General features: G+C 45.2%; 46 protein-coding genes and 8 pseudogenes (1 of these 54 only partly in view). 38 read left to right on the top strand and 16 right to left on the bottom strand.

Annotated features, from left to right (window positions below; translation table 11 throughout):
* The 4 genes from BFJ94_RS20515 to BFJ94_RS20530 form a co-directional block, all read left to right on the top strand.
* Positions 1-2,362 (top strand): hypothetical protein (locus tag BFJ94_RS20515; protein ID WP_205571044.1); only part of this gene is annotated, 2,362 nt, incomplete at its 5' end.
* Between the two features lie 81 nt (positions 2,363-2,443).
* Positions 2,444-4,354, top strand: coding sequence for an HNH endonuclease signature motif containing protein (locus BFJ94_RS25940; protein WP_240431922.1), 1,911 nt, complete (start codon positions 2,444-2,446; stop codon positions 4,352-4,354).
* A 20-nt stretch (positions 4,355-4,374) separates the two neighbouring features.
* Positions 4,375-4,830 (top strand): YrhA family protein, encoded by a 456-nt coding sequence (locus tag BFJ94_RS20525; RefSeq protein WP_120464305.1) that lies wholly within the window; start codon positions 4,375-4,377, stop codon positions 4,828-4,830.
* A gap of 337 nt (positions 4,831-5,167) precedes the next feature.
* A complete protein-coding gene (locus BFJ94_RS20530; RefSeq protein WP_120464306.1) occupies positions 5,168-5,794 on the top strand; it encodes a hypothetical protein in 627 nt (208 codons plus the stop codon).
* A 160-nt stretch (positions 5,795-5,954) separates the two neighbouring features.
* Here the strand turns inward: BFJ94_RS20530 and nspC are convergent, their stop codons facing one another.
* From nspC to BFJ94_RS25470, 5 genes and pseudogenes are all read right to left on the bottom strand, one after another.
* The gene (gene nspC / locus BFJ94_RS20535) at positions 5,955-7,082 is read right to left on the bottom strand and encodes a carboxynorspermidine decarboxylase (protein ID WP_120464307.1); all 1,128 of its coding nucleotides are present in this window, start codon (positions 7,080-7,082) and stop codon (positions 5,955-5,957) included.
* A 1-nt stretch (position 7,083) separates the two neighbouring features.
* On the bottom strand, positions 7,084-8,334 hold the full coding sequence (locus tag BFJ94_RS20540; RefSeq protein WP_120464308.1) for a saccharopine dehydrogenase family protein: 1,251 nt from the start codon (positions 8,332-8,334) through the stop codon (positions 7,084-7,086).
* Positions 8,335-9,281: 947 nt separating this feature from the next.
* Positions 9,282-10,320, bottom strand: a pseudogene (locus BFJ94_RS20545) (transposase).
* 182 nt (positions 10,321-10,502) lie between these two features.
* Positions 10,503-10,853: pseudogene (locus BFJ94_RS26230) on the bottom strand (tyrosine-type recombinase/integrase); the annotation flags it as partial.
* A 42-nt stretch (positions 10,854-10,895) separates the two neighbouring features.
* Positions 10,896-11,078 carry a site-specific integrase gene (locus tag BFJ94_RS25470; RefSeq protein ID WP_162944353.1) on the bottom strand — a complete coding sequence of 61 codons (183 nt, stop codon included), beginning with the start codon at positions 11,076-11,078 and terminating at the stop codon, positions 10,896-10,898.
* Positions 11,079-11,100: 22 nt separating this feature from the next.
* On the opposite strand from BFJ94_RS25470, the gene BFJ94_RS20555 reads away from it, so the two are divergent.
* The 3 genes from BFJ94_RS20555 to BFJ94_RS20565 all read left to right on the top strand — a co-directional run bounded on the left by BFJ94_RS20555 (position 11,101) and on the right by BFJ94_RS20565 (position 13,121).
* On the top strand, positions 11,101-11,496 hold the full coding sequence (locus BFJ94_RS20555) for a hypothetical protein (RefSeq protein ID WP_120464310.1): 396 nt from the start codon (positions 11,101-11,103) through the stop codon (positions 11,494-11,496).
* Between the two features lie 159 nt (positions 11,497-11,655).
* On the top strand, positions 11,656-12,540 hold the full coding sequence (locus BFJ94_RS20560; RefSeq protein ID WP_120464311.1) for an HNH endonuclease signature motif containing protein: 885 nt from the start codon (positions 11,656-11,658) through the stop codon (positions 12,538-12,540).
* A 17-nt stretch (positions 12,541-12,557) separates the two neighbouring features.
* Entirely contained in the window at positions 12,558-13,121 is a 564-nt protein-coding gene (locus tag BFJ94_RS20565) for an SMI1/KNR4 family protein (protein ID WP_162944354.1), read from the top strand.
* A 338-nt stretch (positions 13,122-13,459) separates the two neighbouring features.
* On the opposite strand, the pseudogene BFJ94_RS20570 reads toward BFJ94_RS20565, so the two are convergent.
* The 4 genes and pseudogenes from BFJ94_RS20570 to BFJ94_RS20580 all read right to left on the bottom strand — a co-directional run.
* A pseudogene (locus BFJ94_RS20570) lies at positions 13,460-14,498 on the bottom strand (transposase).
* Positions 14,499-14,602: 104 nt separating this feature from the next.
* Positions 14,603-14,797 carry a hypothetical protein gene (locus BFJ94_RS20575; RefSeq protein WP_162944355.1) on the bottom strand — a complete coding sequence of 65 codons (195 nt, stop codon included), beginning with the start codon at positions 14,795-14,797 and terminating at the stop codon, positions 14,603-14,605.
* A gap of 649 nt (positions 14,798-15,446) precedes the next feature.
* A pseudogene (locus BFJ94_RS26340) lies at positions 15,447-15,695 on the bottom strand (transposase); the annotation flags it as partial.
* A gap of 117 nt (positions 15,696-15,812) precedes the next feature.
* Positions 15,813-16,748, bottom strand: a pseudogene (locus BFJ94_RS20580) (transposase); the annotation flags it as partial.
* A 428-nt stretch (positions 16,749-17,176) separates the two neighbouring features.
* Here BFJ94_RS20580 and BFJ94_RS20585 point away from each other — a divergent pair.
* The 4 genes from BFJ94_RS20585 to BFJ94_RS20600 all read left to right on the top strand — a co-directional run bounded on the left by BFJ94_RS20585 (position 17,177) and on the right by BFJ94_RS20600 (position 21,504).
* Positions 17,177-18,538: an erythromycin esterase family protein gene (locus BFJ94_RS20585; protein ID WP_120464314.1), complete on the top strand. Its 1,362-nt coding sequence runs from the start codon at positions 17,177-17,179 to the stop codon at positions 18,536-18,538.
* 105 nt (positions 18,539-18,643) lie between these two features.
* Positions 18,644-19,330, top strand: a complete 687-nt coding sequence (locus BFJ94_RS20590) for a response regulator transcription factor (RefSeq protein ID WP_120464315.1) — start codon at positions 18,644-18,646, stop codon at positions 19,328-19,330.
* Positions 19,327-20,784, top strand: a complete 1,458-nt coding sequence (locus BFJ94_RS20595; RefSeq protein ID WP_229717188.1) for a sensor histidine kinase — start codon at positions 19,327-19,329, stop codon at positions 20,782-20,784. The genes BFJ94_RS20590 and BFJ94_RS20595 overlap by 4 nt, the downstream gene beginning before the upstream one ends.
* Positions 20,785-20,925: 141 nt before the next feature.
* Positions 20,926-21,504 carry a cupin domain-containing protein gene (locus tag BFJ94_RS20600; RefSeq protein ID WP_438803719.1) on the top strand — a complete coding sequence of 193 codons (579 nt, stop codon included), beginning with the start codon at positions 20,926-20,928 and terminating at the stop codon, positions 21,502-21,504.
* Positions 21,505-21,831: 327 nt separating this feature from the next.
* Here the strand turns inward: BFJ94_RS20600 and BFJ94_RS20605 are convergent, their stop codons facing one another.
* The gene (locus tag BFJ94_RS20605; protein WP_120464317.1) at positions 21,832-22,587 is read right to left on the bottom strand and encodes a DeoR/GlpR family DNA-binding transcription regulator; all 756 of its coding nucleotides are present in this window, start codon (positions 22,585-22,587) and stop codon (positions 21,832-21,834) included.
* 256 nt (positions 22,588-22,843) lie between these two features.
* Between BFJ94_RS20605 and BFJ94_RS20610 the strand changes: the two genes are divergently transcribed.
* From BFJ94_RS20610 to phnX, 5 genes are all read left to right on the top strand, one after another.
* Entirely contained in the window at positions 22,844-23,602 is a 759-nt protein-coding gene (locus tag BFJ94_RS20610; protein WP_120464318.1) for an ABC transporter ATP-binding protein, read from the top strand.
* Entirely contained in the window at positions 23,595-25,211 is a 1,617-nt protein-coding gene (locus BFJ94_RS20615; protein WP_120464319.1) for an ABC transporter permease subunit, read from the top strand. Before BFJ94_RS20610 ends, BFJ94_RS20615 begins: the two co-directional genes overlap by 8 nt.
* A gap of 56 nt (positions 25,212-25,267) precedes the next feature.
* Positions 25,268-26,269, top strand: coding sequence for an extracellular solute-binding protein (locus BFJ94_RS20620; protein ID WP_120464320.1), 1,002 nt, complete (start codon positions 25,268-25,270; stop codon positions 26,267-26,269).
* A 76-nt stretch (positions 26,270-26,345) separates the two neighbouring features.
* A complete protein-coding gene (phnW, locus tag BFJ94_RS20625; protein ID WP_120464321.1) occupies positions 26,346-27,440 on the top strand; it encodes a 2-aminoethylphosphonate--pyruvate transaminase in 1,095 nt (364 codons plus the stop codon).
* Positions 27,437-28,255 (top strand): phosphonoacetaldehyde hydrolase, encoded by an 819-nt coding sequence (gene phnX, locus BFJ94_RS20630; protein ID WP_120464322.1) that lies wholly within the window; start codon positions 27,437-27,439, stop codon positions 28,253-28,255. The genes phnW and phnX overlap by 4 nt, the downstream gene beginning before the upstream one ends.
* 63 nt (positions 28,256-28,318) lie before the next feature.
* Here the strand turns inward: phnX and BFJ94_RS20635 are convergent, their stop codons facing one another.
* The gene (locus tag BFJ94_RS20635) at positions 28,319-28,774 is read right to left on the bottom strand and encodes a hypothetical protein (RefSeq protein ID WP_120464323.1); all 456 of its coding nucleotides are present in this window, start codon (positions 28,772-28,774) and stop codon (positions 28,319-28,321) included.
* Between the two features lie 517 nt (positions 28,775-29,291).
* Here BFJ94_RS20635 and ahpC point away from each other — a divergent pair.
* On the top strand, positions 29,292-29,855 hold the full coding sequence (gene ahpC, locus BFJ94_RS20640; protein ID WP_120464324.1) for an alkyl hydroperoxide reductase subunit C: 564 nt from the start codon (positions 29,292-29,294) through the stop codon (positions 29,853-29,855).
* Positions 29,856-29,866: 11 nt separating this feature from the next.
* Positions 29,867-31,399, top strand: a complete 1,533-nt coding sequence (gene ahpF, locus BFJ94_RS20645) for an alkyl hydroperoxide reductase subunit F (RefSeq protein WP_120464325.1) — start codon at positions 29,867-29,869, stop codon at positions 31,397-31,399.
* 622 nt (positions 31,400-32,021) lie between these two features.
* Here ahpF and BFJ94_RS20650 read toward each other — a convergent pair.
* Entirely contained in the window at positions 32,022-33,044 is a 1,023-nt protein-coding gene (locus BFJ94_RS20650) for a LacI family DNA-binding transcriptional regulator (protein ID WP_120464326.1), read from the bottom strand.
* Positions 33,045-33,323: 279 nt separating this feature from the next.
* On the opposite strand from BFJ94_RS20650, the gene BFJ94_RS20655 reads away from it, so the two are divergent.
* The 6 genes from BFJ94_RS20655 to BFJ94_RS20680 all read left to right on the top strand — a co-directional run bounded on the left by BFJ94_RS20655 (position 33,324) and on the right by BFJ94_RS20680 (position 40,353).
* Entirely contained in the window at positions 33,324-34,628 is a 1,305-nt protein-coding gene (locus tag BFJ94_RS20655; RefSeq protein WP_120464327.1) for an ABC transporter substrate-binding protein, read from the top strand.
* Positions 34,629-34,645: 17 nt separating this feature from the next.
* The gene (locus BFJ94_RS20660; RefSeq protein ID WP_120464328.1) at positions 34,646-35,581 is read left to right on the top strand and encodes a carbohydrate ABC transporter permease; all 936 of its coding nucleotides are present in this window, start codon (positions 34,646-34,648) and stop codon (positions 35,579-35,581) included.
* Between the two features lie 19 nt (positions 35,582-35,600).
* Positions 35,601-36,425 (top strand): carbohydrate ABC transporter permease, encoded by an 825-nt coding sequence (locus BFJ94_RS20665; protein WP_120464329.1) that lies wholly within the window; start codon positions 35,601-35,603, stop codon positions 36,423-36,425.
* Positions 36,426-36,469: 44 nt separating this feature from the next.
* Positions 36,470-37,771: an alpha-galactosidase gene (melA, locus tag BFJ94_RS20670; RefSeq protein WP_120464330.1), complete on the top strand. Its 1,302-nt coding sequence runs from the start codon at positions 36,470-36,472 to the stop codon at positions 37,769-37,771.
* A 35-nt stretch (positions 37,772-37,806) separates the two neighbouring features.
* The gene (locus BFJ94_RS20675; protein WP_120464331.1) at positions 37,807-38,733 is read left to right on the top strand and encodes a carbohydrate kinase family protein; all 927 of its coding nucleotides are present in this window, start codon (positions 37,807-37,809) and stop codon (positions 38,731-38,733) included.
* An 87-nt stretch (positions 38,734-38,820) separates the two neighbouring features.
* Positions 38,821-40,353, top strand: coding sequence for a right-handed parallel beta-helix repeat-containing protein (locus BFJ94_RS20680; RefSeq protein ID WP_120465340.1), 1,533 nt, complete (start codon positions 38,821-38,823; stop codon positions 40,351-40,353).
* 408 nt (positions 40,354-40,761) lie between these two features.
* Here BFJ94_RS20680 and BFJ94_RS20685 read toward each other — a convergent pair whose 3' ends face one another.
* Positions 40,762-42,114, bottom strand: a complete 1,353-nt coding sequence (locus BFJ94_RS20685; protein ID WP_188831514.1) for a TrkH family potassium uptake protein — start codon at positions 42,112-42,114, stop codon at positions 40,762-40,764.
* Between the two features lie 198 nt (positions 42,115-42,312).
* Here BFJ94_RS20685 and BFJ94_RS20690 point away from each other — a divergent pair, with 198 nt between their 5' ends.
* The 6 genes and pseudogenes from BFJ94_RS20690 to BFJ94_RS20715 all read left to right on the top strand — a co-directional run bounded on the left by BFJ94_RS20690 (position 42,313) and on the right by BFJ94_RS20715 (position 48,035).
* Positions 42,313-43,230, top strand: a complete 918-nt coding sequence (locus BFJ94_RS20690) for a helix-turn-helix transcriptional regulator (protein WP_120464333.1) — start codon at positions 42,313-42,315, stop codon at positions 43,228-43,230.
* A 69-nt stretch (positions 43,231-43,299) separates the two neighbouring features.
* Positions 43,300-44,155 (top strand): annotated as a pseudogene (locus BFJ94_RS20695) (DUF2785 domain-containing protein).
* Between the two features lie 157 nt (positions 44,156-44,312).
* A complete protein-coding gene (locus tag BFJ94_RS26345; RefSeq protein ID WP_438803716.1) occupies positions 44,313-44,501 on the top strand; it encodes a hypothetical protein in 189 nt (62 codons plus the stop codon).
* Positions 44,419-45,006 (top strand): annotated as a pseudogene (locus BFJ94_RS20700) (cation diffusion facilitator family transporter); the annotation flags it as partial. The gene BFJ94_RS26345 and the pseudogene BFJ94_RS20700, both read left to right, overlap by 83 nt.
* Positions 45,007-45,168: 162 nt before the next feature.
* On the top strand, positions 45,169-46,458 hold the full coding sequence (locus BFJ94_RS20705) for a hypothetical protein (protein ID WP_162944356.1): 1,290 nt from the start codon (positions 45,169-45,171) through the stop codon (positions 46,456-46,458).
* A gap of 740 nt (positions 46,459-47,198) precedes the next feature.
* Positions 47,199-48,035, top strand: a complete 837-nt coding sequence (locus BFJ94_RS20715) for a YitT family protein (protein ID WP_120464335.1) — start codon at positions 47,199-47,201, stop codon at positions 48,033-48,035.
* A 343-nt stretch (positions 48,036-48,378) separates the two neighbouring features.
* Here BFJ94_RS20715 and BFJ94_RS20720 read toward each other — a convergent pair whose 3' ends face one another.
* The gene (locus tag BFJ94_RS20720) at positions 48,379-49,110 is read right to left on the bottom strand and encodes a type II toxin-antitoxin system PemK/MazF family toxin (protein WP_120464336.1); all 732 of its coding nucleotides are present in this window, start codon (positions 49,108-49,110) and stop codon (positions 48,379-48,381) included.
* Positions 49,111-49,343: 233 nt separating this feature from the next.
* Positions 49,344-50,288, bottom strand: a complete 945-nt coding sequence (locus BFJ94_RS20725; protein ID WP_120464337.1) for a helix-turn-helix transcriptional regulator — start codon at positions 50,286-50,288, stop codon at positions 49,344-49,346.
* A 96-nt stretch (positions 50,289-50,384) separates the two neighbouring features.
* Between BFJ94_RS20725 and BFJ94_RS20730 the strand changes: the two genes are divergently transcribed.
* Together BFJ94_RS20730 and BFJ94_RS20735 are read left to right on the top strand one after the other, a co-directional pair.
* A complete protein-coding gene (locus BFJ94_RS20730) occupies positions 50,385-50,834 on the top strand; it encodes a VOC family protein (protein ID WP_120464338.1) in 450 nt (149 codons plus the stop codon).
* 515 nt (positions 50,835-51,349) lie between these two features.
* Entirely contained in the window at positions 51,350-51,910 is a 561-nt protein-coding gene (locus BFJ94_RS20735) for a hypothetical protein (protein ID WP_120464339.1), read from the top strand.
* A 1-nt stretch (position 51,911) separates the two neighbouring features.
* Here BFJ94_RS20735 and BFJ94_RS20740 read toward each other — a convergent pair whose 3' ends face one another.
* The gene (locus tag BFJ94_RS20740) at positions 51,912-52,193 is read right to left on the bottom strand and encodes a WYL domain-containing protein (protein ID WP_240431937.1); all 282 of its coding nucleotides are present in this window, start codon (positions 52,191-52,193) and stop codon (positions 51,912-51,914) included.
* Position 52,194: 1 nt separating this feature from the next.
* Between BFJ94_RS20740 and BFJ94_RS25950 the strand changes: the two are divergent.
* The 6 genes and pseudogenes from BFJ94_RS25950 to BFJ94_RS20770 all read left to right on the top strand — a co-directional run.
* Positions 52,195-52,392, top strand: a pseudogene (locus BFJ94_RS25950) (VOC family protein); the annotation flags it as partial.
* Between the two features lie 47 nt (positions 52,393-52,439).
* Complete coding sequence (locus BFJ94_RS20750; protein WP_120464341.1) at positions 52,440-53,141, top strand: hypothetical protein; 702 nt, start codon at positions 52,440-52,442, stop codon at positions 53,139-53,141.
* 201 nt (positions 53,142-53,342) lie between these two features.
* The gene (locus BFJ94_RS20755; RefSeq protein ID WP_120464342.1) at positions 53,343-53,810 is read left to right on the top strand and encodes a hypothetical protein; all 468 of its coding nucleotides are present in this window, start codon (positions 53,343-53,345) and stop codon (positions 53,808-53,810) included.
* Between the two features lie 771 nt (positions 53,811-54,581).
* On the top strand, positions 54,582-55,304 hold the full coding sequence (locus tag BFJ94_RS20760; protein ID WP_120464343.1) for a hypothetical protein: 723 nt from the start codon (positions 54,582-54,584) through the stop codon (positions 55,302-55,304).
* 155 nt (positions 55,305-55,459) lie between these two features.
* Entirely contained in the window at positions 55,460-56,119 is a 660-nt protein-coding gene (locus tag BFJ94_RS20765) for a hypothetical protein (protein WP_120464344.1), read from the top strand.
* Between the two features lie 601 nt (positions 56,120-56,720).
* Positions 56,721-57,671 carry the beginning of an McrB family protein gene (locus BFJ94_RS20770; protein WP_120464345.1) on the top strand. The gene runs 1,194 nt beyond the window's last position, so the window shows 951 of its 2,145 coding nt (coding positions 1-951); it begins with the start codon at positions 56,721-56,723; its stop codon lies beyond the right edge, outside the window.

Here is a 57,671-nt window from a genome sequence, read left to right on the forward strand (position 1 = left end):
TGGTACAAAGATTCAGAACTTTCAATTTATACGAACTCCTTGGATACCCAAGAAGTTTGAGGATATGTTTGATGACTTTCCAACGAATTTCGGTTCAAAACCACCCGAAAAACTCACCGAATACCTGGGCGGCGAAACCTTCGAAGGCAAAATCATCGAAGCCCTTAATGCAGAATACGGCGAAGAACCTTACGGCGCAAACCTCATGTACAATAATCAAAATAAACAATACGCTACAAAAACGGTGTATGACAAGGGCACTGCCCCCAAAGGCGGCTGGATTAAATATGTTCACGTCATTCAACCGCCAACCTATCTGTCCCAGGGATTTGGGAGAGTGTACCTAAAGGTCGGTACTTATATGGATGTGCCGATCGCTGCGTTCATTAATACGAAACCGGATGATATTTCAGCGGAGTTTATTGATTTGCCATCGGGAGCGATGGCCGGGGAAGAAGTTCAGGTTTCCGTATGGTTGCGGTCGACGTTCCCGAAAAGGGAAACTACCCAGTTTTCGTGGAATGTTACCCGTAAGAGCGATGGGTTGCCCTTGACAGCAGCGGAGAATCAGTTGAAGTTCAGCGGCGGCGTCGCAGCCGAATCGGGCGAAATCGCCATTTCCAAAACCGAGAAAAGACGTCTCACCGTCTCATTTACCATGCCAGAAAGTGATGTGCGAATTCAGTTCAAGGTAAATGAGGAGGGCAAACAGCCGGAAGAAGTAATACTTGATAATAACGTTCTAGACTCTAATATTCTGGGCGCGGTGAAATTAATCGTTCCCCGAGAGCTCAAGCTTCCTTATGATATGCTCACCAAGAAAGAGAAAATATACTTGCCAAGCAGTACGGCTACCTTACAGCTACCCGATTTGCCCGATGCCAAGTGGATAGGAACGGCAACAGGAGAACTTACGGTAACCAATCTGACGCCGGAATTATTGAGGGATTTCGAGGTTCATAATAATCCCCAAATTAATGAGGCTAGTAGTGTGATTACTCGAAAACCGATCGTGACCTATACGATAAGGAGAGTAGATTATGGGGACAACCCCTTGGGAAAAAAGTGGCTTAACCTGGATAAACCTGGGGTACCGCTATCCAAGACAGGGGAAGTGCACACCGAAGGATCGGTAAGCAGACCCTATGAGTATAAGCGTTATTATACGGTGTGCACGGGTGAAGGCGAGAATAGAAAATGTGAGGAGAAATCAGAAACCCTGACAGGAACCGCGACCGCGAAGTTTTTACCAAATACAGTCCCTAATACCTACGAAATGTATGTATACAACGGGATGAAGGATGTTCCAAAGCGCGAGTACCGTGACGAAATCGAAGATAATCAAACGGATTCTGTTGTTAAGAATCTATTTTGGACGAATGAACCCTATCCCTATAATGTGATTCGCTGGATGCACCATCAGGATGCAGAGGGGAAAAAGTACGACTGGACGAAAGCTCCAGGACAATATAAGCGAGAATTTATCCAGCAAGCAAGCGGAAGAGTAGAGTGGGACGTCAAAAGCTCCATGAGCGATGAGTACGCTCAGGCCAGAGATGCCGCAGCCAAGAGCAAGAACAACAAAAAGCTTTATGATAAAGCGGTATTTGCAACAGACAAGGATCTTCAGGAGTACGATTATCCGATTAAATCGGGATACTATTTTAATCCTGCAGGGAGTTACACTTTTACCGTCACAACCGAGGTGTTTAAAAAGGAGAAACCTGAAGACATGACGGGAGACCATAAAGATCTGCTGAATAGCCTGATTAAATCCTTCCGCTATGAAACAGACCTAATGTTTATCAACAATAAGAAGATTCCTGTTAATATCAACAACGAGGAACTTACGAGAAAAGGTGGAGGCTTTGAGCGGAAACCGGGTGTTTTGTCTGTTAAGGATAACAAATCGGTGAACGCTACCCCTCTGATCACCGTGCTGGATCGAAGCAAGGATTCATCCAGGTACAAGAAAGAAGTGGAGGAGATTAAACACACGGATAAGCGCGGCGGTGATTCTGATACGTTTTGGAAGATGGTGCTTGAAGGGTATAGCGAATCATATACGTTAGGCAAATACACGAACTATAACTACCGGGAGTACGTTGAAGCCGGACAGCATATGTATAAAATCACGGAAACGTCAACGATTACGATCGTTGTTAATGCGGGCAATGTACCGTTGTATACCCACGCCAATATGCCGAACGGAAAATACTACATCAAAGTGTGGTTCGACCAAGTGGATATGACCGTCGGGGGCCATGCTTATAAAGGTCTCAAGACGCTGCAAGGCATCGAAAATTTGGATTCCATCCATATAAATGTGGTGGGCTCCATGTTTGATGATTTGAATAACTAAACGAACAAGACCTGGGATACAACATCCCGGGTCTATTTTCTAAATGTGAATCTCCCAAATACACTTGCTTCGTTGCAGGATTTGACAGGAAACCGTTTGTTCAGTCCCACCAATTCTTTTCCAGACTCCGTCGCGTTCTCCAATCTATTCGAGCAGCTTCAAGAGATCCAGCGGCAGGGACTCCTGGGTCGTCTTTCTCCCGTCAAAGAAGATCCGCGAATTTCCAGCCTTCTGCAAACGATGCAAAACGGGGATTCCATGGCACGGAGACTAGCCCAGCTGGAGTTAGAAAAGATTGCCGAGGCCTTTACGGAAATCGCTCGTAGTCAGAAAGCCTATGTTGTTTACCAGGCCTATGGTCATCGTGAATACATGGAATCGGCTCATCAATATGCCGAAGCCCAGCGGAAGAAACTTGAAGAAATGGGGGTATCGAGCGAATGGTACAAAGATAGTATCGATCTGGGCTATTTTTATCAAGGTGGGCTACTGGAGGCCTGTAGATACAATCCGTTAAAGAATGATCGATCGCTACTGTTAGATGATGAAGAGATCAGAGCCTTGCTGGAGCAGGGGATGCTGGGAGAAGTTGAATTAGATGTGCTTCGTCAGAAATATGACGAGCTGGAGGTAAAGGTACTGCACCGTCAGCAGCTAGAGCAGCAGTTGGAGAAGTACAATCAATTAGTCGCTGAGGAAGACATCCGAAAGATGCAGCAGCTTCTTAAGGATATGAATCTGTATCATGGAGAAGTCACCGGTGAGTATAATCAAGAGTTGCTAATTGCTGTAGCAGGCTATCAGTATATCGCCAATAATCACAGTACCCTGTTTGCCGTATGGCGTGAATTAAGTGGTTATCATGAGGGTAAGGAATTTGAAGTAGATGGGCTGATTACGAAAGAGCTAATAGAGGTGGCAGATGCGGAGAGAGGACTAGGTTATTGGAATGATCCTGGTGTGGAAACTAGTGGGATTGGGGTAGCGATGACCTCGGTAGGAGTCGGGGATGGAATCGTGAGTCAGGTTTGGGATGAAGGCAGTGGGCTAGTAAAGCAGGTTTGGTCTGTCAATCCGACAAATCCGAAGTTCTGGACAGAGACGATGCCCGGATATTATGATCTAGCCAAGGCCATCGCCTATGGAGATATTACCCTGGAGGATATCAAGGAAGCGTTGAAAGAAGGGGCTGCAGAAGAGTTCGTGGTCCCGTTCCAGGATATCTATGATTTACAGGAGAAAGTATTGAGCGGGAAGGCTAACTACGAAGAGAGCAAACGATATGGGAGTGCCTTGGTAAAAGCCTTTCTGGCTCTCATGTTGGTGGAAGGAGCAGTTAAGTCAGGAGCTAAAATATCCGGCAAACTGAGTAAGCAGCTCTCCGAGCTACTGCCTAAACTGAACGGCGGAGCCGTGGTGGTTACTGAAGGTGGAATGAAAGTCAAGGTTCCAGACACATATCGCATCGAGACTCCGGAGAGTCCCGATATTCAGAGGAAGCAATATGAGTTGGATTGGAATAGGGCAGAGGGGACGGATAGTCGTCCCGATTTTGTCGGAAAATTAAAAGGTGGGGAAATTATACTTCCGAATGTTAAAACAGAACAGACCACGTTTAATAAAAGAAGCCCAGAGGAAACAGCTCAATTGCGAAAGGATTTCAATAAGATCAGAAAAGATTTGATGCAGTCTATGGCTAATGATCCTGTGAAAATAAAAGAATTAAAAAAGGCTGGAATTTCAGATAGTGATATTGAAGATATGATTGAATTTGGATTAGTTCCGGATGGTTGGCAAGTTCATCATAAAATCCCTTTGGATCAGGGAGGTACCAATAATGTGGAAAACTTAGTATTAATAAAAAATGACCCCTATCACAAGGTTATTACAAATGAACAGAATTCATTAACGAAGGATATGAAACCTGGGGATAGTAAAACAGTAGAATTTCCTATTCCAGAAGGAGACATTTACCCTCCTAAAAAGGAATAAATAATTAAGAAGGTGATTATATGTGGAAAGAGCAAGTTGAGCGTATTTCTAAGATAAGGGAAAAAAGGAATCGAAAACTGAATTTACCTGGTAACGAAAATGAGATATCAAGATTTCGTAAATCTGTAGTAGAGAAATTTGGTGAAGATGTGCTGCCACAGCAATACTATCAATTTTTGCAAACAGTTAACGGAATTGAATTTAATGGACTTAGAATATATGGGATCGACCTGATTTTTTTAGATTCTAAGCCAATAAATCAGGTGGACAGTTTTTTTGATGCCAATGAAACATGGGAATCAATTAAAGACGAAGATGAGTTGATTTTCTTTGGAGATTCAGATATTGCTTGGTATTGTTATAATGCTACTAAAAAAAGTTTTGTTGAACTCGATAAGCCTTCAGGTGAGCTTATGGAAATTTTTGGTGACTTTGGCGCTATGCTTGAATCTGCATTTTCTGTAGCACTCGATTAAATGAACAAGCTGAGACCTGTTTGATGTAACCAACTTTCTATAAATCGGAAAATATACAGGATATTGATGTTGTCATTACAGATTCTTAGCGTTTCGCAAGCATTAATTAAAGCGCTACGTAGTATGGAGTTGATTTATATACATCAAATCTTTGAGTGAATGAACTCTAGAGTCTTGCTCCGTACGATTCAAGATTTAATGGCGTATGAAGTTGAAGATTTGGATGTATCTATGTTCATAGAAATTGATCAGTTAAGTGGCTTGGGTTTGAACATATTAAATATTGAAGATGAATTAAAATACCCGTGGGGAAATGAATATATAGGAGGATAACCTTATGCTATTAAGGAGGAAAAGAACTGTTATACTAATTGCTCTAGCAGCTATAATCCTTATTGCATCTTGTTTCTATTATTTTGTCATATATCATTCAGTTCGCACTGTGAGCATTCAAGCAGACTATAAGGGGTATTCAACCGGTGAGGCATTATTCTCAGGAGCAGAGTTGGTCGTCATTGGAAGCCCGATTAAAGACTTTGAGGACCGAGAGATGCAGGTTACTACTTTTAGCACGACAGGGGCTATAGAGGACTTCTATACATTAACAGAAATTAAAGTTGAAAGGGTTCTAAAAGGCTCGGTAGAGTCTCCAATTCTAAAAGTAATTGAACCTATTGCCCTGAATCAGACTTTAACAGGCAGAGAAAAAATAGCGTTTGAAGATTACACTGAAATGAAGAACGGCAGCCAATACTTAATATTTATGAGGAGAAATACGAAGGGTCAGTATAGTGTGATTAATATGCAAGCTGGCAAGTTTAACTTGGATCAGACGGACCAAAGCGATTTTTCAAAAGAAAATAAGATTAAACAAAAGATTTTTGAAGAAATTAAAATGAGTTTCGGATCTCTAACGAAACACCATATCGCTATTTCCGCAAAAATAAGGGGAATGGGAATCTAACGAAACACCATGTCGCTATTTGGCTAAAATCTCGGGTTCCAGGCAGAAATGAACCCCAATAGCGATGCCCAGTTTCGTTAGATTCGTAAATCCCCCTTTTTGAGGCAAATAGCGATACCTAGTTTCGTAACAATCAAGGCCAGCGAAGTTTCGCCTTCTACTAAGCCAATCTCATCCGGAAATCCTCATAGCCGAATTCGTGCACCACCTGGTAGTCGCCGTTCTTGTCGCAGAGGACAAGGGCGGGGAGCGGCATGCCGTTGAAGGTAGTGTTCTTCACCATGGAGTAGATCGCCATGTCGCCGAAGACGAGGCGATCGCCACACTTCAGCGGCTGATCGAACGAGTAGTCGCCGATGTTGTCGCCGGAGAGGCAGGTCGGCCCCCCAAGCCGGTACGTATATGGCTTCTCGCCGGGCTCCCCGGAGCCGAGCAGCGGCGGACGATAAGGCATCTCCAGCACGTCTGGCATATGGCAGGAGGCGGACGCATCCAGGATGGCGATATCCATCCCGTTCTGCATCGTATCGAGCACCGAAGTGATCAGGAAGCCGGCGTTCAGCGCGACAGCCTCGCCCGGCTCCAGGTAGACTTCTAAGCCGTACTTCTCCTGCATGCGGCGGATGCATTGCTCCAGCAAGGGGATATCATAATCCTCTCTCGTGATATGATGGCCCCCGCCGAAGTTGATCCATTCCATTTGCGACAGCCATGGCCCGAATTTCTCTTCCACCGCATCCAGCGTCGTCGCCAGATCGTCGGAGTTCTGCTGGCATAGCGTATGGAAGTGCAGTCCGGAGATTCCCTCCAGCAGATCCGGGCGGAAATGCTCCCGGGTCACGCCGAATCGCGAACCGACGGCACAAGGATTGTAGATGTCATGCCCGACCTGAGTCGAGCATTCCGGATTGGTTCGCAGTCCGATCTTCTTGCCAGCGGCCAGCACCCGATCACCGAACTTCTCCACCTGAGAGAAGGAGTTAAAGATAATATGATCGCAGAGCTTAATAATTTCGTCGATCTGATCCTCCCGGTAGGCCGGGGCAAAGCAATGATTTTCTTTGCCCATTTCCTCATGGCCTAGCCGAGCCTCGTACAATCCGCTGGATGCTGTTCCACTCAAATAGCGGCCGATCAGTGGATAGGTCGTATACATCGAGAAAGCCTTCTGTGCCAAGATGATCTTGGCACCGGTGCGCTCCATAATACCGCCTAGTATTTTAAGATTTTGCTCCAATAAAGCTTCGTCTACTACATAGCATGGGGTAGGCAGTTCTTCAAAACGCATCTTAGCGAACCAGCTCCGCTTCCCGGTCTTTAGCCGCTGCGTCTTCCAGATAAGCATCGACCAGCTCGGGATCGAAGCTTTCTTGCCATGGAAGCCCCCATTTGTTCAGCGCATCCATGAATGGATCAGGATCGAATTCTTCGATGTTGTAGACGCCTGGTTTATTCCATTTGCCAGTCATCACCATCATCGCTCCGATCATGGCAGGTACGCCGGTTGTATAAGCAACAGCCTGCGAGCCGACTTCTTTATAGCATTCTTCGTGGTTGCACACGTTGTAGACATAGTACATCTTGTCTTTGCCGTCCTTCTTGCCTTTGAAGATGCAGCCGATATTCGTCTTGCCCTTCGTGCGCGGTCCCAGGGAAGATGGGTCCGGCAATACAGCCTTCAGGAATTGCAGCGGAATGATCTGCTTGCCTTCGAATTCAATCGGCTCGATCGAGGTCATACCGACATTTTCAAGGCATTTCAAGTGAGTCAGATAGCTCTGACCGAAGGTCATGAAGAAGCGGATGCGTTTCACGCCCGGAATGTTCAGAGCCAGCGACTCGATCTCTTCGTGATGCAGCAGATACATATCCTTTTCCCCGATTTCAGGGAAGTTGTATACGCGTTTGATCTCCATCGGTTCAGTCTCAACCCATTCGCCGTTCTCCCAGTAGCTGCCGTTCGCCGTGACTTCACGGATATTGATCTCTGGGTTGAAGTTGGTAGCGAACGGATACCCATGGTCGCCAGCGTTGCAGTCGAGAATATCGATGCATTCAATTTCATCAAAATGATGCTTCAAAGCATGGGCGGAGAATACGCCAGTCACGCCCGGATCGAAGCCGCTGCCCAGCAGGGCGGTAATTCCAGCTTGCTCAAAGCGCTCACGGTATTCCCATTGCCATTTATATTCGAATTTCGCCGTATCTTCCGGCTCGTAATTAGCTGTATCCATGTAGTTGGTCTTGGTTGTCAGGCAAGCGTCCATGATCGTCAAATCTTGATAAGGCAGGGCCAGGTTCATGACGATATCCGGCTTCACTTCCTCAATCAGCGCGATCAGTTCTTCCACATTGTTAGCATCAACCTGAGCGGTTGTAATTTTCGTCTTGCCTCCATCCAGCTTCGCCTTCAGGGCGTCACATTTGGATTTCGTACGGCTCGCGATGCAGATTTCCTCGAAGACCTCACTGTTCTGGCAGCATTTATGAATGGCTACCGAAGCCACGCCGCCGCAACCGATAATAAGCGCTTTTCCCATTGTTCATTTCTCCTATCTCCATGGTTTTTTTTGTGGTCAACACGCAAAAAAACAAGTGAATATATGCGCCTAGCGCACACATCACTTGCTTCAGATATATCGATTATGAAGTATCTCCAATAGAAATCATCGGACATATATCATCATGCCATCGCAAAATACACACAAAAAATCCGCGATGCACGAAGATCCCTCAATATTCAAATATATCCTGCTTGATCAGAGTCTATATAGCAAATAATCGCCTTTACCACTCTTATTGACCGTTTCACAAGTTGATGTGCATAAGCACTGGTTGTAAAGTAACCAACTTATAAAATTTGAGCTTTTAACTCAATCAATAAGGCAACGCGAGGTTGCCGATCGGCATTTGACCCGGCTGTCCGTATGGCCTTAACTTCCCGGGAGAGGAAGTGGTCAAAGAATTATCTGCTTGGAAAGACTCGCAAAATATATTGAATACCGACTTTCCAAATTGCTCTTTTATATTAGCAGGAGTTTATTCATTCGGCAATATAAATTTTAAAATTTTATTTACAGGTATTTCGTGGGCATATTTTATAAGGTTCTGACATAGTACTTTTCCTAACTGTTCTTAGGTCGATCAAATACCATTTCTTTGGAACTGATCTTCTTATGAGTAGGCTTGGCACAGCTTTGGGAGATGACTTACTGGTCCTTATCTAGGCCATTTACGTATTGCATTCGACTTGGATAATAGATGTTATCACGGGCATGTTCTAATTCGTTGCAGTAAGGAAAAGCGACGCCCTATTGGACGTCGTTTCTTTAGTATAGAACTGTTTACTCAGCCTGACCCCTACACTTCGTAGCCTTATGAATATTATCGAGATCAGTGTAGGAGTCCAGATTCATTAATACTTCCTATAAGTGGATAATCTACCAATAGAATCGAGGGGGATCAGAGTCGGAAGATACACCTCCCCCTACCCCATTAGAATGGACATTAGCTTTTCCATGTAAATGTTTGGATCGCTCATTCTAGAAAGTAATACTTGAGACGTCATTGGGTTCCATGTATGGTGATGGGCAAAATTCTTTGCCAACTTCAGCGTGATGCGACGACTGTGCTTGACTAGCGTCCCAGCACAATGAAAGAACTCCAGCCTGAATCGGGCAATCGTATAACCCCGGTGAACTGGTTCACAGCATTCCCGTTTAAATCGCTCATAGAGGTTGTAAGCCAACAGCTTCACTAGCAGATCGATTTCATTGGCTTCAAAAGAGCCAGTCGCTTCGTTCATTTGAGTTTGCCGGTATAGCTGATCTTATGCGTTTCGAAAAGCTGGTAGAAGGACTCTCCGCCAAATCCTTTGTCAAAGCGGGCATACTTCACGGTTCTCCCCTTCAAAAGCGTGAGCGTTTGCTCCAAAAAGGGAACTGCATCCGTCGATGAGTGCGTATTTCCTGCACGTAAAGCTACATTCAAACACAACCGGGATTGCCCTTCAAAAATGAGCAGCGGGTGGTAGCTCTTACGTCCAGGCTTGTGGGGATTGGTACCCTTCGCCGCCTTGGCTTGATTTCCGTATACTGTCTCTACGGTGGAATCGAGATCGAGAATAAGCGAGGAAGGCAGACAGGGCCGGATAATTTCACTACTAAGCTGGCGTAGTTGCTGCTGGACATGGGGAGTACCCTTGCCAAGGCGGGCGAGCTCTTTGTACAACAGAGAATGGTGCGGACAACGGCCCCCAAGAAATCGACGGAGAAGCGAATCCTGCTGCAGACGACGAAAATGAAAGAGCCGTTCATAGCCCAGTATCCAGCCGATGAGTAGGTAGAGCAAGATCCGGCGAACCGGGAAAAGAGCATTGCTGGCTTTCTTACCCTGGAAGAGATCGTGTAGAGCTTCGGGTAGCTTGATTTTTTCCAGGAAGTCGAGAAATACTTTGCTTCCTCCAACGCTGCCTCGGACAAGGAAAATTCGGTCTTGATTTTATAAATGGGTGTGGTAGACTTCACCTAAAAGGTGCTCCTTTCTTTGGGTGATGTTGTTCGGTCAAACACCATTCTACCAAAGATTCGGAGCCTTTGTTATGTTTTTAGAGAGCAATACTTTCGGAATTCAGGTTTATGTGTTTTATTAAAACACCGTATTTTCAAAGGGATTAAGGCATTTCTAATCATTCTGATTTACCCGCAAATTACCCGTAAAGACTCGTGTAGCTTGCTGATTTGTGTTCTAGAGTTATCCAGTTAACCGTTAATACCCATTCGAAATCGTCGCCCATTTGTAGTTGGCGTCGTTTTGTAATGTGCAGATAGATAAGTTTAGTTGTTTTCGAATTACTTCTGTGCCCGATGCGAGCTTGAATCTCAGCCAACCCTACTTTTGGATTTTCTGCCAGTAAGGATACGTGCGTATGACGTAGGCTATGTGGAGTGAAATTGCTAGGTAAGCCAGCGTTATCTAATACTTTACGCATTAATTCTGGCATAAACGCAATTGCTATTGGATATCCCAGATGTTTGAGGCTCCAAAAAACAAAATTATCGTTAGGGTTAAAGCCTTTAGCTGAGAGCTTTTCTTTCTCCTGTCAGTTATAGAGTTCTTCCAAGACCAGCGCAACGGTTTCACTGTAATTCACGATCCGCTCACTTTGTTCATTCTTGAGAGGTTCAAAAGTATAGTTAATCACATTATCGCCGCCAAGTTGTTTATTGATGTCGATGGTTCTTTTTACCGTATCGATATCATAAAGAACTATGAATTCGCTCATCAGCAGATGGAGAACGGTATGGATGCTTACAGCAGAGGGAACGGCTGGTAAGAGAGATACAGGTCAAGAACTCACGGCTGACGTAACCGCCAATTCCGTTGTGCTTAAAGACAAACGTCATACCAGCTACAAATACTATCTCTTCATCTCAAATAACATAAAATTCGCAATCAATAACTTAAGAGATCTGCACGAAGGAATAATTGCAAAGCTTCTCTTCTTGGAAGGTATGAAATATCTTAAAGATCAAGAGTATTTAAGTAAAGGGTACAGGAACAGATGTCTACCCGATCTCACCGACAACATTCGCAGATATATCGCTAACTTAGCCAACAGTTTAAAGATAAACCGTACATTAGATTGTGTAATAATCTCCTATGGAAGCGTACGCAGCGAAGAAGGAGAAATAGGATTATGACTTCCTTTTGTAGGCTAAAGTAGAAACTATATATATGAATATTATGTGAATTAAAGTCACGATTTGGAAAAATATGATAGTATAATAATGGAAAGAGAGGTGAGTATAGTTAATTTTTTGAAATATTAAAAACAAAACATAAATATGGAGGTAGAACAAATGAAAATTGCTTTTAAAAAAATGTTGGTAGTTTTTACGATCTTCATTGTTTCATTATGTTCATTTTCATCTTATAGTTTTGCTGAAAGTATCCAAAGTATAAACGTTAATCAAAAGAGTATAGTATATCCAACACCAATTGAGAATAATCAAGAAATATTTATTCATGTTGATGCATATGGAAATCCTACTATTGAAGTTCCAGATAAATATAATACCGAAAAAAATAATATTGAAGTATATAACAACTCTGTAAGCACTATTGGTTTTACTTCCGATGCAATGCCTGATGCTGGAAACAAAAGAATAAGAGTGTCATCCATTGTTTCAAAAATTACAGGTAATAGCCCTTCCCAAGTTTCAATAGCATTTCAATTGTATCGCGCAAGTACTAGAAGTGGTTCTATGAGATTAGAAGCTTCATCATTTAAAAGTTTGTTATTTCCATCTATGGGTAGCTCTACGTCAGACTATATTAATCTTTCTAGAACTGGATACTATAAAGTTAGATTCACATATTCAATGGCGTATACTACTGGAGAACGCCCAACTAGCGCAACAACTGAGACCGGAGTTACATTATTAAATAGAATGGCTCGAGAGTTCCCTGGAGGTTATACTGACCCAATATCAGGAAGTTCAATTGGTGAGCCTAATGCTGATTGGACCAAGACAAGCAGTCCTGTTAGTTGGACGAAAACTGATAGGAATAATTTTAGAAATTGGTATATTAGTACTTATAATCAACAAAATTATAATTGGACTAATGTTGAAATTAATCATATTCAACCTAGGGAATATGGAGGTACTAATAGTTATTCAAACCTTATTCCGCTTCCAAAGGGAGTTCATACTTTGTATACTTCATGGTTTGCTGGATACTAGAATGGAGTTTATATTATATGGAGTACAATATTAAAGCGATATTAGATGGACTAAAGCAAAGAATCAGCACAAATGATGAACTTATTATTCAAACACCTGGCGGAAATATTGAAATGGCAAAATTTTATTTTTCGCCACCTGCAGAAACTGAAGAAATTGACCGTTTATCAACACTATTTCAAGTGAACTTACCTCAAGAATACAGAGAGTTTTTATTACAACATAATGGAGCAAAGTTATTTGATATCGGATTTGGCGAATGTACGGATATTTATAGTATCAATGAAATAGTTGAAACAGCAGAGCTAATGCCTGATATCGTCCCTAATTTTATACCTGTCGCTCGCCACCCATCATGCACTATATTTATTGATACTAGTCGAGAGAAAAAATACATGTTTTCTCAAGCGGGAGGCTCGGAGTTTAATTTTTTAGCTATGAGCTTTAAGGAATGGATTGAGACGCTAATTTTATCTAGTGGTAATTACTTCGAAGAAAGAATACCACAATTATTGTTTAAGACCATTGATGATAGTGAATTAAAAATAAAAAAATGGCTTATAGAGGGTTATAAGCTATAGTTAATATTAAATTTTAATTAGTCGCCTTTTTGGCGATTTTTGTTTTGAATCCGCAGTATTTCCGTATGTTTTACAATTTACAATATAAACAATAATAAGTGTATTACCTAAAGATGTGGTGGCGGAATAGGTAGTTGCTTATAACTTAAGCCAGATACTAAATGATAGGTGCGAACGGAATTACCAGAAGGCAGACACGTTTTTAGACTGTCAGTAGAGTGAAATTCTGGTCTGCAAGGTGAGATCAGTGTAGGAGTCCAGATTCATTAATACTTCCTATAAGTGGATAATCTACCAATAGAATCGAGGGGGATCAGAGTCGGAAGATACACCTCCCCCTACCCCATTAGAATGGACATTAGCTTTTCCATGTAAATGTTTGGATCGCTCATTCTAGAAAGTAATACTTGAGACGTCATTGGGTTCCATGTATGGTGATGGGCAAAATTCTTTGCCAACTTCAGCGTGATGCGACGACTGTGCTTGACTAGCGTCCCAGCACAATGAAAGAACTCCAGCCTGAATCGGGCAATCGTATAACCCCGGTGAACTGGTTCACAGCATTCCCGTTTAAATCGCTCATAGAGGTTGTAAGCCAACAGCTTCACTAGCAGATCGATTTCATTGGCTTCAAAAGAGCCAGTCGCTTCGTTCATTTGAGTTTGCCGGTATAGCTGATCTTATGCGTTTCGAAAAGCTGGTAGAAGGACTCTCCGCCAAATCCTTTGTCAAAGCGGGCATACTTCACGGTTCTCCCCTTCAAAAGCGTGAGCGTTTGCTCCAAAAAGGGAACTGCATCCGTCGATGAGTGCGTATTTCCTGCACGTAAAGCTACATTCAAACACAACCGGGATTGCCCTTCAAAAATGAGCAGCGGGTGGTAGCTCTTACGTCCAGGCTTGTGGGGATTGGTACCCTTCGCCGCCTTGGCTTGATTTCCGTATACTGTCTCTACGGTGGAATCGAGATCGAGAATAAGCGAGGAAGGCAGACAGGGCCGGATAATTTCACTACTAAGCTGGCGTAGTTGCTGCTGGACATGGGGAGTACCCTTGCCAAGGCGGGCGAGCTCTTTGTACAACAGAGAATGGTGCGGACAACGGCCCCCAAGAAATCGACGGAGAAGCGAATCCTGCTGCAGACGACGAAAATGAAAGAGCCGTTCATAGCCCAGTATCCAGCCGATGAGTAGGTAGAGCAAGATCCGGCGAACCGGGAAAAGAGCATTGCTGGCTTTCTTACCCTGGAAGAGATCGTGTAGAGCTTCGGGTAGCTTGATTTTTTCCAGGAAGTCGAGAAATACTTTGCTTCCTCCAACGCTGCCTCGGACAAGGAAAATTCGGTCTTGATTTTATAAATGGGTGTGGTAGACTTCACCTAAAAGGTGCTCCTTTCTTTGGGTGATGTTGTTCGGTCAAACACCATTCTACCAAAGATTCGGAGCCTTTGTTATGTTTTTAGAGAAACGATACTTTCGAAATTCAGGTTAAATTTTTTAACTTAGCAGTACCTGTCTTATGATTAGTAACCCCGTTTACTTCATATATAATTTCAATATTAATTTCATCGTCAGTTCGAACTTTTACACCTTTAATTAAATTTCCAAAGGTATAGTGTATCTTTCCATTGATTGTATCGGGTAAAGTAAATGGATCATCTGCTTGAATATTCGACAAAATCATTTTTTCACCAAAGATATACTATAAGCAACACTTGAAAATTGTTTGTTTTCCCCCGATTATTTCCAAATAATGATCAGAAACATACACAGAGCTTGAGGCTGGATAATCTATAAGTTTTATATTTCTTATTCGAAAGTCAGTTGTTTCAATAGTAAAACTATAGACCTTTGGATCTTGATGAAGTAAAAATTGTTGATACGAAAGAATAATAATAGTCGTGATTAGAATAAGACATAATGATGTTAATGCTAAGTTTTTTCTAAACATAGTGTCTCTCCTTTTAATCACATTTATGTAAAATTAATACTTCTTAATATGGGAGCTTAGAATCTACGTAATCTAAAGATTTTTGATTTGTCTCCATTCCCTTCGAAAGTCAAGAAGAAGTCTGCTGATGATTTTTTTGTATTTGATCCTAAATTAGATGATCAGGATAAATATTATCGTGTCACAATTCACAAAAAATAATCCTGAATTTCGAAAGCCCATAATGGTGGCCAGTTTGTAGCAGGATTAGTAGGCAACAACTGTAATAAACAGGGAAATACCCAGTGGATTACGCGACGATTCTGAAAAGAGGGTAGTCTTTCCCCCTCCCCATAAGACAGGGCTAAACGGTTTCCATGTTAATTTGTGGTAAACGTCATTCTAAGGCAGCGACTTTGGCGGCGATACGTTGCCAGGCGCAGCGGTTCGCGAAATCTTTAGCCAGTTTCAGAACGACTTGTCGGCTATGCTGAATCATCGTAGCTGCACAGTGGAAAAACTCTAGACGGAACCGGGCAATCGTATACCCTTGATGGACCGGTTCGCAACAGTCTCGCTTGAATCTCTCGTAGAGATTGTAGGCGAGCAGCTTGATGAGCAGGTCGATTTCATTAGCGGTAAAGTCACGCCATCGCTAAGCTAGCTACCTTTTCGGCGCAAACCGAAGAAACTATATCAAGAGGTACGTCGTTGCGACCAACATTTTCGCGGTTTCCAGCTAGCCGAGGGTGAGCTCTAACCAGACGATCGCTTCGTAATGCCAGTCCGTATCGAGGAGAAGCCGAGCTTGATCGCCGTCAAACACCTGCGCTTTACGAATCACCACAACGCGGCGCGGTTTCTTCCATGAGGTGGCTTGGTAGATCAGGGTGATCCCCTCGATGACCCAATCCTCATCGACAAACCGCTTCCAGTAGCGGCATCGCCCTACTTCGGCCTGAAGTCGCTGCGTCCATTTCAATTTCCCGACATACCCGATTCGCTTGGCTTCCCATAGGCTGTAGAAGTCTTCGCCGCCAAATCCCTTGTCAAACCGGGCGTACTTTACCGGACGGTCACCAAGCAACTCAAAGATCTGACGGAGGAAGGCGGCTGCATCGGCGGAAGCGTGCGTATTCCCAGCACGCAGTACTGCATTCAGGCACAGGCGCGACTGGCCCTCAAACGCCATCAGCGGATGGTAACTTTTACGTCCGGGTTTGTGGGGATTCGTGCCGACTGCCGCCCCCTCTTGGTGACCGTATACCGTTTCTACCGTGGAGTCTAGGTCCACGATGAGTTCAGAAGGCAGACAGGGTGCAATAATCTGCTGATTCAGCTTTCGCAAATCCAGCGTTAAGGTTGGGCGGGTCTTGCTGAGTCGATCCAGTTCCTTATACAGCAGGGTGTGATGCGGACAGCGCCCGCCGAGAAACCGCCGGATGAGCGCGTCATGTTGCAGCCTGCGGAAATGAAAGAGGCGTTCGCATCCGAGTATCCAGCCGACAATGAGATAGAGCAGGATGCGGAAAACAGGGAACAGGGAATTGCCTTGCTTGGTACAATTTAAATTCTGCAAAGCCTTACCGAGCTTGATTTTTTCGAGATATTCCAGAAAGATTTTGCTTCCTCCAACATTTGAGGCGTTTTGCAAGGTAAATTCGGTCTTGATTTTGCTGACGGGTGTGGTAGACTTCATCTAAAAGGTGCTCCTTTCTTTGTAGGTGATGTTCTGGACAAACACCATTCTACCAAAGAATTGGAGCCCTTTTCTTGTTTTTCAGACGATGTTACTTTCGAAATTCAGGATAATATACATGGGAATTATCCTGTATCGAACACTGATTCCAGACAATGCTTCTGAAGGTTAACTTTGATTAAAACGGTGGTCCATTATGGAGGAACGGAATTTCCGTAGCGGGCTTTTTTAACCTTCGAGTACTTAACCCGATTTTGTCTACATCGATGATTTACGTCGAAGTTGAATCCTCGAGTTGCAAATAGTTCATGCAGTTAAGCCAAGTCTGCGCGATCTTTATAAATTCCTTAGAAATTTTTGCTACGATAACCGGGAAGGTTGATGCGTGAACAACAATTTAATGGGTTTTATAGGGAGGAAGAAAATCAATGAAAGCAAGCAAAAGATTCACAGGTATCGTGGCTGCGGGGCTGGCGCTGACGATGCTGCTATCGCCGGTAAGCGCCTCTGCATCCGCGCAGCAGCAGGATACGGGGTTTAAGGACAATTTTCGGGAGATTAAGTCGGCAACGTCAGAGGACTATACGGATCTGGAGTTTCTTAAGCCGCTGTTGAAAGATAAGACAGTAGTTAGCTTAGGCGAGAACTTCCACCGTGTGGCGGAGTATAGCAGCATGAAGACCAGACTGATTAAATATTTGCATGAGGAGCTTGATTTTGACGTCGTTATGTTCGAATCGGGACTGGGCGATGCCTTCATGGCGTATGAGAATGCAGATACGCTGCCTGCGAAAGGAATGATGGAGGGCTCCATCTTCCCGATCTGGCACTCCAAGGAGACACTGGAGCTGTTCGATTATATCAAGCAGCAGAAGAATACGGACCACCCATTGTACCTGGCGGGATATGATATGCAGTTCACATCGGCTTACTTGACACAGTTCATTGCGGGATGGATTGCTGAGGTGGACGAGGTGCAAGCGAAGGAGTATTTCGAGTTCGAGCTGCAAGCAATGACTGATTTCTATGCGGTGATTAACGAATATGGTCTAGACACCGACAATAATCCTCAAGCCAAGCAGAAGATACAAAAAGTACTAAATGAATATGAGCCGAAATATAGAGCCCTCATTCAATTCATCCAGGACAACAAAGAGCAGCTTGCAGCGGCCTATCCGCAGAATGAGCATATGGTCGATATCGCGGTGAAAGCCTTGGAGGGGCGGATCAGCTTCATCGAAATGGGCTTGTACGGCACGAAGGAAAGCTATGAATTCAGAGATCGCATCATGGCTGATAATGTCGAGTGGCTAATGCAGGTGATGTACCCCGGCAAAAAAGTAATTCTATGGGCGCATAACGACCATTTGGCCAAGAATACTTCCAGAATCAAGACGAAGGAACAGGGAAAATGGATCAACAGCTTCACCAGCATGGGCGAGCTGCTTCATAAGAAGTTCAAGGACAAGGGATATGTGATCGGCTTCTACATGAACAGCGGTAGAGCGAGCACGATTACGACGCAGGAGCTATTCGATATTAAGCCGATGCCGAAGAATAGCCTGGAGCACCTGATGATGAGCAGCGGTTATAAGATTGCCTTTGCCGATTTGTCTCAGCACAAGATTCCGGATAAGAGTAACTCCTGGATGTTCAAGATGGCCTATGCTGCGGAGGATGGAATGACCTCTGAAATCATTGCACCGAATGTGATGAGATTTATTCCGAGAGAGCAATATGACGGTATTATCGTCTTCGATCAAGTGAAGGAGCCGACGACGAAGTATTAATAGACATGCCCCCTGAAGTGATGTGGAGTGTTACATTTCAGGGGGATTTTTGGTGCGTAAGCAGGTACAATGAACGGGATAGCAATGGAAAGGATACCTATGAAAATGAGAGAAAAGATACTGATTGCCGACGACGAACGAGAAATTGTAGAGTTCATGCGCGATGCGCTGGAGGATGAAGGTTATGAGGTGCGGATTGCCTATGACGGCAGGCAGGTGCTGGAGCGGCTTGAAGCTGAGCTGGATCTCATTATTCTGGACATTATGATGCCACATCTGGATGGGCTTGAAGTATGCCAGGTGATCCGGGATAGGGTGTCCTGCCCTATTCTGTTCTTAAGTGCGCGCTCTGCCGAAGCGGATCGAATTCGGGGGCTTGCTGTCGGCGGTGACGATTATATCGTCAAGCCCTTCAGTATGCAGGAGCTGAAGGCGAGAATCAGGGCGCATCTGAGACGCGAGCAGCGGAGCCACTTGAGCCGACAACCGAAGCTATTGCATCACGGCGATTTGACCCTAGATCTGGACAGTCTACAATTATTTTATAAGCATATTCCAATCCCTCTGACCAGTCGTGAATTCGAATTGTTCGAGCTTCTGTTCATGCATCCCAATCAAGTGTTCTCACGCGAACAGATGTATGAGAAGGTGTGGGGCTATGATGCGGAAGGCGATTCAGCTACGGTGACCGAGCATATCAAGAATATTCGCGCCAAGCTGGCGGCGGTAGCGCCGGAGCGGACCTTTGTTGCGACCGTGTGGGGGGTAGGATACAAATTCGACAGATCGTGAAGACGAGTAGAAGATCGCTGCGCAGGCAGTTTCTGGGTGCGTTTGTGCTCGTTCTGTTGTATAGCTTTCTATGCTCGCTGGTGGTATGGGGGGTTACACTGTATTTTCTGATCAATCAGACAGGTAGGGGAGTTCTTCCGGCCAATCATTACGAGCGGAAAATCCCGCAGATTCTAGAATATGCGACTAAGCGGCAGGACGCCTTGTTATCTCCTCAGATGCAGGGTGAACTGGAGAAAGTAGTGCCGCTTCAGGGCATGCAGTATCAAGTGATTGATTTGCAGGGGCGGATTGTCTATGGATGGAAGGGAGAGAGCTATGTCAGTAGCCCCGAGGGGGTTATTAACAAGCTGAATCAGACCGAAGGGTATAACGGAAGGATTGTGAAGTTCTCACCTATACTTGATGCGGACAAACAACTGAAGGGGATGCTCGTGCTGCGCTACAGTCTGAAAGTGGCTGACAACAATCCGAGGGAAGGAATGCTCGTTGGTCTCCTATTGGGCAGCCTGATTGCCCCGTTTCTGTTCATTATCTTGTTCTCGGCGATCTTCGCTAGAAGACTAGGCAAGCGGCTTGAGCCTTCAATCTCGCGGATTATCGGGGGAGCGCGGCGGATTCAGCAGAATGACCTTAATTTCTCCGTTGCGGGCGAGAGCGGCTCGAAGGAATTGACCGAGTTGTCGAATGCTTTTGAGGAGATGCGCCAGGCGCTGGAGCAATCATTGAAGCGAGAATGGCGGCTGGAGCAGGAGAGACGGGATATGATCTCAGCGATTGCCCATGATCTGCGAACCCCGCTCACGATTATCCAGGGACATGCGGATAACCTGATTGAGAGCGGTACACGTCACCCCGAGCGGCTGGAGCGATACCTGCTAACTATTCGGAATAGTACCCAGCGTGCGGATAAGATGTTGACCGAGCTGCTATTCCTGAATCGTATCGACACACCTGATTTCATTCTGCAGTGTATGCCGACGGATCTCGGCGCCTTCTGTGAACGGAAAAGACAGGAATTCGACTTATTATGCCGTGAGAAAGGGATTACGCTTCGTTATTCGCGGGAACATTGGCATTCCAATACGGAGCAGCCGCTTCTATTGGACACGGAGCGCTTGGAGCAGGTGCTGGATAACGTAATGATGAACAGTCTGCGTTTTACGCCGGTGGAAGGGGAAATTGAGTGGGCGGTTCATGTTGACGAGAGTCAGATTATTGTTGAATTGATGGATACCGGCCCGGGCTTCAGCGATCAGGATTTACACTGTATGTTCGATAAATTCTACTCGGGGGATGCCTCCAGATCTCAGGATCACGGCCATTCCGGCCTGGGATTGTATACGGCGCAGCTGCTGGTGCGGAAGCACGGCGGGAGGATGAAAGCGGGGAATCGTCCTGAAGGCGGTGCATGGGTGAGAATTATGGTGCCTTATGAATGCGCCGCTATGTGACGATCGGGATAGCTTGATGGCTTATTGCTGACGGCTGGATGGATACAACTCTCTTGTACCATTTTTACGGTGACTAGTTACCTGCGGATGGGCAGCAGCATAGACTGCTAACAAGTAATGGGTATGAGAGGAGAATGAATGTTGTATTACAGACCAACGAGTCACCCGCAGTGGCAGAATCCAGGGCCATATCAGTGGAACGGATATCAGCAGAATTATTATGGGAACTACGTGAATCCATATTATCCGCAGTACCATCCAAACCAGCAGCCATGGAATAATGCCTGGGATCAGCAATATAGAGTTCATGAGCTGAAGGATTACGGCCCCCGGCCATTTGTCGTGGATATTGAAGAGGCGACGAAGAAGAATACGAATTACCGCACAGCGATATGGACAGGGAACCATTTGCAGGTTACCTTGATGAGCATCAATGTCGGCGATGATATCGGGCTGGAAGTACATCCGAATGTCGATCAGTTCCTGCGTATTGAAGATGGCAAGGGGATTGTTCAGATGGGACCCGGCAAGGATAACCTGAATTTCCAGGAAAAAGTCGATGGCGATTACGCTATCGTCGTCCCCGCAGGTACGTGGCACAATGTGATCAACACCGGTAACAAGCCGCTTAAGCTATACACGATCTACGCTCCGCCCCATCATCCGCATGGAACCGTGCATCATACCAAGGCTGTCGCTCAGGCGGAGGAAGGGCGTTAAGATCGGCGGACGTGTCTCGCAAGCTCTTGCTTCGTAACTAACCCTAACCTTGCTTGCGCTTAGTTGCAGAAATACACTTATTTCCGGGGGAACCCGCTTGAAATCAGAAAATAGCTGCGGATATACAACTATTTCCTGACCAAAGCGCTGATTGAGGGAGAAATCCCCCGAATAGTTGCATAATTGCATTTACATTTCCTGTATAGGGGATAAGCGTGGCAAATAGTTGCACGTTAGCATTTATTTTATTCCCGATCTCTAAAAAGAACCGTCAGGGTGATCTCCCCCGACGGTTCTTTAACTTGAAGGCCGAATCTCATTTGTGATTTATGCAATGACCAGCCTCGTCGCCGTCTTTTTAAACTGGGCCTGATAGCCCCGGTCGAGTCCCGCATCTGTCACGATGGCGTCGATCTGCTCCAGCGGCGCGATAGAGACCATCACATCCTTGCCGAATTTGCTGCTGTCGGCGGCGATGTATACCTCCTTGGAGAGCTCGATCATTTTTTTGCGCGTTATCGCTTCTTCCAGGTTGTAATCGGATATTCCCCGCTCGACAGTAATACCACTGCAGCAGATGAAAGCCCTGCGGACGTTCAGCTCGTGGAAATTGAAGATATAGTCATATGCGACGACGGACTGCTCTTCCTTTCTGATTTTTCCCCCGATGATGATTAACTCAACCTCACTATTGATGAGCTCCTGGATGACCGGGATGGAGCCCGTGATTACCGTGAGCTTCTTTCTATGCTTGATGTACTTGGCGATTTGGTAAGTCGTGGAGCCGCTATCGATATAGATGCAGTCGCCATCCTCGATGAACTCACAGCATTTTCGGGCGATCTGTTCCTTCTCCCCCAAATGATCGATCATTCGCTCCTCCATCGAGGACTCGCCGAATCGGCCAGCGAGCTTGATGCCGCCGTATATTTTTTCGATCTTCCCCTGCTTGGCGAGCAGATTGATATCCCTTCTAAGCGTATCAACGGATATATCCAGCTCTTCGGTCAGCTCGTTGATTTTGAGAACCTCCCGGATGGTTAACAGATCAAGTATTTTCTTTTGCCTCTCAAGTGGCAGCATCTCTCTCACCCGCTAAATACAGAATTTTATTATAGAGTTAACAACTTATATAATTGGAGCAATTTCAGTGTATCGGCTAGCTCTTGTAGTTTCAATAGATTTTACGAAGATCGGTAGGAATAGCTATCTAATATGGGATAGAGTTATGCATAATCAATGAAGTAGTTAGGCATGATTTACGCAAATTTTACATAGTCACTTATTCCGGATGACATACGGTTTCTATACTGAGAGTGTGTCTAAGGAGGTGGGCGGCTTGCTGAAGCTGCACAATATTAGCAAACAATTTGACGGCAAAACAGTTCTCAATGACATCAGCTTTGAGATCGGCACGGGGGAGATTATGTCGCTCCTCGGCCCGAGCGGAAGCGGCAAAACAACTCTGCTTCATTTGATTCTTGGCCTGACCGGAGTGGACAGCGGGAGCATCATCTTTGGTAATGAGGACCTGACCCGTGTTCCGATGAGAAAGCGCGGCTTCAATATCGTGTTCCAGGACTATGCCCTGTTTCCGAACTTGAATGCCTATGACAACATCATTTACGGGCTGCGCAACAAGAAGGGTGTGGCGAGCAAGCAGGAGGTTCAGGAATATATCGATTTTCTGGAGCTAACTCCCCATCTGAATAAGCGAATTGGCGAACTGTCCGGCGGACAGAAGCAACGGGTGGCGCTGGCGAGAACCCTCGTTACGAAGCCGAAGATCTTGCTGCTCGATGAGCCATTAAGCGCGCTCGACGGCGTGATCAAGGAGTCTATCAAGCAGCGGATTCAATCGATCGCTAGAGAATTCAAGCTAACGACGATCATTGTGACCCATGACCCTGAGGAGGCTCTAACCCTGTCTGACAAAATACTAATTATCGACCAAGGCAAGATCGCCCGGTTCGGGACGCCGCAAGAGATCATCAGCCAGCCGGATAATGATTTTGTCGAGAGGTTCATTATTAAGCAATTACAAATCAAACGCCAGAACATATATAACCTGTTCGGTGAGATGTATGCACATGCATAGGATCAAACCGGAAATGCGGGTGGCCTTCATCCTGGTTCTGCTGCTGTTCATCGGCTTCTTGTTCCTGCCGTTGATTATTCTGTTACTACGTTCTCTGGAGACCGATCAGGGCTTATCACTCTCGAACTATGCGGCGGTCTGGAAGGAACAGGACATGCTCGGCGCGGCCTGGAACAGCATCAAGGTCTCGGCTGCGGCGGCGGTGATCGCTACGGTGCTTGGATTTATTCTGGCTTACTCCATTCACTGCACGAGGATATTTCGCCCCATCAAAGGGGGACTGCGAATCGCCATTATGCTACCTATGCTGCTGCCGACTATCACCTATGGCTTCGCCATCATGTATTCCTTCGGTAACCAGGGATTGATCACCAAGCTCCTTGGGCGGAATTTGTTCGAAATATACGGGTTCAACGGCCTGCTGATGGGCTATATCATTTATACGCTGCCGCCGGCCTTTCTCCTGATTCATAACGCCTTCGGCTACGTGGACAAGAAATTCATCATCGTATCCCGGCTGATGGGTGACGGAACGCTGAGAAGCTTCACGAATACGATTCTGCGTCCGCTCGTCGGGGCGCTGGGCGGGGCGTTTGTGCTCGCTTTTATTCTGAGCTTCACGGATTTCGGGATTCCTGCCTCGGTGGGTGGGACTTACCCGGTCATTGCCAGCCAGCTGTATCAGGTGATGCTCGGCTCCATCCCCGACTTCAATCAGGGAGCGGTGATCGCGGTACTCATGCTGGTGCCGGCGGTGTTCGGAATAGGACTGCTGCATTACCTTGAGAAGCTGAACTTCCATTATGACAAAATAACCGATATCGAGTTGCCGAGCCATCGCATCCGGGATGCAGGATTTGGCATCGCCGCTTCTGTCATTGTGCTAGGGCTGCTGTCCATCTTCGCAGTGATGTTCATCGCGCCGTTCATGAATAGCTTCCCGTACGATACTAGCTTCACCTTGAAGCATGTTAACGATGTGCTTGCATCCGGCGATTTGACAGGAGTGTACAGGAACTCGCTCTGGGTTGCCCTACTCACCTCGTTGTTCGGGACACTAGTCGCGTATGGCTCCGCGCTGCTGAATGTACGCACGAAGCTTAGGGCAAGGAGAGCGACCGATATTGTGTCGATGATTACCAATACAGTACCGGGCATGGTGCTAGGGATATCGTACCTGCTTCTGTTCAACGGCAGCAGTCTGAAGGGGACTTTTACCATCATCGTGCTGTGTAATATCGTGCATCTGTTCACGACACCGTACCTGATGGCGAAGAATTCCCTGTCCAAGATGAATCCTTCCTGGGAGACGACGGGAGAGCTGCTCGGCGATAGCTGGTTCAAGACCGTGTACCGGGTGGTGCTGCCTAATTCGGTCTCGACCGTGCTAGAGATGTTCAGCTATTACTTCATCAATTCGATGGTAACGATCAGTGGAATCATCTTCCTGGTATCGGCCCATACCTCGGTCGTCGCCAGCAAGATCAAAGAACTGCAGCATTTCGCCAAGTTCAACGAGATCTTCGTACTGTCGCTACTGATCTTCCTCACTAATCTGGTGGTTAAGGTCATTTGTGACGGCATGCAGCGAAGAAGGGCGGTGCACTAGCTGCTATATCGGATTGGTTATAGATAAATACAAATTTAATGAAGCGAGGGATAGCGATGTTGAGAACGATGAAGGGGATGCTGCTTACATTACTGGCGGTTGGCCTGATCCTGACGATGGCTGGTTGTGGCAGTGGCGGCGGCAAGGCTGAAGAAGCGAAGAGGGTGGTTATCTATACTAATGCGGATGAAGAGGCGGTTGCTTCGATGGAGACCGCGCTGAAGAATGCAGGCTATGACGGAAAATACTTGCTGCAATCGATGGGGACATCCGAGCTCGGCGGCAAGCTGTTGGCGGAGGGCGGCAAGATCGAGGCGGATTTGGTTACGATGAGCTCCTACTTCATTGAAAGCTCACAGAGCCAGCACGCCATGTATAAGGATCTGGCCTTCACTACGGATGCGCTAGAGTCGTACCCGTCTTACTATACGCCGATACTGGCTAACACCGGCTCCATCTTCGTGAACACCGAAGTGCTGAAGGAGAAGGGATTGCCAATGCCGACCTCGATCAAGGATTTGACGAAGCCGGAGTTCAAGGGCCTCGTGTCCATCCCGAACATTATGGATTCATCTACAGCTTGGCTGCTCGTCCAAGCGATTATCGGCCAATATGGTCAAGAGGAAGGTAAGGCGGTTCTCCATAATCTGATAGAGAATGTCGGTCCGCATCTGGAGAGCTCGGGCTCCGGGCCGATTAAGAAGGTACAAGCGGGTGAGGTGGCTGCTGGCTTCGGTCTGCGTCATCAGGCGGTCAAGGCGAAGGCATCCGGTGCGCCGATCGATTATGTGGACCCGTTGGAAGGGAACTTCTCCCTGACAGAATCGGTGGCTGTCGTGGATAAGAAGAATGCGACAACCGATCTGGCGATGGAGATGGCGGAGGTTATTATCAAGGACGCGCGCAAGGATCTGATCGCCAACTATCCAGTCGCTTTGTATCATGGCGAGACGGTGGAGGATGTGAATAAGCCGGCTAAATCAGTGAAGTTCGAGCAGCCGCTGACCGTTGAACTGCTGAAGGAGCATCAGGATTTTTTCAAGAGCGCACAGAACTGATCTCAGACTGCGAGACATCTCAGCAGGATATATATATCACGCATTAGAACATTTCTATATAAGGGAGCAAGGCCAAATGAACTTATACAAGCTGTTAACCCCAGGACCATTAACTACGACCGATCGTGTTAAGGAAGAAATGCTGCTGGATCGCTGTACTTGGGATGATGATTATAAATCGATCACACAGAAGATCAGAGCGCAGCTGCTAGAGATCGCCGGAGCTGATCCGCAGGAATATACATCCGTGCTGATGCAAGGCAGCGGAACCTTCGCGGTCGAGTCCGTACTCACCTCGGCGGTAGCCGACACAGATAAGCTGCTGATCGTGACCAATGGCGCTTATGGCGAGCGGATCGTTCAGATAGCGCAGTATATCGGCCTGAATTATACGGAGCATCGCTTCAGCTATGACAAGCAGCCAGAGGAAGCTGTGCTCAGGGCACTGCTAGTCACCGATCCGGAGATTACGCATATTGCTATGGTTCACTGTGAGACGACGACGGGGATTCTGAATCCGATTGAGAGGGTCGCGCGGTTGTCTCGGGAATATGGAAAAACCTTAATTATCGACGCGATGAGCAGCTTCGGCGGGATCGAGATTGACGTAGCGGGACTAGGCATCGATTATTTGATCAGCAGCGCGAATAAATGCATCCAGGGCGTGCCTGGCTTCGGCTTCGTCATTGCCAAGCTGGAGAAGCTGAGAGCGAGTCAGGGAATCTCGCGCAGCCTGTCGCTCGATCTGTACGATCAGTGGAAGGGGATGGATGAGGATGGCAAATGGCGGTTCACCTCTCCGACCCATGTCGTGGCCGCCTTCTCCAAGGCGATCGACGAGCTGATTGAGGAAGGCGGAGTATCTGCACGGTATGAGCGTTATCGTGACAATAATCAATTGCTGCGCAGGAAGCTTGCGAAAATTGGCATTCAGGCTTATATCCCGGAGGAGAAGCAGTCGCCAATTATTACGACCTTCTTATTCCCGGATGATCACTTCCATTTCGGTGATTTCTATACCTATGTGAAGGAACGGGGATACGTCATCTATCCAGGCAAGCTGACGGATGTCGATACCTTCCGGATCGGAAATATCGGTGAGATTTATCAAGAGGATATTGAGCAATTATGTGCCATCATTAGCGATTACATGGGAGGAACGGGACGATGAGTTATATTGAAGGGGTTATGTTTGACTGGGCGGGAACGACGGTGGACTTCGGTTGCTTCGCACCCGTGAATGTATTCGTGGATATATTTAAAAATGCTGGCATCGAGGTTACGATGGAGGAAGCCAGAGAACCGATGGGGATGCTGAAGATCGACCATATCCGCGCTATGTTGTCCATGCCAAGATTGTCCAAGCTATGGGAGGAGAAGGCTGGCAGGGCCTTCAACGAGGAGGATGTAAATCAGCTGTATGCTGAATTCGAGCCAGCGCTTATGGCATCCTTGTCTGAATATACTAGTCCGATTCCGGGCGTGATCCCTGTCGTGGAGGAGCTGCGTTCCAGAGGCCTGAAGATTGGCTCCACTACGGGCTACACCAATTCCATGATGGAGGTTGTCGTACCGGGGGCCAAGGCGAAGGGCTATAGCCCCGATCATGTCGTGACGCCGGATGACACGAATTCCTATGGAAGGCCGTATCCGTATATGATTTACCGCAACATGGAGGCATTGAAGCTGTCCGCAGTACGGAAGGTCGTGAAGGTGGGAGACACCACTTCCGATATTAAAGAGGGTGTGGCCGCAGGCGTATGGTCGGTGGGTGTCGCCGTCGGCAGCTCGGAGATGGGCTTGAGCGAGGAAGAGTACAACAGCTTAACCGCGCCTGACCAACAGGCGGCCATCGCCAGAACGCAGCAGGTATTCAAGCAGCATGGCGCTGACTTCACGATAGCTACCCTGGCGGAGCTTCCAGCGCTGATCGAGCAGATCAATGGACTATTGGCGGAAGGTCGGAGACCTGGAAGTGTAAAATAGAGAAAATAGAACAGCCAGTTGCGCAAGAGTTGCGGCGACTGGCTGTTCAAGTATAGTTGTTAATTATTTGGCTGTTTTAAATTGACTGCGCATTTGTTCGAACATTTCCTGAGACTCCGGATTATCGGATGCAGCATAGCCAAAGGCTACCTTGCCATCGATGATCAGCACGATCATTTCTTTATCGTCGGCCGCCTGAATGAGTACTACCGATCCTTTTCCGTCTTCTTCATCGTAGGGTACTGATTCTGCCACCTTCGGATCCTTCAGCTTATTATCCTCTGTAGCTTCTCCCTTAGCCCCTATACGAAATAGAGCTTGTACCTCAGGGTGTACATTCTCCTCAACGAACTTCTCTTTGTCTGCTGTCGATGCATTGTAGAAGTCCGTTACATAAGATAATGCCATTTTCTCATCCGAAGATAGTTTCTTCGAGTCGGCAGTATTATTACTGGAGCACCCCGATAAGATAATCACTGCTGCGAATAAGATCGATAGATATTTTGCAAAATTCTTCATGGTTTCCTCCTTGAATATATATGTACATTTGCTAGTCTATCAGATTAAGTCGGAATATCATATACAATCCAATACAGAAAAGGTAAATAGAGGGTAAATTTCTGGGATACCCTGTACTGATTTGCGAGAATAAGTACAACTTTTTTCCAGAAAAAGAGTTATCATATTATATATAGAGATGAATTGTACAAGAGCAGTTAGGACGAGTTATCTGTGCTGTCGAGGGAAGGCAGAGTACGAACTTGTATGGGAGGGAATCTATGCGCTAAAGTATTGGTTCAACAGCTGTCTTACTAAGGAAGGGAATTCATCCTGTAGTGAAGAATGGGAACTGAATTCCTGTGAATAATAAGAATATGAAGACTTGGTGAACTGGTTTGACATTGAGAATGATTAATATATAATAATTATTATAAATAAGAAATTAGTATAGCTCGTTGCGCAATGTGCATGCACTGCTCGAATGTCTCTATGCTAATCTTAATTAAACTAATATACCTGGGAGGTACGAATAACCATGTCATTGATTGGAACAGAAGTACTACCATTTAAAGCTAATGCTTATCACAACGGTGATTTCATCGAAGTCTCCGAAGAGAATTTTAAAGGAAAATGGAGTGTCGTTTGCTTCTACCCTGCAGACTTCACATTCGTTTGCCCGACTGAGCTTGAAGACTTGCAAGAACAATATGCAACATTGAAGGAGCTTGGTGTTGAAGTTTACTCCGTATCTACGGATTCCCACTTCGTACACAAAGCTTGGCATGATAGCTCCGAAGCGATCGGCAAAGTTACTTACATTATGATTGGTGACCCTTCACATACGATTTCCCGTAACTTCGATGTATTGATCGAAGAAGATGGTGTTGCTGACCGCGGTACATTCATCATCGACCCAGACGGCGTAATCCAAGCGATTGAGATTACTGCTGGCGGTATCGGACGTGACGCAAGCATCCTGATCGATAAGATTAAGGCTGCTCAATATGTTCGTAACCATCCGGGCGAAGTTTGCCCTGCTAAGTGGAAGGAAGGCGGAGAAACATTGAAGCCTAGCCTTGATCTTGTAGGCAAGATTTAAGGAGAGATAACATGAAACTGGACGCAGACATCAAAACGCAATTGGCGCAGTACCTCCAGCTTCTGGAAGGCAATGTTCTGCTGAAAGTCAGTGCAGGAACCGATTCGGTATCTAACGACATGCTGGATTTAGTCAATGAACTATCCAGCATGTCTGATAAAATTACGATAGAGCATACTAAATTGCCTAGAACTCCAAGCTTTAGCGTAAACCGTGCAGGGGAAGACACTGGCGTTACATTTGCTGGGGTACCATTAGGCCATGAGTTTACTTCGTTGGTATTGGCTTTGCTTCAAGTTAGCGGCAGACCGCCTAAGGTGGGGCAGAGTGTCATTGACCGGGTTAAGGCGATTCAAGGTGAGTATCACTTTGAAACCTATGTCAGCTTGTCTTGTCACAACTGTCCTGATGTAGTTCAGGCATTGAACATGATGAGCGTGCTTAATCCGAACATTACTCATACCATGATCGACGGTGCAGCCTTCAAGGAGGAAGTAGAGAGCAAGGACATTATGGCCGTGCCAAGTGTCTATCTCAACGCTGAATTCTTCGAGAGCGGACGCATGACGATTGAAGATATTTTGAATAAAATGGGTAGCTCGGAGGATGCCTCCGAGTTCGAAAATAAAGAGCCTTACGATGTACTGGTGATCGGTGGCGGACCAGCCGGAGCGAGTGCAGCAATCTATGCTGCCCGTAAAGGCATCCGCACGGGGATTGTGGCTGAACGCTTCGGCGGACAGGTCAACGATACGCTCGGCATCGAGAACCTGATCGGTACGAAGTATACCGAAGGTCCTAAGCTTGCTGCCAGTCTTGAGGAGCATGCGAAGGAATATAACATCGATATTATGAAGTCGCAGCTTGCGAAGCGCTTGGAGAAGAAAGACCTCGTTGAGGTTGAATTGGAGAACGGGGCTGTGCTGAAGAGCAAGACCGTTATCCTCTCTACAGGAGCACGCTGGCGTAATCTTGGCGTACCTGGCGAAGCGGAGTTCAAGAACAAGGGCGTGGCTTATTGTCCGCACTGTGATGGTCCTCTGTTCGCAGGCAAGCATGTAGCCGTTGTAGGCGGCGGTAACTCTGGCGTTGAGGCAGCAATTGATTTAGCAGGCGTCGCCGGCCATGTAACGGTCCTCGAATTCATGCCAGAGCTGAAGGCAGACTCCGTTCTTCAGGAACGTCTGAACAGCTTGCCGAACACAACGGTTCTCAAGAATGCTCAAGTGAAGGAAATTACCGGAACCAATAAGGTGGATGGTGTTACTTACATCGAGCGTGAGAGTGGCGAAGAGAAGCATATCGACCTGCAAGGGATCTTCATCCAAATCGGTCTTGTTCCGAACACAGACTGGTTAGGTGATAGTGTTGAACGCACACGTACTGGCGAAATTGTAGTAGACAGCCGTGGCGCAACCAGCCTCCCTGGCGTATTCGCTGCAGGCGACTGCACCAATTCACCATTCAAGCAGATCATCATTTCGATGGGCTTGGGTGCTACTGCAGCACTTGGCGCATTCGATTACATGATCCGGAATCAATAATCTCTAATATTCATGGGGCAAGGCCTAAGTTCACGACAGCACCGTGAATGTGCCTGCTTGGGAGTGTCACTTTTGCTTAATGTGGCGCGTTCCTGGCAGGATGGCCTTGCACTATTGAAGAACCCCAGCCCGGGTGAGGGCTGGGGTTTTTTGTGCTCCTAGAGTACTCTATCGCGCACTACACTACACTACGTTACGGAAGTTCCTTCAATTGCACAAAGTGCAGCTAAAACCTCACAAATCAGCGCAGGCTTTCCTTTAATCGCAAAAAGTACACTTAAAAGCCCGTTTTCCCTCGAACCCTTGGAAACAGGTGATTCTAAGTGTACAAAATGCAACTGAAAGAGTGCTCCTCCAGTCATTTCCCTATATAAGTGTATAATTTGCAGTTATATATTACATTGCAGTCTTTATTGCAAACTGCGTTCCTCAAATGGAGCTTAGTTGCAGAAATACACTTATTTTCAGCAAATCCATCTTGAAATCAGGAATAGATGCGGATATACAACTATTTCCCGAATTTAGCTTCGTTCAGAGGATAAATCATCCGAATAGTTGCAGAATTGCATTTATATTACCTGTTGAGGCCATAAGGAGCGCAAATAGTTGTATATATGCACTTCTATTCTCCCGGCTTCGCGGTCGACTGGCGGAAGATCGGCTCGAACGGCACATAGATCCGAATTGGCAGCGGAAACGGGTCACGGATGCACTGCAGCATCGTCTTTGCAGCTATGACGCCGATCTCAAAGGTCGGAATGCGGATCGTGGACAGCGGCGGCACAGTATAGCGAGAAGGCTCATTATCATCAAATCCCATGACGGCAAAATCATTCGGGATGCTGTAGCCCTTCTCGGAAATCGCCCGCATACTGGCCATCGCCATAATGTCGCTCGCTGCAAAGACAGCTGTCGGCAAATTATCCGTATGCTTCTCCAAATATTGCAGCATAAGGCGATAGGCATTATCTGGCTCCCAGGCTGCGTCGAGGACGCGGTCCTCCCGCACCGATAGCCCCGCTTGCTCCAAGGCGAGCTTATATCCCCGATAGCGTTTCTCCTTCTCAAAGTGGCCTGACAGCCCTGTCCCACCAATGAACATGATATCTTGATGCCCCTGCTCAATCATATGCGAGACGGCAACCCGTGCCGCTTCCACCCGATCATAAGCGATGCAAGGGATATCCGGATCGGACACATCAATGCCGACGATCGCTTTCACATGCTTCTTGAAATGCTGATAAAGTTTGTTGTCGATTCCTTCGATAACGATCAAGCCGTCCAGAGGACTGTCATGCAATGCGCTGCGCAACACTTCAGGCTTTTGCAGCTCCTCCTGAGTATAAGTATAAGCCAGCTTGTAGCCGTGCTTGGATAGTTCCTTCTCGATCCCGTCAAGGATCACGGAGAAATAAGGGTGGTAGTAGCGTTTCTGCATGGTCGACACCACACAGCCAACCTGCTTCACAGCCTGGGAGGTGTTAGACGATGGGGACTTGACCTGGTAGCCAAGCTCATTCGCTACATCCCAAATTCTTTGCTTGGTATCTGTGTTCACGAGCCGGTTGGAATCGTTGGCCAGCACGCGGGAGACCGTAGAGACGGACACTCCTACCTTGACCGCAATATCTTTTAAAGTCGCCATATCATCAACCGTCCCTTTCTAGTTGCATTTGGGTGCAGGCTGCACATCAAGTTGCAACTGCCTTTTCCATATGTTTGCAACTTCTCACCTCTATATGTTAAGCAAAAACAACGCCAAGGTCAACTGAAATATTGCGAAATATTTCTTGAAAATTTGCATGCAAAAATATTTATTATTTGCCGCAAAATAATGAAAAATATGCATTGACATTTGTCTAGAAAAAAGTTACATTCAACACTGTGAAAGCGGTTAACTACAAAAACAAGGGAGGGGTTTGCCATGAAGAACGTTAGAAAGCCGGCTATTTTTTGTCTGATTGCCACGATTTTTGCAGTTTTTGTGCTAAGTGGTTGCTCTGATTCAAAAAATGCTGGAAGTACCGATGGGACTGGCGGCAAGGATGAACAAGTGAAGCTTGTGTTCTGGAGCCACCAGGCAGATGCCTTTATCAAAAGCTATCGATCCATGATCGATCAGTATGAGCAGGAGCATCCGAATGTGAAGATTGACTTTCAGAACTATCCGTATGATGCGTACAACCAGAAGCTGAAAGCGTCATTCTCCGCAAACCATCCACCTGATATGGCCGAGGTGTTTGGAACCTGGGTGCCGGAATATTCGAATAATGGGCTGCTGGCCGAGGTACCGGACGGCGAGAACAGGAAGGAGGAGTACTTTGAAGCTCCGCTAGGCGGATATATGCATGATGGAAAGCTGTATGGACTGCCGATGGAATATAACATCGAGAATGGCGGGATGCTGATCCACTCGCAGATGTTCAAGGACAAAGGGATCGCTTATCCGCTGGCAACATGGCCTGAGCTGGTCGAGGCGGCCAAGCAGCTGACGGTGACGAGCGGGGACAGCCTGAAGGTTAAAGGCTTTGACTTCGTATCCGGCGACAATATTACCTTTACCTTCCTGTCCTTTATTTTGCAGCAGAAGGGTGATTATTGGGGCGAGAATGGTCATGTCAATTTCCAGACGCCGGAAGCTGTCAAGGCGATGACCGAGCTGAAAAATCTGATTGTAGAGGATAAAGTGGCTGATTTGACGACCTTTGGCGGACAGCTCGACACCTCGGATTACTTCTTCAAGGGCGGATCGGCGATGGCCTATCGCGGGCCCTGGACGATCGCCACGGGCCTGGACAGCTATAAGGTGGACGATTTTGAGTATGTTCCTGTGCCCTCCTATACCTCAGAGCCACCGCTTTTTGCCGCTGAATCGGGCTGGGGACTCGTCGTCTCCCAGAAAAGCAAACATGCTGAGGAAGCCTGGGACTTCATCAACTACGTGACGAGCAAGGAGCAGCTTCGCAAGTGGAATCTGGACACGTTTACTGTGCCGGCCAAGAAGGAGGTTGCCAGCGATCCGGAGTTTGTGAAGGAGAATCCGTACATGAAGACATCCATTGATATTTTGGAGTATGGCCGCTGGATTGGCCCCATCTGGGATCGCGATTATCTGTTCAAACAGATTAATGATCATTTCCAGCTCATCGTTGCTGGCAAGATCACGGTGGAGGATGGTCTGCGCAAGATCGAAGAGGCGGTCAATACGAGTCAAGACCAACATAAGTAAACCGGGAGTGTTCAGAAATGGAAATCAGCAGTTTGAAGCGGGAGAGTGGCGCGGGGCGAAAGCTCCGCTCCCAAGCCGTTCATCGGAAGCAGCGTCTGTTCGTCACCGCGTCCCTGACGCCGATCTTTATTCTGTTTACCGTATTTGCCTTTGTACCGATTGTCTGGAGCTTAATATTGTCCTTCTATCAATACAGTCCGCTGCGTGAGGAATCGCCTTTTATTGGACTGCAAAATTACATTCGATTGTTCAGCGATGGGCTGTTCCTGAAATCGCTAGGAGTCACGTTCAAATTTGTCGGAGCGGCGGTTATTGCTAATATCATTATTACACTGCTGATTGCGATTGCAATCAATAGTGTGCGCTTCCGCGGTCTGCGCAGTCTGTTCCGCACGATCTTCTTCCTTCCGGCGATTGCGCCGCTGGCAGGCACGGCCGTCGTCTGGAGCACCATGTTCAATTATAATAACGGGCTCTTCAACATGATTCTGGCCCAGTTCCATCTGGAGCCGATCAACTGGCTGGGCGACCCGGCCTATGCGCTCTTCTCCGTCATTATGATGACGCTATGGGCCGATATCGGCTACAACGTGGTCTTGTTCATGGCCGGCCTGGATTCTGTGCCGGATATGTATTATGAAGCGGCGCGGCTGGAAGGCGCGACCCGGCTGCAGACTTTCTGGCATATTACGCTGCCGCTGTTGAGCAGGACGACGCTATTTGTTTCGGTGACGACCATCGTGTCTTATTTTCAAGCGTTTCCGCAATTCCAGATTATGACCAAGGGTGAGCCGTTCAACGAGACGAGGGTGCTGGCGCTCCATATCTATGATCAAGCGTTCTCTAACTCCAACATGGGCTATGCGTCTGCGATGGCGGCTGTACTGCTGCTCATTATTTTGCTGGTCACGATGATTCAGTTAAGAGCAGGACGTTCCCAATGGGAACATTGAACGAAAAGGAGGGGTCAGGATGACCCGGCGTTTCACATGGCTTGAAGGAGTAATTATTGCTATTCTGCTGGTCTCTGCGGCGATCATGCTGCTGCCGTATCTATGGATGGTGCTGTCTTCCTTCAAGAGCAATCTGGAGATTATCTCGTCGGCCACATCTTTTGTGCCGCAAAATCCGACATTGGATGGCTATAGAGCCGTGTTTGAAGAGGCGCCATTTCTCACCTGGCTGCTTAACAGTGCCATAACAGCTGTCATTATTACGGCTGCTACCTTGTTTACAAGCGCACTGGCCGGCTACATTTTTGCTAAATTCACGTTCCCAGGTAAGAGGCTCCTGTTTCTGCTCGTACTGGCGACGATGATGATCCCGTTCCAAGTCATCATGATTCCAACGTATTTGATTGTTTCCAAGCTCGGACTCATCAACAATTTGGCGGCGATCATTGTACCTAGCTTAATCAGCTCTTACGGGGTGTTTTTAGCGAAGCAATTTATCGAGGATATTCCGAGAGATTTGCTTGAGGCGGCACGGATCGACGGGGCGGGCGAGCTTCGTATTATGTGGCGCGTTGTGATGCCGTTGATTTTGCCGATGCTGTCGGCCCTGGGCATCTTCACCTTTATGGCCGCGTGGAACAACTATTTATGGCCGCTCATCGCCATCAATGATATGGATCGCATGACGGTACCGATGGCGCTCGTCTTCTTCAATGGGGCGCATCAGGTCAATTACAACGTAGTTATGTCTGCCGCTGTACTCATTACACTGCCTGTTATTATCGTGTTCCTTATTTTCCAGAAGCAGTTCATCAAAGGGCTGACCATGACAGGCATGAAGTAGAGCCAGCATAGATACCTAATACTCAGGAAATGGAGAAAATACTTATGACTAAAATTTCAATTATCGGCGCAGGAAGCGCATTTACCCGCGAAATTATTGTAGATATCTTTAATATTGAAGGCTTGACGGAAGGGACGATTGCTCTGGTCGACATCGATCCGGAACGGCTCGTGATCGCCCGTGACTTGGTGAACAAGATCATTGAAATGACCGGGAAGAAGTGGCAGGTGCTGGCATCTACCGATCGTCGCGAGGTGATCGCGGGGTCAGATTTTGTGATTAATCAGATTGAGGTTGTCGGATTGGAGACGGTTCGCTACGAGTACGAAATCCCGCTGAAATACGGGGTTAATCAGTGTATCGGCGATACGCTGGGACCAGGCGGATTGTTCAAGACGCTGCGTACATTACCGAGCTGGATCGAAATTGTCCGCGATGTGGAGGAGCTGTGCCCGGACTGCATCATTCTGAACTATACAAATCCGATGTCCGCGGTTACGCTGCTCACTTCCCGGATTACGGACCTGCCGGTGGTGGGGCTCTGCCATTCCATCCAGAACACTTCCAGACAGCTGGCAAAATACGCAGGCATACCTTACGAAGAAATGCAGTGGCGCGCGGGCGGAATTAACCATATGTCATGGTTCGTCGAGCTGACCCATCAAGGCCGGGATCTATACCCTGTCTTATTAGAGAGGATTGCAGATCCGGAGCTTCTGGCCAAAGACCCGGTGCGGTTTGATGCGATGAAGTATTTGGGCGCTTTTGTCTCGGAATCGAGCGGACATTTCTCGGAATATATCCCGTATTATCGGAAGCGGCAGGACTTGATTGACCGCCACTGCAGTACAGGGTATAACGGTGCTACGGGCTATTATGCGGATAACTGGCCGATCTGGCGCCGTACGAATGACGAGGAGATCAAGCAGCAGCTGTCGGGAGAGCACCCGATTGAGTTGAAGTCCAGCCATGAATATGCAGCCGTTATTATTGAAGCGATGGTTAAAAATGAAGTGAAGACGATCTACGGAAGTGTTCCGAATGGAGGGTTGATCTCGAACCTGGCGCATGACGGCGTAGTGGAAGTCGCCTGTATGGTGGACCGCAATGGGGTAAACCCGTGTCAATTCGGGGCGCTGCCTGAGCATCTTGCCACGTTATGCCGCAGTAATATGGCTTTCTTCGAGCTTGCGGTATCTGCGGTGCTGAACAAGGATAAAGAGATGGCGATGCATGCGCTTATGGTCGATCCGCTGACCTCGGCGGTATGCTCGTTAGAGGAAATCAAGGATATGTTCGAAGAGTTGTATGAAGCGGAGCGCCGGTTTATGCCGGAAATGAAATGAAGTAGAGAGCGATAACTCAAGGAGTGGATGAAGCGATGAAGGTAGCTGTATTAGGTGAATTGAATGTGGATATGATCTTGACAGGTTCGGATATTATGCCGGAGATGAACCGGGAGAAGCTGCTTGACGGCATGGAGATTGTACTGGGCTCTTCCTCGGCGATTACGGCCTGTGCACTGGCCTCGCTGGGGGCAGAGGTGGAATTCGTCAGTCTGGTCGGTGACGATGATTTCGGTCGATTCTGTCTCGCCGAGCTGCAGAGAATGGGGGTTTCAACCCAATTCGTATCCGTCGATGCCGAACTGCGGACAGGGATCACCTTATCGTTCTCGGCAGGAGGAGATCGCAGCCTGCTCACCTATCCGGGGACCATACCGCTTCTTGCCCCGGAGCATATTCCTGAAGCGCTGCTGGAGGAAGTGGATCATGTTCATTTTGGCTCTTACTTCTTGCAGACGCGGATGAGGGAGGAATGGGTCTCTTTGTTCGCCAGGGTTCAAAGCTTGGGGAAGACGACCTCTTTTGATACAGGCTGGGATGTATCGGGTGAGTGGCAGCATGAGGGCATCGACCGCCTCCTTCCAGTAACGGATCTGTTCATCCCGAGCGAGGAGGAGCTGATGCATCTGTACCGGGCTGAGGCGCTGGACGATGTCTGGGCGGCCCTGCCGCCTGAAGCATTGACCGGGAGGGTGGCCGTGAAATGCGGCTCACAGGGGGCGGTCATGTTCAAGCGGAATGAGCCTCTGATCCAGGCGCCAGCCTATTCAGTTGATGTCAAGGATACGACTGGAGCCGGAGACTGCTTCAATGCAGGGCTGATCTACGGCTATGGAACGGGACTTCGGGGTGAGGAGCTGCTGCGGTTCGCCTGTGCATGTGGCGCTCTGTCGGTTCAGGGTATTGGAGGAACGGGCAGCCTACCTACGGTTGCCGGAGTTGAACGCTTAATGCAGCGTTGAAGTAAGCGAAGATTCAGATAATGAACGAAGGAGAGGATAGATGTGTTAACAACAGCAGCTCGCAAGACGGTTTGGGGAAAACTGAGAATGTGTGGAACGGTTCTGATGCTTACGGCAAGTCTGGTGCTAGGTGGAATTAGCTTAGAAGGAGCAACAACCTATGCTGCGGGAGCGAACTACTATGTATCTCCGACCGGCAGTGACAATAACTCAGGCACAAGTACCAGTGAGGCGTGGAAAACCTTGCAGTATGCGGCTGACAGCGCAGGCGCGGGCGATACCGTATATGTCATGGATGGCGTGTATCAGCAGAAGCTGAAGATTACGCATTCCGGGTCGGCAGCGGAGGGGCCGATTACGTTCAAGAGTTATACTCCGCAGACCGCTATTCTGGATGGAACAGGGCTGTCTGTAGCGGATTCAGAGGGTCTGATTGAGATTACGGATGCCAGTCATATCGTCCTTGAGGATTTTGAGATTCGCAATTATAAAACTACTACCAAGGATAAAATACCTTCAGGGATTCTGATCACCGGGGCTGGCAGCAATATTACGATTCGCAACAACTATATTCATGCGATCGAGAATAACGCGACTCTGCGCAGTGATCTATCCGGACGCGATGCGCACGGGATCGCGGTATACGGCACGAAGGCACCTCAGTCGCTCAGCAATATTTCGATTATCGGCAATACTCTGAGTGACCTCATCCTCGGCTCCAGTGAATCGATGGTCGTCAACGGCAATGTGGATGGCTTCTTAATTGAAGGAAACATCGTCCATGACAATGACAACATCGGAATCGATGTAATCGGCTTTGAGGGCACATCGCCTAACTCTGCTTATGACCAGGCACGCAATGGCATCGTCCGAGAGAATCTGGTCTACAATATTACTTCGATTAATAATCCGTCCTACGGCAAGTCATTACCGAATGATTCCTACGGGGCGGATGGCATCTATGTCGATGGTGGCAAGGATACGCTGATCGAACGCAATATGAGCTATAACAATGACATTGGGATCGAGATTGCGAGTGAGCATAGCGGGAAGTCCACCAGCAATATTACGGTGAGGAACAATATAGTTGCTAATAATAACTACACGGGCATCGCCATGGGGGGCTACGATAAGAAACGCGGCTCTACCGTGGATTGTAAGGTCATCGGCAATACGTTGTACAAGAACGATACGAAGGGGCTGGATGGCGGTCAGATGCTGCTGCAATACGATACGAAGAATAATGTCATCAAGAATAATATTTTTGTAGCTAGCAGTTCTAAGCTGATGATCTCGAATCCTTTTACCCAAAATACCGGAAATCAGGTGGATTATAACCTTTACTATGTGACGGGTGGGGCCAGTTCAGCCGAATGGCAGTGGAAAAATGTCAGCTACACCGGATTTGCCGCTTATAAATCGGGCACGTCCCTGGATAGCCACTCCTTATTTGCTGATCCGCTGCTCGTTGATCCGGCCGCTGGAAACTACACGCTCAGCGCCTCTTCCCCGGCGATTAATGCGGGAGAGAATTTGGGCTCGATCGTGGGAGACAAGGACTACAAAGGAAGCGATCGCGTAAAAGGTGGCAATATCGACATTGGAGCAGATGAATATTAAGATAGTATACTAGGTTAGTTTGTATTGGAGCCTCCGCCGTCAGGCGGGGGTTTTTTTGCGAGAAATAACGGGAATCAGAGGAGCGATGGGATCGCCATGATACAGTGGTCAAAAATGACCGTTAGAGCATGAAAACAACAATTACGCTCCTCCAACGGACACTTTTGACCATTAGAAGCACAAATTGCGATTTTTCGCGACAAATCCCTTTGTAATGGACACCCTTGTCCGTTACAAGGGCAGGATGCCACGGGATCAACGCTAACGGACAATAATGTCCGTGTCCGAGTTGACACGGACAGAGCATGGGGATGTTCACATTTTTGGGGCACGCAAAAGAGGCGTCTCTAAGTCGAAAGATCGACTTTTGAGACAGCCCCGTAGTCCATTGTATAAATTGCTAGCGTATTATCCCGAAATCACTCTCTCCACAGGATAATGGATTTTCGGTTTCTTCTTCTTGCCTCCAATAATGAAGATGAACGAGGTCAGACCGATTCTCCCAATGAACATGAGCATCATCAGCAGAAATTTGGCGAAAGCGCTTAGCTCTGGTGTAATGCCCGTGGACATGCCCACCGTACCAAAGGCAGAGCATACCTCCAAAATGATCGATATCAGCTGATGATGGGAATCCGTAATATTGATAACAATGGCGGAGGCTCCGCACATCACAATGGCAAGCAGCATAATCGCCAGTGATTTCATAACATCATCCGGATGAATTTCTCGCTTAAAGATTTTGATCTCACGATTCCCTCTGATGTAGTTATACATAAATAAGATGCACACTGCAAAGGTCGTGGTTCGAATTCCTCCGCCTACAGAGTTGGGAGATCCACCAATAAACATGTAGATGCTCATGACAAGCAGAGTAGACTCTGACAATTGGGTGATATCCATCGTCGTTAATCCGGCACTTCGGGTCGAAGTGGATTGGAAGAAAGAGTAGAAGAACCTCTCATGCCATGACATTCCCTTAAAATAATGTTGATATTCAAGCAAGAAGATAAGAATCGTCCCAATGACCAGAAGAATAAGATACGTCGATGTTGTTAATTTGGCAAATAGGGAGAAGCGAAAGGGTGGAGCCTGCTTGTCCCTTCTTCTCGATAAGAAAGTCTTAATCTCAATCAGTACCGGAAATCCGATGGCTCCAAAGATGATCAAGATACTGGTAACGACTTGTACAAAATAATCATTGGCAAAAGGCACCAGCGATTGCCCGGTAATATCCACCCCGGCGTTCGTCGTTGCACTGACGGATGCAAATAAACCTTGTAGGAAGGCTTCATGCCAGGTTGGGAAGTAATTAAGGAAATGAAGTCCGAAAATAATAGCTCCAATGAGCTCGGTCAGCAAAATGATCTTTAAAATTTCCTTGATAAATTGAACCAGTCCGGATAATTGAAACTGGTTGTTGTCGATCATGATCAGCTGCCGTTCGCGCAGTCCAATTTTGCGTCCGATGAGAATCCAGAAGAAGGTGCTCATCGCCATAATCCCAAGACCACCGAACTGCAGCACTAACATAATGATGAAGTATCCAAATACGCTAAAGGTGTCAGCGACATTCAGTACAGCAAGTCCAGTGTCGCTTACTATGCTAACCGCCGTGAATACCGTATCGTAGAAGCTTACGTTCGTGCCGCTCCGATATACACCTGGAAGGCAGAACAAACCAACAGATATGCTAACAGCAAGTAAGTAATAGCCGGTGATAACCTGAGCAGGTGAGCGTTTCTCCAGCCAACCTCGCATTTTACTAAGTAGGGCCAACAACATGTCCTCCAATTCTTATATCGTAAAAAGAAGCCAACGAAAGAAAGGACTCTTCCGACAGCTCCAAGGCAGTTTTTCATTGAATCGTAGATTATCATACCCTTGGTATTTCGGCTTGTAAAGGGGGGGATGAGGTCATTATGCTATACTTGGCTTATCATTTCAGGGCGGTGAACCATGCGAGTAGATCGATTGCTCTCCATTTTACTTATCATCTCAAAAAAAGGGTTGGTGACAGGCAAGGAGCTTGCGGAACATTTTGAGGTCTCATTGCGAACCATTTACAGGGATATAGAGAAATTAGGGGAAGCAGGTATTCCGGTCGCATCCATCGGGGGTAAAGGCGGGGGCTATTACATTATGGAGAACTATAATGTGGACAATCTTTTTTTGAAGAAAGATGAAGCTTCTACGTTCGTGGCGATCATGAATAACCTGAATTTTCTGTTTGGGAAAAACGCACAGTTCAATGCTATGGTTCTAAAGATCGAGAATACATATAACCGAGAAAATACGGATAAGCTCAGCATTAACATGTCCCATTTCAGTATGGAGAATGAATTGAAGGAATACCTGTATCAGATGAATCAGGCCATTGAAGAAAATAGGCTGATGATATTTGATTATTGCAACAGACAGATGGAGTATTCCGAAAGAACAGTCGAGCCTGTTCAAATCACATTTACCGCCGGTCAGTGGTATCTGATTGGATTTTGCCGGTACCGGGACGACTACAGAAGGTTCAAGCTGGTACGGATCAGGAATTTGAAGCTGGGCGACGGCTTTGCCAAGAGAGATATCACGAAGGAAGAAATCGAGGAAATTTTTGACGAAGGCTACCGCATGCGAAGCATTCAGGTTACTTTGAAGTTCTCCAATCGAATGGGCAAGCAGCTAACCGAGTATTTTCAAGAGGAGAATATTCAACAAACGGAAGACGGCCAATACCTTGTTGTAGATCAATTTCCGTATGAGGAAGGATTGCTCAAATATATTTTAGGCTTTGGCAAGGAATGCGAGATTATAGAGCCCCTCTATTTAAGAGATGAATTAATAGAATATGTAAAAGAATTATTGCTCCCCTACAATGGCTGACATACTGATGTCAGTCGTTTTGTTTTATTGTGGAGGTATACACGGATAGATAAGGAGTGGAATAAAATCGTGGACAATACAAGGGTGAGGCTCATGACGGACCTGCAAAGAATCGAGAAGGAGCATTACCAGCTTCGTGAAGGCGAGCGGCTGCAGGATTTTCTTGCTTTGATGCTGCACTATATCGGGGACCCCCAGCCGGAATTGCGGGATGATCTAATCTGTACGACATTTTATGAGTGGTTTCAGGACGAGAACATGTTGACGGCAACGGAATTGCACAGTCTTCTGGCTGTTCTGACTGATGAGCAGCATTTGTTTTATCGGATTGGCAGCGAGAATGATTCGTCTGTCTTTACAAGGGCATTCTCCATTCTGCCCCATTGCGTTGATTGCAGAACGCCATAGGATACAGCCTTTTCTGGATCAAGCCGAATTCCAGCATCTCAAGCATTCAGTGCTCCGCTACTATAAAGAGGAGAAGGATCTGCGCGGTTATCTACCTGAAGGTGGCTGGGCCCACAGTGCGGCACATGGTGCGGATGCTTTGGATGAGCTGGTTCAGTGTCCGGAGAGTGATGCAGCGCTACAGCATGAGGTACTTGCTGCGATTCAAGGGAAGTTACATAACGGGATGCAGATTTTTAGCGAAGAGGAAGATGAGCGGATGGCCACAATCCTGGATACCATGATTGACAAAAAACTGCTCCCGCTGCAGGAGATTGCTGACTGGATTAGTGGGCTGACACACTGCGCTGATTTGCCGCAAAATCGTGGCCCGAGGATCGCCCGTGTAAATAGCAAAAACTTTCTCCGCAGTCTTTATTTCAGAAGAGGGAGGAAGATCCGCCGTGGAGATGTTCTTGATGCTGCCATCCTTGTAGGAGAGGCTAAATTGAACAGATTTTCCATAGGGGAAGATTGAATTCAGTTTGATGGAAGTTGCTTTGTTGGAAAGCTAACAGCCCTTCTTCTGCCTTTTTGGCGGAGAGGGCTGTTTTAATGAAATTTGTTTTATAATATAGGCATATATCATTGAAGCAAGCTGTAAGCCATCTGACTGAATTAGGAGACAAACGAAAATGAGTGAACATCATCTCGAACACCATCACCACGACCATCACCATCACATCGATCCGAACGGAAATAAAAAGGGGCTAATCATCGCATTAACCATTACTCTAGGCGGAGGCCTATGGACGCTTCACGGAACCTCCAACCGTAGCGAGTGGCTCCATGATGCTGATCGCATGTATCGGTCTGTTAGCTAATGTCGTCAGTGCCTGGTCTCTAATGAGAAAAGGCGATGTGAAAAATAACATCAATCTACGCAGTGCCTATCTGCACATTCTCGGAGATGCGCTGGGTTCAGTCGGTGCGATCGCCGCCGGCTTAGTCATGATGATCTTCGGGTGGTATATCGCCGACCCGATCATCAGTGTGCTCGTTGCCCTTCTCATCCTTAGAGGAGCTTGGGGCGTGATCAAGCATACCATTCATATCCTGATGGAAGGTTCGCCATCTACCGTGAATTCAGCGGAAGTGAAAGCGACATTAGCGAGTATTGACGGGGTCAAAGACGTGCACGACCTCCATATTTGGACGATTACATCCGGCCTGGATTCGCTAAGCTGCCATCTCTTGATTGAGGACGACTGGGATAGCCAGCAGATTCTACAGCAAGCCATCCATTTGATCACCGATCAATTTGAAATTCAGCATACAACGATTCAGGTTGAAACCTCAGCGATAGAGCATGGGGAGATGAAGGTTTGAGGATTAATGACAATAAGACTGGAAGGCGGGGCGTGCGATGAAATCTGGACAAAGTAAAGATCAGCGTATTGCAGAGTATTTAGGGAAGCTTAATAAGGAGGAGCTAATCGCGTACTGGTCAATTTCTCGGAGGAAATAGAGGAAGTGAAGCAGGCACTCACTTTGAAGTTCATAGATGTTGGCGGAGAGGAAAGCTTGAGCCAATACAAACAGATTATCCAGGCATCTATTAAGAAGTATGCGGATCGTCACGGAGTTGTGGCCTATGGGGATGAAGCTTATGCTGTAACAGGTGCTCAAAGAGTAATGGACAAGGCGTATGAGGCGATCCAAAAGGGCGAGCAGCTTCAAGCTGCTGAAATTTTATTCCTCGTTTTCGATGAAATGAGGGATTTATTGGGGAGTTGTCATGATCCCGACGGAGACGTTGAAGTATTAATAGAAGATTGTCTGGATTCGATTCATGATATCTCTGTTGAATTAGGGAATAGTGACTCAAAGGAGAGAGAGATATTGTTCAAGAGGCTGCTGGAGGAATCTGTTCATCCCGTATTAGAGGGCAGGAGTGAGTGGGGACTTTCTTTCTTGGACGATGCTATTAATGTAATGGCGACGGATGCGGAGATAAAATTATGGAGTGCTCTACTAGATGATATGGAAAATAAAAACGGAACAACTTATAGTACATATTTCTCTAGGCATGCTGCCGAACTAAAGTATAAGGCCGTTCAGAAATTTGAAGGTGTAGACAGCGCGACGGAATTTATACAGAAGCACTTGGATATGCCGGAATTTCGTGAAAAAGCGATCAAAGCAGCCCTCGACAATCAGAGCTATGATAAGGCACTGGAGTTGGTCAAGCAGGGCGAACAGATCGATGCAGAGAAAAAGTTACCTGGCCTCGTTCATAAATGGAAAGTCCATCGTTACGAGATCTATAGGCTTGCTCATCAACTGGAGCAACAGAAGCAATTGGCTGAGGAGTTGGCGCTTGAAGAAGATTATAGTTACTATTTAATACTCAAAGGGCTCTATGATCAGGATGCTTGGCCAGCGGTGTATGAGGGATTTCTGAATAAGCTTAAGGATAAGAAGGGCGGGAGAACTTCAGGATTTTATACCGCAGTCCTTGTTGAAGAAGGGGATAATCCCAGACTGATGGAGTATGTTCGTAATAATGCATGGGCGGTAGTTAACTACTATCCTTATTTGGTCGAGGATTATACAGAGGAAGTATTTCAATGGTTCACACAGGTTATCACTGAAGCAGCGGCCAACGCAACGAAGCGCAAGCAGTATCAGGAAGTGTGCAAGAAGATTCACACCTTAATTCAAGCAGGAGGTACTGACCCCGCACGTAAACTCCTTAAGCAGCTTCGCGGTGATTATTCAAATCGCCCTGCTTTTCTGGATGAGTTGGAGAGGGTGGACACAACAGGAATTGGCCGATAGAGCTGGGCTACATCAGGAGTCTGTTGCTTGCATAGAGGATGGTCGGAGCGTTCCTTGTTTGGATATTGTAAATCGAATATCTTTTGCTCTCGGTATGAAGTTTAGTTTGCACGGGGACGAGCAGGCGGCTAACGAAACACCATATCGCTATTTCCATAAAAACAGCGGCAAATAAAATCTAACGAAACACCATATCGTTATTTCAAGGAAATTCCTGCTTTAGACCCTTAACTTGCCCCAATAGCGATACCCTGTTTCGTTAGAATTTCAAACGGCTCCTTTTGGAGAAAATAACGATACGTGGTTTCGTTAGAGTACGGGAGTCAAATGGGGGTAGCGTGCAGTACAATTTGTAGATTGATGGGATGATTGGTCTCGTTTTCCTCTGTACTGTGGATTCATTCATTAATACGGTTAAATTGATAAGTTTATCATCGTACAAGCCCGGATAATCTGGGCTTTTTGATTTTATATAGCGTGCACGTCTGGATACTCTGTTCTTAGTGCACCCTATTTCATGGAAGGGGACATTACAACAATACGCAGGTCGTCTCAAGTAAAGGGATACAGAGCGATGGGGTATTCGGGGATTGAGCTCATGTAGTGGCTCCACTCGTTCTTTTTTGAGTGAATTAGATAGCGAATTAAAGCGTAAAAGTCATATTGACTTTATAGTTGTATATTGGATACGATGATCTGGTTACAAGGTTAGAAATGTGGGAGAGAGGATCAGAGTAGTTATGAAAAAAAGGATTGCAGATATTGCTATTATGACTGTGGGTGCCTTCTTATTTGCGTTGGCCGTCAACCTGTTTGTCATCCCGAACGAGTTCGGTGAGGGAGGCGTTACAGGGGTCACCATTATACTGTATTACTTGTTCCAGTGGTCACCCTCAATAGTAAACTTAATAATTAATGGCTTGCTGCTGATTGTCGGCTATAAATTCCTGGATCGGCAGACGACTATTTATACGGTGATAGCAGTCGCCCTTAATTCGCTATTCCTGCATTTAACGGAAGGCTGGACGATCGCCTCGCACGAGCTGACCATTAATGCCGTATTCGCCGGTGTATTGGTGGGGAGCGGGATCGGCCTGATCGTACGGGTCGGGGGGACAACGGCGGGAACCGTGATTTTAGCACGGATTGCTAACAAATATTTCGACTGGAATGTCAGCTATGCGCTGTTGTTTTTCGACTTAATCGTGGCCTTCTCCTCCTATTTCATTATCGGTCCAGAGAAGCTGATGCTGACCATCGTCGCTTTGTATGTAGGCACCAAGGTCATGGACTTCATTATTGAAGGGCTGAATCCCAAAAAGGCAGTGATGATCATCTCAGAGAAGCAGAACGACATCGCCGAGAAGGTCATTACCGAGATGGACCGCGGAGTTACCGTACTGTCGGGCCATGGGTACTATACGAAGAACCCGAAGGAAGTCCTGTATATCGTCATTAGTAAGCAAGAAGTATCCACGCTGAAGAAGATCGTCAAATCCATCGATACAGCTGCTTTTCTCACCATCCATGACGTGCGGGACGTGTTTGGAGAGGGATTTTTGGATATTTCGAAGTAAGGGAAGCGGCTTGGTTGTCCCGGGTTCCATGTCATCGGCATTTTCCCATTGTCTTGCTACCGGGTGAAAGCATTACTATGAACGACAAAGACCATCTCCGAAGGAGATGGTCTTGTTTAAATAATGCATTTGCATAACTTATGTTGCGGCTAGGGTATTGTTAAAGAAGTAAAGAAATTATAGCTAAAACTTAGAAAAAGAGCCCCAAATAGGGACTCTTTAGAATCTGCACAATTACCTTCCGGTAATGGCGTACGCTTGTAATTATTTACGACACGTTCAGTTAATCACCACAACCAACAGGGTTGGCGGGGAATATAGAAATATCTTCAATTAGATGATATCAATCATTCTTTGGTGTGTCAACAGCTTCACCAACGGCCGCCTGTTTATATGCTAACTCTTCATTGAGATCAGCAATTTGTGAATTCAACCTACTAATTTCATCTTGTAGTCGTTTGATTTCGTAAAGTGAATCGGGTGAGTGAAGGTGTGCCAGTTTCATTTCTATTGTTCTTAGTAAATGATCACTATGTTTCAATACCGGGTACGGAAAATATTTATTGAGTTTATCAATAACTTGGGGTGGAACGACATAGTCTCTAACACTACATCGCAAGTCAGACGTTACTCTGTTTTTTGAAACAACTCTGACCTGATGGAGATTGATGATCGTATCTCTAGGAAATATCGGTGGTCGACTGGGGAACCAACCACGATCGCTTGGAACTTGAATAATGGCCTTTTTAACTTCGTCGTTAAATTCAGAACCATCATCGGATGTAGTAGGTACGACTACGATCAGTTCCTGAAAATCTTTAAGTACAATAGCTGGATGAGGCTGGAACAATTCTCGATCGATACCATATCCAAAATTGATCATTACCTTTCTACCTCTTGCGTACCGAATTGGTTTTCCATGTGAGTTCTTTAAATGATATGTATCGTAATCGTCACCATTAAGTGTATGCTTATTAAGCAGATCATTCCAAAGTAGAAAGGAGATACTTTCACCAAGTCGAAATGTTTTAACTAGCATTTCTGTTTCTTGGAGGGTTTCAGATAATTGTGCCATAATGAAGGAGTCACTTGCTGTTGGCCTGTCCTTTGGGGCTGCACGACTGTATGATTTTACACTGTTTTTATCGAATCCGATACTTAGTCACCCTTTCATATTGTACTATGATTGATTATACTAATTATTCTCTTTTTTGGAAGCCGTTCTGCATCTATCGAAATAAAGAAGTATGGTTTGCCAGATCCCTCTTTTTTGACGTTTTTTACGCTGTGGGTACCTTGCATACTATTTTATAACTTTTGATAATGCTTGAGCAGCTTCTCCACCCGGGTCTGGATCAATTGTCGCAGTGACTCTGGCTCCACGGATACAACCTCCTCGTCAAACCTCATGAAATAATCCGCAATAAATTCCTCATCACCCGGATTGTAGAACCCCTTAATGACAGTCTTATCCCCAGTTTCTAGTTGCATGGAAGGATAATGCTCCTTATAGAAAAGATCCTCGGCTTGCTCAGAGATCTCCACCTCGAAGTGAATACTATTCTTATTCTTAGATTGATACATCTCCATGGAACGACTCACAAGCTCATCTATAGAAAAGCGGGTTTGCGCGTCTGCTTCCACAATGGAAGTGATCCGGTCACATCTGAACACCCGGTATTTATTCGTACTTAGCTCGATTCCAGTGGCATACCATTGACCGAACCTGGCTGAGATTTTGAAGAATTGCACCTCGTAGATTGTTTCCTGACTATTTTTCAAATATTGAATCCTACAGGGGCTCTCATGAAGAATGCTCATCAGAATCTGGTCCAAATAACGACTCACATGATGATGCTGATACATCTCAAATTGCAGCACCTGCTTCATCTTGCGAATCTGCTCGATCTGCCCGTCAGATAGACAGTGCTCAAACTTCTCATTCAGTTGATTCACGCTGAGATGGAAGGGCGTCGATTGATAAGCCTCCAGCGTCACCATGGCAAAATACAGAGCATACACTTCATCCATCGTGAAAATAATAGGAGACAGCAATCGGTTCTGAAGGATTCCATACCGTCCATGTCTTCCATGCTCCGAATAAATCGGCATGCCCAATTGCTCTAATGAGCTGATATCCCGCAGCGCCGTGCTTTTGGATATATGATATTTGTCCATCAAGTCTTGTAAATTAAAGAACTCCCGGCCGTTCAAGTACCGGATCATGTCGTTCAATCTTTCCGATTTCTTCATTCATAATCTCCTTGCTTAAAGGTGTCATGTTCTGCTACCTATATGTATTATTATGAATTCAAGATCCAATATCAAACTTTAAAGGAGATCGATCCCATGAGCGCAACACTAGAAGTAGCCATATTCTTATCCATGAACGGAAGAGCCCAAGAGGCCATCGAGTTTTACAAGAAACACCTCAACGCCGAGCAACTACTGCTCGTCACTTACGAAGACATGGCCCAACGCGACCCATCGTTCCCACTTACAGAGGAGAATAAGCATCACATCACTCATTCGGTATTAAGAATCGGAAAGACCAAAATCATGATCGCCGAAGACACCATAGACCCCCGTGAAAAATACACCGTCGGCAACAACACCTCCCTGTGCATTCAAAGTGCGGACTTAGAGGAAATTGAGAAGTTCTATGAAAGCTTAACTTCAGATGATCGGGTGCGGGTCATTGTTCCGTTAGCTAGCAATATTTTCAGCAAAGCGTACGGGATTATCGAAGATCCGTTTGGGGTGCAGGTGCAGTTGATGGTGGATGAGAGGTTGGGGTGAGGGGTAAAAGTCAGCAATCTATTCTGACAGGATGAAGTACAAAAAGCTGCAAACTGGCTCCGATACTCAATCGGTAAACTTCTGATCTTTCTTAGCTAGCATAAAATGCACCCCCAGAATTTTCATCAGATAAACCTGAGGTTTATTTCATGTTCATTCTAAAGGGTGTACTTGTCAGAAATAGGCCATATTAGAATTAGTATGGTATGATTCTTCTGTAACGCCTACTTCCATATCAGAAATGTACTCAGAAGGACCATCATAAAAAGTTGGATCAGATCAATACGTTATTTTAATTTACTCCAGATATTTCCTCATCATTTTATTTAGCACTTAAACAATTTCTAATTGGGTTCACATTCTGTCGTTGTTGCTCTCTATTGCAGCAAGAACAAATAATAAAAATCCTACGACTAAAAGGAAATTAAAAGTTTTATTTTTGATACCTCCTTATGAAAGGGTAGCGATAGTTAAGGCTTGACCTAAATTAAAGTCTTATTAAGGAGAAGAATAAAGTGAGACAACTATATTGTTTGTTATTAATTATATTTACTGCAGGATGTAGTTACCAGAATAGTTCCTCCATAAATGAAATTACAGATCAAAAATATCAAGTTAATCAAACAAATGATTCGACCCAATCAAAAGATCATAGAAGTGAACCAATTGAAGCAACCGAAGAGGACGATTCTAATCAAGAACAATCTCGTGTAGGTGAATTAGACATCAAGGATTTGAAAGTGGATGGTGTTAAAGGAGCATTATTGGACGCTGTTAAGAAACAATTGAAAGAAGCGAAGGCTAATAACAAAGAAAATATTGAGAAGTTAATTCATCCTAAGGCGGAGAAAGGAAATGCTACATCCTTTTATGAATTGACCATGAATATTAGATCCATAAATAAATTGGAATTAAATAATGAACGCGTAACTGCAGTCTCTGAAGAGTATGACTTAAATGAAAACAACGTTAAGATCGTCACCATTCACATGGTATCCCTTCAAGGAACAGAAGAAAATCTTAATTTAATTTATGTTTTCTCTAATAATAAATGGCTGTTATATAGAATTGATTAGGTTATAGGTGATGTAACTTATGTGAGCGGGATTGTGCGTCCTCTTCCACAACTGAGGTAATCCGGTCACATCTGAACACCCGGTACTTATTCGTACTTAGCTCGATTCCAGTAGCATACCATTGGCCGAACCTGGCTGAGATTTTAAAGAATTGCACCTCGTAGCTCGTATCCTGACTATTTTTTGAATAGTGAATCCTGCAGGGGCTCTCATTTAGAATGCTCATCAGAATCCGGTCCAAATAGCGACTCACATGATGATGCTGATACATCTCAAATTGCAGCACTGTCGGTAATAACACCTCCCTGTGCATTCAAAGTGCGGACTTGGAGGAAATCGAGAACTTTTATGAAAGCTTAACTTCTGATGATCGAGTGAGGGTTATTGTTCCTTTAGCTAGCAATGTGTTCAGCAAGGCGTACGGGATCATCGAAGATCCGTTTGGGGCGAGGAGACTAGAGTCCAAAAGATCCCTAAATTAGTGTATTATAACAATAAGGAGTGATTTTTTATAAGAGGAGGAAATCCAATGGCTAATAAGAAAATAATGATAATAACTTTTATAGTATTATTCATAGCGATAAGTTCATCTTTATATGCATTAGCTACAAAGAAGGATTCAGTCTCGGATGAACCAAATAAGCTAATTGAAAATGCTTTTAGTGAGTTAAAAGGTCAGACAAATTCTATAAGCAAGGACAACTATGTTGTTACGGCAGGTGACATTCAAATAAGTAAAGCCGAATTTCAATTCTACAAAGTAAATATAAAACTTATATACCAATTAAACGAAACATTAGACAATCCATCAAATAAAACAAACTCTATTCCCTCTGACCAGGAATTAATAGATGAAATGTTGAAGAAGAGACTTTCAGTAAAACAGGCAAAAAATTCAGGTATTACGGTTGGCAAGGATGAAGTTGAAAAAGTCATAAATAGAGAAAAGAATATGCTTCATAGAGATGATTTAGATGAACAAAACCAAGCTCTTATTAAGGAAATAATGAACCAAAGGATCAATATAACTGGACTTTCTGAAGAAGATTTTTGGAAAAGTGATTTAGTATTTAAAGAATATGAGAACGTGCTTTATATTGATAAGTTATATAATAAATTAATTACCGAAAAAGAGATCTCTGATATCCATGACTTCGAAAAATTCCAGAATCATTTACTCGAACAATATAAAAATGATTATGGAATAAATTTGGATAATCTCAATGGATGATTACTATATTACTGAAATATCTTTCGGGGAACTAACACTACTGTGTGAAGGCTTGGGAAACCAAGCCTTTTTGTCTTAAATAGGTGGAAAAGCGAGTTTTGGAGGAATATTGAGTGTTGTATGGAAATAAATAGGATAGAACGACAAATCCCTATTACATAACATGGATTATAGGGGATAATTCCAAGTGGAGGTAAGGATATGCGTAGAATCTTAGCCATATGCGTTGGTTTCATATTGATCACTATGATGGTTGTAGCCTGTTCACCAAAAGAAATGACATGGGAAGAAAAGACGAGACAGCTGATGGCAAAACACAATGTTGAAATTGACGAGATCTGGCATTATGAGTTAAAGCAGAATCATCTTCTTGTATTCTACGAATGGGGAGGATGGCTTTTTGTTGGTTTTATTGATGCGCAGAAGGATAATTGGGAATGGAAAGGCAGAACAACCCCCATTGATATAGAAAAAGGTGGTTACATCTTCACCAATGAATATAATGTTCCATTTTATATAACGGTGCTGCTGACTACAAATGAATCCGTTAACGAGGCCAAGGTAAAAGGAAACCGCGCAAAGTTAGTACAAATCCATCCCGAGAATAAGATTTGGATTGCGTACCCTGATGAGCCGGTAGTGAATGAAAGATATTTTGAGATAAATTAATTCAATGACGTTGAAGTAAAGAAATCACAGCCTTGATAAGGTTAGTACACTCATAAAAGTCCAAGGGGGAATATCGTACTATATATACGATAATAATGACCTTTCGATCATAAATTGTAATATTAATAAGGTTCAAAGGCATAAAATAGAGGAAGATTTTAAGTTGGATAAATTGAAGGGGTATTGGGGTGAGGAGTAGGGTGTCGAATTACAGGATTCAGTTGAAGAGGGGGTAATACAGTCAGCGAAGGGGAACCGCCAGGTACACTGGAATACGATCTGGGAAAAAGGCCAAAAAAGCTCTTGAAGGTGACGAGAAATCCGCGGTCTATGCTCGGCGTAAAGTCGAGGTAGAAAGACGTATTTGGTCACATCAAGGGCAATCGCTAGTTTCGTCGGTTCTTCTTGCGAGGGCTAGAGAAGGTTCACACTGAGTTTGGGATTGTGGCTTTGGCCCACAATCTACTGAAGGTGGCGGGCATCTGCTCGGAAGCTCTATTTGTCTTGAGAGAATTACAAAAAAGTAGGCAGTCAAAAATTGACTTTTTATATACCCCACCACCATATTAGTTAGTAAAATTCAAACGATTCATAGATTTTAAATATAATTTAGTTAAAAGATATAAAATAAATAATATATTAAAAGGTGAAAAATGGTAATTTTGGACTAGTTACAAAATGTGTAATATAAAGTAAAATATTGGACATACCCTTTAGTGTTAATTGTAAAGCTGGCCAGCTTTCAATATATCAAGTTATTAGGAGGATAATATGAAAAGTAAATTTTTTTCTATTTTGCTAACTTTTGTTCTTTCCTTGTCTATGTCGATCAGTGCATTTGCAAACAGTCCTAATAATTATGATCAAGAGGTAGTAAATGATTTACAAAAAGCAAAAGCAACCAATTTCACTGTTGAAAACGATATCATTGATATTTTGTCCGTTACAAGAGATTCCAATAGTGCAGTGCCTTTTGGGATAGATCCCGGAGTAGGTGCTACAAGAGTAAATCTTGTTACATACGGATCGTATGCTGAGTTAGCAGTTCAGGATACTTCATCAGGTATTTTTGACACTATTAAGAATAATGCTATGTGGATTATCGGAAACTTTGTGAAAGGTACAGTTGGAATAGTCGTTTATAATGTAGTTGATTTACTTGTGGATAATATAGAGGTTTCTAAAATGGCAACGGCGAAAACAATGGTTGGATATACGTATCCAACAAAACAAGGGCAGGTTTGGTATAATAACGTTTGGAATACATTGTTTGAAAGCACTAATAGAAATACTTACAAATATTATTATGCTCTATATTGGAATAAAGACAAAGTTCAAAGACAGGGAACAAAAGACTTTACTCCTGATAAAGGGTATAGTGCAGCAAGAGTTGAGAAAGCGCCTCACTATGACGATAATACTTATATCCAAGATCAGGCTTCAAAAAATTATATTCAGGGTAAAAAATATACAACTGAGGAATGGTATAATTAATTTTATCTTCCCAGAGAATCAATTTTGATTCTCTGGGTTTTAATTAAAAACATTCCCGGACCTTCCAAACACAATTAAAAGGATATTTAATAAACTAAGTAAGATTTACAATAGCAAGATTAATACAAATTATATGCAACTCGGGGGCTTCCTAAATGAACTATAAACATAATTTATTTGTTATTTTTCTGGGTTTTCTAATTCTTGGATCAATTCTTGGATGTAATAAAGACTCTAATTCAAATAAAATCAATTCAAATAATTCAGTTTTTGAAAATAATGAAATAAATCCTGCTGAAGAGGTAAAACGAACCGATACATATACTAAATTTTCTGAAAAAGTAGATTTAGAAAAGACTCTTTTTTCAAAAAAAGAGTCTTTTAAAGAAACTTTACCAATAAACTATCATTTGTCAGCAACAGTTACTATTAGCCATGAACAAGATGCCAATAGATTAATTTATGAAGTTTTAATGGATAAATACACAACGGAATTAACTAATGTAATTCAATCATTTACGTTGAATCCTGATATGATTAATTATTTTTTAACTGATGATTTGACTACAACGAATACTTTAAATGATAATGAAACCAATTTATTTCCCAATAAGGAACCATATGGCTTAAGTTTATTCAGAGGTTACGTTATAAATAATGATACAGTAGGTAGGGAAATCGAGAATATCTACCAGGATGTTTATTTAAAAATATCTTATGGAAGTAAGGAGGATAGAAAAGAGGATTATTGGCATCTCAAAGCAGTTCCTTCGACTGACATGATAGATTATCTTAAATCTTTAAAAGAAGAATAATTATCTTGAATCTGAGAGTCTATGCCTCGAAAGTATGTAACTGACACAGCAATTCTGTTGGCGTTACTGTCCCTAAAAGCCAGAATCGGATGATAGTTTTTAAATTAGCTTATGCGTATTTCTTTCCGATACTTTTATGTTAGAATCTAGGTCCAGAATAAGAGTAATGGTAAACGGGCAAATAACTCGTTGTTGGTTGGTGGTCTTCAGATTTAGCATGTCTTGCTAAAATGGCTGGTACAGTCAAGGTTGATGTAATTTGGGGTGAAGAAAACCCGTAATTTAAGGGCTTGGGGTACCAAGCCCTGTTTGTCGTGGAAAAGTGACTGGAGCTGATGCTTTTGAAGGAATATGCCGGATGTCGTGGAAGTAACTAAATAAGGCAGGTTACCTATATATCCTCATATTGAGCGCAAAGGGGAACGAATATCGGATTTTGCCTCAGGAGACCTTTTCACTTTTAAGGGTGGCTTAACCATGGTACATCCGTTGGGACAAAAAGAGTTTATTTGGTAGAATTCTACCGTTGTAATTATGTCCGTATCAGTGCGAATACGCTTTATAATAAAATTTCCTAACATATTTAGAAACGAGGGTCAACATGATTACTCAGATAAGAAGTTGGATGCATGATGATTCAATCCCTGATTTGATTGGTAGGAAGAAAGTAGATTGGTCTATTTTTGAGTATGGGTCTACGATACCAAATGACTTCAGAGTGTATTTTTCCCAAACTAATAATGGAGAAGAGATTACAAAAGGCAGCGGTAAACAAGTTACTCTAATTTATAATGATAAGCATTACAGTGCTTCACTAAGAAATGTTGATCAATCAAGTGCAGGTAGGGAGACATTACAATTACGGTTTCACTCTAATGAAATAAAAGAGTTAATGGTGTCTGTTTTTAAATCTAGTTATAAATACATATTAGAACGGAAACCAACGGATCCGGGGAATAAGAAGCAAGTGAACGTTCCAAATGAATTGGCCGAATATATAGAGTTTTACTCCACAGATAGGCCCTTCATTTATCAAATGAAATTGATACCTGTGAATGGCCTAACAATGCCAAACATTTGGTGGGTCAATCAAGGTTCAACTCTTAATGAGGAACTTAAAGAGGGGATACTATGGGCCCCTTTGTCTGGTAAAGGTGGTCGCTCACAATACCACTGGGATACAATGGATGAAGTGAGAAAAGGGGATATTATTTTACATTATGCAAATGGATCATTGCGTTATGTAAGCAGAGCTATTGAAGATTCAGTAAATGCTAAAAAGCCTAGCTCTATGTCAGATTCGATATGGGACGAGCAGGGGAGACTAATTCGTGCGGAGTACTTCGCGATTGAGCCTAATATCCCCTTAAATAGTTTTTCTCAAGAGATTCTAGGATTAAATATTACTCAAGGCCCTATTCATTCAGGCGGAGGGGTGAAACAAGGATACTTATTCCGCTTTTCAATCGAGGGACTAAACATTATTCAAAGTCATTCACCAGATGTAGCCTGGCCTGAATTTACACGTTTTGAGATTGAGGATAATGAGGAT

The organism is Paenibacillus aceti, from assembly GCF_003614185.1.
In the GTDB taxonomy this organism is placed as follows: Bacteria; Bacillota; Bacilli; order Paenibacillales; family Paenibacillaceae; genus Fontibacillus; species Fontibacillus aceti.

What these genes read in the sequence shown, in the direction of transcription:
- BFJ94_RS20525 (WP_120464305.1), top strand. Translation starts at nt 4,375, where the DNA reads ATGTGGAAAGAGCAAGTTGAGCGTATTTCTAAGATAAGGGAAAAAAGG.
- BFJ94_RS20655 (WP_120464327.1), top strand. Translation starts at nt 33,324, where the DNA reads ATGAAGAACGTTAGAAAGCCGGCTATTTTTTGTCTGATTGCCACGATT.
- BFJ94_RS20730 (WP_120464338.1), top strand. Translation starts at nt 50,385, where the DNA reads ATGAGCGCAACACTAGAAGTAGCCATATTCTTATCCATGAACGGAAGA.
- ahpC (WP_120464324.1), top strand. Translation starts at nt 29,292, where the DNA reads ATGTCATTGATTGGAACAGAAGTACTACCATTTAAAGCTAATGCTTAT.
- nspC (WP_120464307.1), bottom strand. Translation starts at nt 7,082, where the DNA reads ATGCGTTTTGAAGAACTGCCTACCCCATGCTATGTAGTAGACGAAGCT.
- BFJ94_RS20675 (WP_120464331.1), top strand. Translation starts at nt 37,807, where the DNA reads ATGAAGGTAGCTGTATTAGGTGAATTGAATGTGGATATGATCTTGACA.
- ahpF (WP_120464325.1), top strand. Translation starts at nt 29,867, where the DNA reads ATGAAACTGGACGCAGACATCAAAACGCAATTGGCGCAGTACCTCCAG.
- phnW (WP_120464321.1), top strand. Translation starts at nt 26,346, where the DNA reads ATGAACTTATACAAGCTGTTAACCCCAGGACCATTAACTACGACCGAT.
- BFJ94_RS20540 (WP_120464308.1), bottom strand. Translation starts at nt 8,334, where the DNA reads ATGGGAAAAGCGCTTATTATCGGTTGCGGCGGCGTGGCTTCGGTAGCC.
- BFJ94_RS20565 (WP_162944354.1), top strand. Translation starts at nt 12,558, where the DNA reads ATGGAGTACAATATTAAAGCGATATTAGATGGACTAAAGCAAAGAATC.
- BFJ94_RS20560 (WP_120464311.1), top strand. Translation starts at nt 11,656, where the DNA reads ATGAAAATTGCTTTTAAAAAAATGTTGGTAGTTTTTACGATCTTCATT.
- BFJ94_RS20660 (WP_120464328.1), top strand. Translation starts at nt 34,646, where the DNA reads ATGGAAATCAGCAGTTTGAAGCGGGAGAGTGGCGCGGGGCGAAAGCTC.
- BFJ94_RS20615 (WP_120464319.1), top strand. Translation starts at nt 23,595, where the DNA reads ATGCATAGGATCAAACCGGAAATGCGGGTGGCCTTCATCCTGGTTCTG.
- BFJ94_RS20690 (WP_120464333.1), top strand. Translation starts at nt 42,313, where the DNA reads ATGCGAGTAGATCGATTGCTCTCCATTTTACTTATCATCTCAAAAAAA.
- BFJ94_RS20755 (WP_120464342.1), top strand. Translation starts at nt 53,343, where the DNA reads ATGCGTAGAATCTTAGCCATATGCGTTGGTTTCATATTGATCACTATG.
- BFJ94_RS20650 (WP_120464326.1), bottom strand. Translation starts at nt 33,044, where the DNA reads ATGGCGACTTTAAAAGATATTGCGGTCAAGGTAGGAGTGTCCGTCTCT.
- BFJ94_RS20620 (WP_120464320.1), top strand. Translation starts at nt 25,268, where the DNA reads ATGTTGAGAACGATGAAGGGGATGCTGCTTACATTACTGGCGGTTGGC.
- BFJ94_RS20530 (WP_120464306.1), top strand. Translation starts at nt 5,168, where the DNA reads ATGCTATTAAGGAGGAAAAGAACTGTTATACTAATTGCTCTAGCAGCT.
- BFJ94_RS20590 (WP_120464315.1), top strand. Translation starts at nt 18,644, where the DNA reads ATGAGAGAAAAGATACTGATTGCCGACGACGAACGAGAAATTGTAGAG.
- BFJ94_RS25470 (WP_162944353.1), bottom strand. Translation starts at nt 11,078, where the DNA reads ATGAGCGAATTCATAGTTCTTTATGATATCGATACGGTAAAAAGAACC.
- BFJ94_RS20680 (WP_120465340.1), top strand. Translation starts at nt 38,821, where the DNA reads ATGTGTGGAACGGTTCTGATGCTTACGGCAAGTCTGGTGCTAGGTGGA.
- melA (WP_120464330.1), top strand. Translation starts at nt 36,470, where the DNA reads ATGACTAAAATTTCAATTATCGGCGCAGGAAGCGCATTTACCCGCGAA.
- BFJ94_RS20585 (WP_120464314.1), top strand. Translation starts at nt 17,177, where the DNA reads ATGAAAGCAAGCAAAAGATTCACAGGTATCGTGGCTGCGGGGCTGGCG.
- BFJ94_RS26345 (WP_438803716.1), top strand. Translation starts at nt 44,313, where the DNA reads ATGAGTGAACATCATCTCGAACACCATCACCACGACCATCACCATCAC.
- BFJ94_RS20605 (WP_120464317.1), bottom strand. Translation starts at nt 22,587, where the DNA reads ATGCTGCCACTTGAGAGGCAAAAGAAAATACTTGATCTGTTAACCATC.
- BFJ94_RS20635 (WP_120464323.1), bottom strand. Translation starts at nt 28,774, where the DNA reads ATGAAGAATTTTGCAAAATATCTATCGATCTTATTCGCAGCAGTGATT.
- BFJ94_RS20760 (WP_120464343.1), top strand. Translation starts at nt 54,582, where the DNA reads ATGAAAAGTAAATTTTTTTCTATTTTGCTAACTTTTGTTCTTTCCTTG.
- BFJ94_RS20720 (WP_120464336.1), bottom strand. Translation starts at nt 49,110, where the DNA reads ATGGCACAATTATCTGAAACCCTCCAAGAAACAGAAATGCTAGTTAAA.
- BFJ94_RS20685 (WP_188831514.1), bottom strand. Translation starts at nt 42,114, where the DNA reads ATGCGAGGTTGGCTGGAGAAACGCTCACCTGCTCAGGTTATCACCGGC.
- BFJ94_RS20665 (WP_120464329.1), top strand. Translation starts at nt 35,601, where the DNA reads ATGACCCGGCGTTTCACATGGCTTGAAGGAGTAATTATTGCTATTCTG.
- BFJ94_RS20750 (WP_120464341.1), top strand. Translation starts at nt 52,440, where the DNA reads ATGGCTAATAAGAAAATAATGATAATAACTTTTATAGTATTATTCATA.
- BFJ94_RS20725 (WP_120464337.1), bottom strand. Translation starts at nt 50,288, where the DNA reads ATGAAGAAATCGGAAAGATTGAACGACATGATCCGGTACTTGAACGGC.
- BFJ94_RS20765 (WP_120464344.1), top strand. Translation starts at nt 55,460, where the DNA reads ATGAACTATAAACATAATTTATTTGTTATTTTTCTGGGTTTTCTAATT.
- phnX (WP_120464322.1), top strand. Translation starts at nt 27,437, where the DNA reads ATGAGTTATATTGAAGGGGTTATGTTTGACTGGGCGGGAACGACGGTG.
- BFJ94_RS20715 (WP_120464335.1), top strand. Translation starts at nt 47,199, where the DNA reads ATGAAAAAAAGGATTGCAGATATTGCTATTATGACTGTGGGTGCCTTC.
- BFJ94_RS20555 (WP_120464310.1), top strand. Translation starts at nt 11,101, where the DNA reads ATGCTTACAGCAGAGGGAACGGCTGGTAAGAGAGATACAGGTCAAGAA.